This is a genomic window from Yoonia sp. SDW83-1 (genome assembly GCF_046762885.1).
Lineage (GTDB): Bacteria > Pseudomonadota > Alphaproteobacteria > Rhodobacterales > Rhodobacteraceae > Yoonia.
In genome coordinates, this window is record NZ_JBKQXO010000005.1 from 230,687 (window position 1) to 285,696 (window position 55,010).

A 55,010-nucleotide genomic window follows, 5' to 3' on the forward strand; every position below is an offset into this window, starting at 1 on the left:
GCAGCCAAGATCCTTTGCAGAATCGCGTGAATATTGCGGGTTCTTCGTCGCCAACCGGGACGGCCAGGTCGTGGGCACCGCACCGCGGGCGGGCACCGCCGACAGCTGTGTCGCTGGCTTCATCCCCGCCAACGCGGTTGCCAGCTATCACACCCATGGCGGCTATCTGCCCAACTACTTCAACGAAGTCCCCTCGATAAGTGATGCCGTCAGTGCGATGGACGTGGAATTAGACGATTACGTCAGCACGCCCGGCGGACGATTCTGGCGGGTTGACGGGGACACCGGGACAGCCATCACGCTCTGCGGGCGCGGATGTCTGGCGCAAGATCCGATCTTCCGGCCTGATCCGCGCAATCCGATTGGTGTCCGCTACACGCTGGATCAGCTACGCGCACTGCAAAGCTAGGATGGTGTTAGCGACAACGGTTAGCGCAACCAGCCGACTTTATCGCTAACATACTGACAATAGGACACTTTTATCGTGGCATGCCCCGCTTCGCCACCCTATAGCTGGCGTCAGACAAAAGGCGTGAGGGATCGGGCATGACAGTCACAATCGGGATCAACGGCTTCGGCCGCATCGGGCGCTGCACCTTGGCGCACATCACCGAGGCCGCGCGCAACGACGTGCAGGTCGTCAAGATCAACGCGACCGGACCGATCGAAACCAATGCCCACCTCCTGAAATACGACAGCATCCACGGGCGCTTCGGCCACCCCGTGACCGTCACGGGCAACAGCCTCGACCTTGGGCGCGGCCCCATTGATGTGATGTCCACCTACGACCCGGCGGAGCTTGACTGGGACGGCGTCGATATCGTCCTCGAATGTACCGGCAAATTCAACGACGGCACTCAATCGGCCATCCATCTCGACCGCGGCGCCAAAAAGGTGCTCATTTCCGCGCCGGCAAAGAACGTCGACCGCACCGTCGTATACGGCGTCAACCACCGCGACCTGCTGGCGACCGAACGCATGGTCTCCAACGGATCCTGCACCACCAACTGCCTCGCCCCACTGGCAAAAGTCCTGAACGACGCCATCGGCATCGACCGGGGCATTATGACCACAATCCACAGCTACACCGGCGACCAGCCCACGCTGGACCGGCGGCACAATGACCTCTACCGCGCCCGGGCGGCCGCCATGGCGATGATCCCCACCATCACCGGCGCCGCCAAGGCCCTGGGCGAGGTGCTGCCGGAACTCGCCGGTAAACTCGACGGCACCGCGATCCGCGTGCCCACCCCCAATGTCAGCGCGGTCGACCTGACATTCGAAGCCGGCAAACCCGTCACCGTCGATGACGTCAACGCTGTGGTCGCCGAAGCGGCGTCCGGTTACATGGGCATGGTCATGGCCTACGACGCCGAGGCCAAGGTCAGCATCGATTTCAACCACACCACACAAAGCTGCATCTTCGCCCCCGACCAGACCAAGGTCGTCGGCGGCAAAACCGTCCGTGTCCTCGCATGGTACGACAACGAATGGGGTTTCTCCGCGCGCATGGCCGACGTGGCCGGCGCCATGGGGCGGTTACACTAGCAACCACCGGCACGCTAAAGCCACAAAGTGCTGAGGGCATCGCCCGACCTGGAGGGCGTGCGCAACGCCTACGTTTGGCTGGGCATCTCTACTCGGTCAAACGCCAAGCTATTTGAGACGCAGCAAAATCGCCCTCCGGGGGGAGGTCGGTCGATGCCCGGTGGTGCCCACCGGGCGAAATGTTTGACGTGAACGCACGACAATCTCAGGTGATGGCTTTGTCCCAAAACGCCAACGCAAGATCATATCTCCACCGCGTCAGGCCAACAGAAGATGACCGACTGACTTTCCCGGCGCCAACGTCCCGCGCAACGCCTTAGCCCCGAAGCCATTGCAGTTTTGCCATTTTCCTCCCACCCGGCTAGACCTGCGCCATGACCAACACCATCGCCATCTGCCTCGGCATCCTGATCATCGGCTTCTTTGCCATTGATCACTTCGTGCTGGAATGGAACACGCCACAGTTCCTGATGCAGCAACTGATACGGCTCACCGAATATATTGCCTTTTGGCGCTGAGCATTTCGGTGCAAGATAGGTTGACCTTTGGTCATAAATCGCAATGTTAGCGCCAACATTGATCCCATCAGGAGGAACATCATGGCCGTCAAAGTCGCCATTAACGGATTTGGCCGGATTGGCCGCAATATTTTGCGGGCCATCATCGAAAGCGGACGCACAGATATCGAAGTCGTCGCCATCAACGATCTCGGCCCCGTGGAAACCAACGCCCACCTCTTGCGGTTCGACAGCGTGCATGGCCGCTTCCCGGCCACCGTAACGACAACCGAAACAACCATCGATGTCGGTCGTGGCCCGATGGAGGTGACCGCTATCCGCAACCCCGCCGACCTGCCATGGGCGCATGTCGATATCGTTCTGGAATGTACCGGCATCTTCAACAGCAAAGAGGCCTGCCAGGCCCATCTGGACAATGGCGCCTCCCGCGTGCTGATCTCGGCCCCGGGCAAAAACGCCGATAAAACAATCGTCTACGGCGTGAACCACGATGTGCTGACCAAGGATGACATCGTCGTCTCCAACGCATCCTGCACCACCAATTGCCTGTCCCCCGTGGCCAAAGTGCTGAATGACGCGATCGGGATTACCAAAGGGTTCATGACAACGATCCACAGCTACACCGGCGACCAGCCGACGCTGGATACCATGCACAAGGACCTCTATCGCGCCCGCGCGGCGGCCCTTTCCATGATCCCAACATCAACCGGGGCCGCCAAGGCTGTCGGCCTCGTTCTGCCCGAACTCAACGGCAAACTCGACGGCGTGGCGATCCGTGTGCCAACCCCCAACGTGTCCGTCGTGGACCTGACATTTGAATCGTCACGGGCCACCACCGTCGAAGAGGTCAACGACGCCATCAAAGCCGCCGCTGACGGCTCGCTCAAAGGCGTGCTTGCCTATACCGACCTGCCCATGGTCAGCTCAGACTTCAACCATGATCCGCATTCGTCGATCTTCCATCTGGACCAGACCAAAGTACTGGACGGCAACATGGTGCGAATCCTGACCTGGTATGACAACGAATGGGGTTTCTCCAACCGGATGGCTGATACAGCCGTTGCGATGGGCAAACTGATCTAGATTCAGCCATCTGCACAGCAAACAGGCCGACCCACACCGGGTCGGCTTTTTTGTGACCAAATCATGAATTTCGCCATGCAGAACATGCATGGCGCTTTGCATTTTACGCACCTTGTTCTGCGCCGCAGCATCGCTAAATCAGGGTCAAGACAACGAAACGCGATGACTTAAAAGGAGCACGCAAATGACCGCACTGAACACCGTTCGCACTGCAATTGAAAAGCGCGTGGCCTATTCACGCCTCAAGCGCGAACTGCGCAACATGCCGCTGGAAACAGCCATTGATCTGGGCATGTTCCGCGAAGATGCCGCCAAGATCGCAACCAAGGCAATCTACGGCTAAGCCACTCAATAAGTTACGAAAACCAGCCGTCCCAATGGGGCGGCTTTGTTATTTCAGGACCCTGTCCAGAAACGCGTCGATCCGCGCGGAATACCCCGGCTGGCCAGCAATATTGTTATGTGTGGCCCCTGTCACCTCATGCATCGTCACATCCAGCCCAGCATCCTCCATCAGCCGCGTCAGACGCTGACCATTGGCAATAGGGATCAACTGATCGGCGGCCCCATGCTGCACCAGCACAGGCGCTGACAGACGGGGGACCAGCACTGCGTTGTTCCATTTCTGCACCCCAGGCATGTAACAGGCCGGCAGGTATGACGCCCGCGTCATCAGTTCGCACATCTTCACATAAGGGGCATCCAGAATGACGGCAGCCACGTCACGCTCCACCGCGACATGCTGAGCAATGCCTGTTCCCATGGAATAGCCATGCACCACAATCGGCCCGTCATGGCGGGCCGCCAACCAGTCATAGGCTTCCAGCGCATCGATCTTCAAACGGCGCTCTGACGACCGACCGGGGATGCCACCGCCCCCTGGATATTCCATCGCCACAATCGTGCGCCCGGCATTCACATGCGCATCCAGCGTATAGGTGAAATAGGCCAGCGCGCCGCCATTGCCCATGAAAAACAATACCGCCGGGTCGGCGCTCCCCTCCGAAATGGCAAGGGCCACTTGCCGGTCCGAAACCACCTCCTGACGAAATCCAGGGGAGTCAAACGGGTCAGGACCAAAGGGATAGATGAACCGGGGATGGGTCAGCACCATCGCCGCCGCATAAAGCAGATAAGTACCCGCAAACAAAAGCAGCAGCTTCAATCAGCGAACCGCGCCAGCAACGCGGTATTCACGGCCGGGGTCACGAATTTCGACACATCGCCGTCCAGCCGGGCGATTTCCTTGACCAGTTTGGAGGCAATCGCCTGATGCTGGGCCTCGGCCATCAAAAACACGGTCTCGATACTGTTATCAAGAGCACGGTTCATGCCAACCATCTGGTATTCATACTCAAAATCCGCCACCGCGCGCAGGCCGCGAATGATAACACCGGCATTCACATCGCGGGCACAATCGATCAGCAGGTTCTCGAACGGATGCACGACAATCTCGCACCCGGTTGCGGCACCCAAAGGGGCGCATTCCGCCTCGACCATGGCCACACGCTCCTCCAGATCGAACAGAGGCCCCTTGTCGCGGTTGATTGCCACGCCAATGACCAGACGATCCACCAGCGAACAGGCCCGTCGGATAATATCCAGATGGCCCAGCGTGATCGGGTCAAATGTGCCGGGATAAAGCCCTGTCCGCATGGCGCACCTCATCGTTACAAATTCTGGGGGCCACGCAACATTATTGCGGACAAGATTGCAAGAGGGCTAGTGCCCCATGATCATGCCTTCCAGGGCATCCTTTTCCATCGACAATTCGGCCAGTCGGGCCTTGACCACATCACCAATGGAAATCAGGCCGATCATTGTGCCGCCTTCCATCACCGGCAGGTGACGAAACCGGCCGTTGGTCATCATCTCCAACACCGCATCAGCACTGTCAGTGGGCGCACAGGTCACCAGCTTGGATGTCATCATCTCGCCCACCGGTTCACTCAGACAGGCCACACCGCGCTTGCCCATCTCGCGCACGATATCGCGCTCTGACAGGATCCCATCCAGCGTTTTCCCGTCGGCGGACACGACAACCGTCCCGATCCGCTTTTCCGACAACAGCTTGACAGCATCGTTGACATGATCCGTCGGCTTGACCGACACCACACCGATATCAGTCTTGGATTTCAGGATTTGGGACACAATCATCAGCGGGCTCCTTGGCGCGGCTTCAATGGTTTCAGCGTGTCAAATCACGGGGCTACCTGTCAAGCGTGCCATTTGTTCAAGACGCGCAACTTCTGCCTGCATCCCGCGCATGAGCGCACCGGCAAACCGGGTCAATCGGTCCGACTGGCGGTCGGACGTATGGCGAACCAGATAAAATGATCGCTGCAGCGAAATCTCATCGGTCAGCACCCGGCACAGCTCTGGCGCGAAGGGCAACACAAAATCATGCACAAACCCCACCCCGGTCTGGCGCAGCATCTGCAATTGCACCGCGACCGAATTGGATGCCAGCTGCACACCATCCGCCCCCAGCGCGCCCAGATAATCCAGTTCCTTGTCGAAAATCATATCCGGGATGTAGCCCACAACCGGCCTTCCTCGCAGGTCCTCGCGCGACCCGACAGGCGGCGCATCGGCCCGCGTTGCCAGATGCAGGTGGTAATCCGTGATCTTCTGCACCGTCAGACGACCCGCTGCTGGCGGGCTGACCGTCACCGCCATATCCGCCTCGCGGCGCGACAGGTTCACGACACGGGGTAACGCCAGCACCTGCACCTCCAGATCGGGGTTGTCCGCCTGAATGGCGGCACAGACCTGCGGCAGCAGAAAATTCGCCGCGCCATCCGGCGCCCCGATCCTGATCTGACCGGTCAGCGCCGCCGACGCCCCCTGCCCTTCGTCAAACGCCAGCGACAGATGCGCCTCGGCCTCCGCCGCGCGGTCGCGCATCCGCTCACCCAGATCGGTCAGCGCATAACCTTGCGGCGATTTGACAAACAATGTCGCCCCCATCGCGCGTTCCAGCCGGGCCACACGGCGGCCCAGCGTCGCCGGATCCATCTTCAGCACAGGGGCTGCCCCCGACAGGCTTTCGGCGCGGGCCACCGCCAGAAAAACCCGCATGTCATCCCAGTTTTCCATCACGCCCTTGCATTTTTGCAAAATGATTTTGGGACATTGCGGGTTTTACCACCAAAAACGCAAGCCTATAGTGGCCTCAAATTCAGGGAGGATTCCATGCAAGAACTGACCCATTACATCGGCGGCCAGCACGTCAAAGGCACATCAGGCCGCTTTGCCGACGTCTACAACCCCGCCACCGGCGACGTGCAGGCCAAAGTTCCGCTCGCCAATGCCGATGAACTGGCCAAGGCGGTCGAGATCGCGCAAAACGCACAGCCTGACTGGGCCGCCGTCAACCCGCAGCGCCGCGCGCGGGTGATGATGGCCTTTGTCGGCCTGCTCCACCGGGACATGGACAAGCTGGCCGAGGCGCTGTCGCGCGAACACGGCAAAACCCTGCCCGACGCCAAGGGCGACGTGATCCGCGGGCTCGAAGTGGTCGAATACTGCATCGGTGCGCCGCAACTGCTCAAGGGTGAATTCACCGACAGCGCGGGCCCCGGCATCGACATGTATTCGATGAAACAGCCCCTAGGTGTCACCGCAGGCATCACGCCTTTCAACTTCCCCGCCATGATCCCGATGTGGATGTTCGCGCCCGCCATCGTCTGCGGCAACGCCTTCATCCTCAAACCCTCCGAACGCGACCCATCCGTGCCCCTGATGCTGGCCGAACTGATGGAAGAGGCAGGCCTGCCCAAAGGCATCCTGCAGGTCGTCAACGGCGACAAGGAAGCGGTCGACGCGATCCTCGATCACGACGTGATCCAATCCATCGGCTTCGTCGGCTCCACCCCGATTGCGTCATACATCTACAGCCGCGGCTGCGCGCAGGGCAAACGTGTCCAGTGTTTCGGCGGGGCGAAAAATCACATGATCATCATGCCCGACGCGGACATGGATCAGGCTGCCGACGCGCTGGTCGGCGCAGGCTACGGCGCGGCTGGTGAACGCTGCATGGCAATCTCCGTCGCCGTGCCGGTCGGTGATGAAACCGCCGACCGCCTGCTCGAAAAACTGGTGCCAAGGGTCGAGGCGCTCAAGGTCGGCCCCTACACCTCCGGCAACGATGTCGATTACGGGCCGGTCGTGACCGCCGCCGCCAAGGCCAATATCGAACGGCTGGTGCAGTCGGGCATTGATCAGGGCGCGAAACTGGTCGTCGACGGGCGCGACTTCAGCCTGCAAGGCTACGAAGAAGGCTTTTTCGTCGGCGCGCATCTCTTCGACAACGTCACAAAGGATATGGACATCTACAAAACCGAAATCTTCGGCCCGGTCCTGTCTACCGTGCGCGCGCAAAGCTACAAAGAAGCGCTCAGCCTCGCCATGGACCACGAATACGGCAACGGCACCGCGATCTTCACCCGCGACGGCGACACCGCCCGCGATTTTGCCAACCGGATCAATATCGGCATGGTGGGTATCAACGTGCCGATTCCCGTGCCGCTGGCCTACCACACCTTCGGCGGCTGGAAGAAATCGGTCTTTGGCGACCTCAACCAGCACGGGCCGGATGCGTTCAAGTTCTATACACGGACCAAGACAATCACCTCTCGCTGGCCCTCGGGCATCAAGGAAGGCGGCGAATTCTCGATCCCCGTGATGGAATAAGCAGACCGGGCGGCGTAAAACCACGCCGCCCCCTACGGCTCTTAGACCACGGTGATGCTGCCCTTCATGCGAGGATGCACGGCGCAGAAATAGCTGAACGTGGCCGCTGACGGAAACTGCAACGACGCGGACTGACCGCCGCGCAGATTGCCGGTATCGAACGCGCCACTATCGGCTGTGGCCGTGTGCGGGGCGTTATCCTCATTCACAAACTGCACGGTATCGCCAGCATTGATTGTCAGATTGGCTGGCTCAAACGCGAAATTGCGGATGGCGACTGTATGTGTGGTCGCATGACCATCAGCACGGGCCATATGCGCTGCAAGCGGTGCCACTGCGGCAACAGCTGCCAGACGAAGGGCGGTACGACGAGTAATTTTTGACATTGGTTTTTCCTCAAGTTTCAAATCAGATCGTAAACCCCACTCTGCTAACCGCGGGCGAGGTATCAGACGCAACACAATGATCAACGGCACCACGCTAAAAGAGCCGGTGATGTAGCAAAGCATCTGTCTAGGATACGCGCAAAGAACTGGCTTTATTCCCGGAATTTTGAAAAAATTTCCAGATTCTGGAAAAAGCCTATCGCGGCGCATCTCCAAGTCTCCGTCAACAGACCTCTGAGCTCCAGCTTTTTGTCAGGTCTCCTACCCCCGCCAGTCGCGCCCTTCCCCCTAGAAAACTGATAAATGGTGATCTGCCGTCAGGCCGAAATGCCCAAAACCGCGCTATCGTCTGGCCTTCAAACCGGTAGGGAATAAGGCCGGACCGCCGCAAACCACCAGCTGCGGATCATACCAACCTGCACAACACTGCTATCCGTTATCCTCGTAAAAAATGATCGGACCACCAGCCGTCAGCGCACCATCCAGCAACCGGATTTCCGCGACAAACGCAACCTCATTACGGGTAACACCCTGATGCTGATAGATGTTTTCAAAAGACAACGGATCACCCACAACATCACCCTGCAGGCCAAGCTCCTCGTCAAACTCTCGGATCAATATGTCTTGCCAGCCGTCTCAGAAATTGCCCCTCTCGCCAAGGGCCTGACGCCATTGGTGGTGCCGTCGTCATTATACACCTCCGCCCCCAACAGGCAGGCATCACGCCAAGCAAGGCCAAGGGCCTTAACCTGAATGCCGTATGCCGGGCGCTAGATTGTAATTGGCCGAACCTATCCAATGCGCACAGGTCATCAATCGACTATTCCAGTTGCACCGATACCGGATCGTCCATACCGCTTAGCCCAACATCTTCCCCAAATAATGCACAACCGGCGCAATCAGCTCTGCATCGTCCCAATATGACGCATGCGACAGCGGATCCCATCCACCCGTCGGCGGCGCGCCCAGATGGATCGGGATATCACGCAGATGCCGGTCCGACACCATTTTCGCATAGCGCGGGGCGGCCGGCCCCAACGGATAGGCCAGAATATCCTCGCGATCATAAAAATTCTGCCACCAGGTTACGATCTGCTGCTCTTCGGGCAGATCCGCTCCCGGATAGGCAATCGGCGCGATATCGGTTGGTTTATGCGGAAACAGAAAGACCGGGATGTTACAGCCAAACGTCATCAGCCCAGCCACCGTGCGCATATTCTGCAACGGCGATCCAAACCTGCGTTCGCCCGTGCGCGCCTCGAACCGTTGCAGATCATAGATATAGTTTGACACCACATGCCCACCCAGCGAATGAGCCAGGATCAGCAGCTGCCCCCCCGGCCCGATATCAGCCTCGATATCACGCACCGTCAGTTCCAAACGACTGTGGATCTGCTCGTAAAACGCAGAAGATCCATCGGCCGTCTTGCGATAGGCGGCGGCATCCGACAGGGCCGCCATGACAAAACCACGCGGCGCTTCTGCATTGGTCTTGTCGCGGATATCATCAAGAAATCCCTGCTGACGGCCCTGCAAGATATCCGACCAGAACACCTCGCGCCACGCCACCCGCCCCGCATCATCACCCAGCTTGCGTTGCACACGACGCGCCATATCTGCTGAAAACGTCAAATCGTTTGTCTGTGCCGGTCTTTGATCGCCCAACCGACCCACACCATGGATCACAATCACACCGATTTTCTGCTGAGCCACAGATGATTCCTTTCACAAAACACTGTCTTTATGGCCAAACAGGAATAACCAATTGCTAACAGCCAAGACTTGCCAAAGCCGCGCAATCGGCTCAAGAATATGAACAAGCGTTCAATTCATGCGGGAGGGGCATCATGGACTTTGCATTGACCGAGGAACAATCGGCCATATTCGACATGGCCCAGGCCTTTGGGGCCGAACATATCGCCCCTCATGCCCGCCAATGGGAAAGTGATGGCACCATCCCCAAAACGCTCTGGCCCAAACTCGCCGAACTCGGCTTTGGCGGGCTTTACGTGACCGAGGATATGGGCGGCTCTGGCCTCTCCCGCCTTGACGCCACACTGGTCTTCGAAGCCCTCTCGCAGTCCTGCGCCTCCGTCGCCGCGTTCCTGTCGATCCACAACATGTGCGCGCGGATGATCGACGCCTACGGGTCCGACGCGCCCCGCAACCGAATCCTGCCAAGGGCCGTCACGATGGAAACCATCCTCAGCTACTGCCTGACCGAACCAGGTTCCGGCTCTGACGCTGCCGCACTGAAAACCAAGGCCATCCGCACCAACGAAGGTTACGAACTGACCGGGACCAAGGCCTTCATCTCAGGCGGCGGCTATTCCGACGCCTATATTGTCATGGCCCGCACCGGCGACGACGGGCCAAAGGGGATCAGCGCGATCCTGATTGAGGACGGCACAGACGGGCTCAGCTATGGCGGGCTCGAGGACAAGATGGGCTGGCGCTCCCAACCCACCCGGCAGGTCCAAATGGACAGCTGCAAGGCCCCCGCGGGCAACCTGCTCGGCGACGAAGGACAAGGGTTCAAATACGCCATGGCGGGCCTTGACGGCGGGCGGCTCAACATCGCCGCCTGCTCGCTCGGCGCGGCGCAATCCGCACTCGACCAAACGCTGGCCTATATGAAAGAACGCAAGGCCTTCGGCAAACCCATCGACCAGTTCCAGGGGCTGCAATTCCGGCTGGCGGATATGGAGATTGATCTGCAATCCGCCCGCACCTTCCTGCGCCACGCGGCATGGAAACTTGACACCGGCGCGCCCGACGCCACCAAATTCTGCGCCATGGCCAAAAAACAGGTGACAGAGGTCGGCAGCCGCGTCGCCGACCAATGTCTGCAACTGCACGGCGGCTATGGCTACCTCGCCGATTACGGGATCGAAAAGATCGTGCGCGACCTGCGGGTCCACCAGATCCTCGAAGGCACCAACGAAATCATGCGGCTGATCACAGCCCGCCATCTGATCCAGTAAGCACCCGTCCCGGGCCTGCTCCGGGACCTCCACGTCAGGCCAAACATGACCGACATCATCATCCGCAAATCCGGGCGCGCAGGCCACGTCACCCTCAACCGGCCCAAGGCGCTGAACGCGCTGACTTGGGATATGTGCCTGGCCATCGAATCCGCCCTCGATGACTGGCGCAATGACCCCGATGTCGCCCTGATCTTCATCGACGGCGCAGGCGACCGCGCCTTCTGTTCTGGCGGGGATATCGCCGAAATGTACGCGACCGCCGGGCGCGGCGATTACGACTACGGTCAACGCTTCTGGCGCGACGAATATCGGCTCAACGCCAAAATCCACACCTACCCCAGACCCATCGTCACCTTCCTGCAGGGCTTCACCATGGGTGGGGGCGTCGGCGTCGGCTGCCACGCTTCGCACCGGATCGTCTGCGACAGCAGCCAGATCGCGATGCCCGAATGTGGAATCGGGCTTGTCCCCGATGTGGGCGGCTCACTGATCCTCGCCAAGGCGCCCGGACATTGTGGCGAATTCCTTGGCCTGTCAGGCGACCGGATGAACGCGGGCGACGCGATCTATGCAGGCTTCGCTGACAGCTACATCCCGGAAAGCGAATGGGAAGCGCTCAAGACAGCACTGATCGACAGCGGTAATCCGGCGGTGATCAAACCGCACCCTGCCCCCGAAAGCCGCCTAGCAGGCTGGCAATCCGAAATCGACGCGACCTTCGCCGGTGACACGCTCGGCGACATCTATCGCGCCATGCCCGCCAGCTCCGGCCCGGCTATCGCCCATGCGCGCAAACTGATGGACCGGAACGCACCGCTCGCCATGTCAGTCGCTACCCAGATCATCCATCAGGTCCGCACCGACCCGCGCATCGAAAACGCGCTCGACCACGAATTCCGCTATACCTATCGCTGCGCCGAACAGGGCGATTTCATCGAAGGGATCAGGGCCGCCATCATCGACCGGGACCGCAACCCGAAATGGCAACACGCCAGTTGGGCCGACGTGCCCGCATCAGAGGTTCAGCGCATGACCGCACCCTTGGGTGAAAACGCGCTGCAATGGGAGGAAATATCATGAAAATCGGCTTTATCGGCCTCGGCAATATGGGCGCGCCCATGGCCGCCAATCTGGCCAAACATCACGACGTCACCGGGTTCGACACCATCGCCAAACCCGACGGCATCACTATGGCAACAAGTGCTGCAGACGCCGCCAAAGACGCCGACGTGGTCATCACCATGCTGCCCAACGGCGATATCCTGCGCGCCGTGGCGGCAGAAATCCACCCGGTCGTGAAACCCGGCGCGATCCATCTCGACTGCTCCACGGTCGATGTGGAAAGCGCCCGCGCCGTGGCCACACAGGCCGAAACCCACAACCTCGCCGCCATCGACGCCCCCGTCTCCGGCGGCATCGGCGGGGCGCAAGCAGGCACGCTCACCTTCATGGCAGGCGGACCTGACGCGGCCTTCGCCACCGTCAAACCGCTTTTCGACATCATGGGGCAAAAGGCCGTGCATTGCGGTGCGTCCGGCAACGGTCAGGCCGCCAAGATCTGCAACAACATGATCCTCGGCGTCACCATGATCGCCACATGCGAGGCTTTCGTGCTCGCCGACAAACTCGGGCTCGACCGGCAGGCCATGTTTGACGTGGTCAGCACCTCATCGGGCTATTCATGGACCATGAACGCCTACTGCCCCGCCCCCGGCATCGGGCCGCAAAGCCCAGCCGACAACGGCTACAAACCCGGCTTCGCCGCGGAACTGATGCTCAAGGATCTCAACCTGTCACAGATGGCCGCTGAAGCCGCTGACGCCGACACCCCCATGGGGCAAGCGGCAACAGCGCTCTACCAGCAATTCGTGGAAAACGAAGACGGCAAAGGCAAGGATTTCTCGGCCATGCTCCCGCGCTTTGAAAAACGGCACCGTGGATGAATTGGCTTGACCAGCCTCCATGGAACCGATTGCCGGCGGAGGCTTTAAAGGCACTCGCGCAACTCCACCCACTGAACCTGCAAAAGGGCGACATCGTCTTCCAACCCGGCCAGACGGCAAAGGGTTTCGCAGTTGTCCTCAGCGGCCAGATCGACGTTTATCTGATCGGGCCGACCGGGCGTGATATCCTGCTTTACAGCGTCACACCCGGGCAAAGCTGCGTCCAGACAACGCTCGGATTGCTGGGGGGTGAACCTTACAGCGGCGAGGGTCTGGCAGCGCGGGACAGTCAGATCATCCTGATCCCCGGCACGCTGTTTACAAATCTGATGGACAGCACACCCATGTTCCGGACGCTGGTGTTCCAGGCATTTGCAGAGCGCATGCAAAACACCATGCATGTACTTGAAAAAGTTGCTTTTCAACGGGTCGAGGCGCGACTTGCTGAGGCCCTGCTTTCTATGGCTGATCAAGGCGAGGTCCGGGCCACACAGACCGAAATCGCCAGCCATATCGGATCGGCCCGCGAAGTGATATCGCGCCGTCTGGACAGTTTCGCTCGGCGCGGCTGGGTCACAACCGAACGGGGCCATGTCGTGATCCGGGACGCGGACGCACTCAAACGTTTGGTCAGCTTCGCGGGCGAAACGTGACCAAGTCACAGACCCGCGCGGCCATCCGATTTATCCTTTCTGCATCAACCAAATCATCGGTACGACAGAAAAGGAAACAACATGACAAAGAATGTAGGAACTCTCGACCGTGTGCTTCGCATCGTTCTGGGCGTCGCACTTCTGATCGGTTTCTTCTTGAACCGCGACGGCGCCTATAGCTGGCTCTATCTGATCGGCATCGTGCCATTGGCGACCGGTCTGTTATCCACCTGCCCGCTCTATTCGCTGCTTGGCATTCGGACCTGCCCGCTCAAAAACAGCTGATTGATCAAACCTGCTGGCGGATCTGCCCGTCACTCTCATCCGGCACCACCGATTTGACGGGATGAATGCCCTCAGCTCCCGCTTGCAGGATGTTCATCCACCACAACAGCGCCGGTCGGTAGAACAACACCGTCCGGGTCCCCACGCACGACAAAACTTTGGCAGGTCATACCGCTGGCATCGACCAATTCACCTTCATTGCGGATCGTGATCGTATCACAGCTACCGGCGGCATTGATGGTGCCGCCATCGCGCGCCACCATTGTCAACTCTTCCACTTCGATATCGGTGACCGTGACCATCCCCCCGGCCCCCGCCTCAACCCAAAGCCGCTCCCCCGCGTTACCGGCAAACGTGGCTCGCGCACCATCAAACGCCTTCAGCCCGTTCAATACTGACGTCTCGACCGACACCTCCAGCACATCATCGCGCCATTTGGGAAAGATGAACCAGCGGGTATTCCGGTCAAACACAAGCCACGGCAAAAACTCCCGCACCCGCAGCTTCGACACGTCACCATCCAGCGCCACAGCCGTGACCGCTTGCGCCTGCCCCATGGTCACGTTCAGCCGGACATCCTCCTGCACCTCAATCGCGCGAAACGCCCCAACCTCATGCACGACGGGTTCGGCAAACGCTGCCCCCGCAAGGACCACACCAAAGATCAGACCGATAGCATGCTTCATCGCATCACCCAGACAGCATCATTCCTCTCGCGATAGCCAAACGAGGGTAACAAGGCAATTCACATGCCCACCAGCAGTGTTACAGCACACTCCGGCTATTCGCCGACCGTGATCATGACCAGAACGACAAACATCGCAGGCACGACACCCAGCATCGGAACGATCAACGCAGGATAGCCCCAGGTCAGGATCGCCAGGAACCACAGCGCAAGGACACTGAACAGGAAATAGTAAATGTTGTCGGCATCACCATAATACACCTCGCGTAGCATGCGGCCCAGAATGGGCACCCGGAACAGGATGCGGGTCAACAAAGAGCGGTCAGAATACGGTTTCTTGGTGGCGGCGGTCATGAATTCTATCCCTTTAACACGTTTGGCTACGAATTAGTCTGAGCGCCCGTCATTGGAATGCGGCAATCTGACCAAAAATCGAAAATTTGACCACAATTACACCGGTTCGGCAAGCGACAGCCGCGCGATGAGCACCGAAGCAACTCCGCGCCACGGGCAAAATCATGCCGATCCACAGGTGACCATGCCACCCAAGCCTTGTCTGAAAGATCGAGGCTCCCATCTATTTCCTACAGAAACACTCAGAAAAGGAGGATAACGTGGAACAGCAGAAACCAAATTCTGTCACATTCCAAAACATCAGCGAAAAGCTGAAATCAGATATCACCATCACAGCGCCAGGCTGGGTCTATCTGGCCGTTGCCATCAGTGCGCTTGTGCTTCTTGGCATCGCGTTGGATTAAGGGGACCCCGATGAAAAAGACATTCTGGATCGCCGCGATCGCCATCGCCGCACCAACATCCCTCTTCGCCGGACAGACAATTGCCGAACTTGGCCAACAGGACCGCGTGACCGTCAGCGGGATCGTCGACCGCATCGCCGACGAAGACACATTCATCCTGAGGGATCATACCGGCCAGATTCCGGTCTATCTTGGGCCGAACGTGGTGCCAGTCGCGGTTGGCACCGCGGTCACCGTTCACGGCATCTTTGACGACGACGCGCCGCAGGAAATCTATGCGGACCGGATGGAAACGGATACCGGCACTAGCTTCAGTTTCGATCGCACCTACGAATAACAGACAATCACCAACCGCCGGCAGCCGTGGTGGCCACATCTCGCCACCCGGCTGCTTCAGGTTTTACTCAGCCGCCACCTTGCGCACCTTCAGCATATCTTTCAGATAGCGACCCGTATGACTTTCCACCACCTCGGCCACCTGCTCTGGCGTACCGGTCGCGACGATCTTGCCACCGCCATCGCCACCCTCCGGGCCGATATCAATGATATGATCGGCGGTCTTCACAACGTCCAGATTATGCTCAATCACAATGACCGAGTTCCCCTGATCAACCAATTCGTGCAGCACTTCCAGCAGCTTGCGCACATCCTCGAAATGCAGGCCCGTCGTCGGCTCATCCAGAATGTACAGCGTCCGACCGGTCGACCGCTTTGCCAACTCCTTCGAAAGCTTCACGCGCTGCGCCTCACCCCCTGACAGGGTCGTCGCCTGCTGGCCCACCTTGATATAGCCCAGCCCGACGCGCATCAGCGCATCCATTTTTTCACGGATCGACGGGACAGCGCTAAAGAACGCCTGCGCATCTTCCACTGTCATATCAAGCACATCGGCAATGGACTTGCCCTTGAACTTGATCTCCAGCGTTTCGCGATTGTAGCGCGCGCCCTTGCAGGTCTCGCAGGTCACATAGACATCCGGCAGAAAGTGCATTTCGATCTTGATGACACCGTCACCCTGACAGGCCTCACACCGGCCACCCTTGACGTTGAACGAAAACCGGCCCGGCTTGTACCCGCGCGCCTTCGCCTCGGGCATCCCTGCGAACCAATCACGGATCGGGGTAAAGGCCCCGGTATAGGTCGCCGGGTTCGACCGTGGGGTCCGGCCAATCGGGCGTTGGTCGATATCAATCACCTTGTCCAGATGCTCGAACCCCTTGATCGTCTCGCAAGGTGCCGGTGTCTGCCGCGCCCCGTTCAACTTCATTGAGGCATTCTTGAACAGCGTCTCTACCGTCAGTGTCGACTTGCCGCCACCGGACACACCTGTCACGCAGATGAACTTGCCCAGCGGGAAATCCACCGTGACGTTCTGCAAGTTGTTGCCTGTCGCCTTCACCACTGTCAGCTTCTTGGACTTGCCCTTGCGGCGCTTCGCAGGCACAGGAATTTCCCGCGTGCCCACCAGATATTGCCCGGTGATAGACGCAGCATCAGCCATGATATCCGCAGGCGTCCCTTTGGACACAACCTGCCCGCCATGCACACCCGCGCCGGGGCCGATATCGAACACATAATCCGCCTCGCGGATCGCCTCCTCATCATGTTCCACCACAATCACGGTATTACCCTGATCGCGCAGGTTCTTCAGCGTCGTCAGCAGCCGGTCATTGTCGCGCTGATGCAGGCCAATCGACGGCTCATCCAGCACATAAAGCACCCCTTGCAGGCCCGATCCGATCTGGCTGGCCAACCTGATCCGCTGGCTTTCACCGCCCGACAACGTGCCAGAATTGCGCGACAGGGTCAGATATTCCAACCCCACATTGTTCAAAAATCCCAGCCGCTCGCGGATTTCCTTCAGGATGGCGACAGCAATCTCGTTCTTCTGCTTTGACAGCGCTTCGGGCACCGACTGACACCAGTCAAACGCCTCCTTGATCGACATCTGCACGACCTGCCCCACATGCAGGCCGCCAATCTTCACCGCCAATGCTTCCTCACGCAGGCGATACCCACCGCACGTCCCGCAATTGCGGTTATTCTGGTAATTCTCGAACTCTTCGCGGATCCAGTTACTGTCCGTCTCGCGATAACGGCGTTCCATATTCGGGATTACACCTTCAAACGCGCGCTCCACCTGATAAACCCGGCCACCCTCATCATAGCGAAACTTGATCTCTTCCTCGCCCGATCCGCGCAGAAATACCTGCTGCACCTTGGGGTCCAGATCTTTCCAACGGGCGTTCTTGTTGAACCCGTAATGCTTGGCAATCGCTTCAATCGTCTGCAGGAAATAGGGTGATTTCCCCTTGCGCCACGGCGCCAACGCCCCATCGGCAATCTTCAAGGTTACATCAGGGACAACCAGTTGCTCGTCAAAGAACAGCTCCACCCCCAGCCCGTCGCAGGACGGACAGGCCCCAAACGGCGCATTGAACGAAAACAGGCGCGGCTCGATCTCGGGGATCGTGAACCCCGACACCGGACAGGCGAAATTCTCCGAAAACGTAATCCGCTCCGGATCACCCTCTGTCGGGGCCGTCTCCAGCACCGTAATCCCATCCGCCAGATCAAGTGCGGTGCGGAAACTATCGGCCAGCCGGGTCTCAAGCCCCTCTTTTACGACAATCCGATCCACGACCACATCAATGTCATGACGAAACTTCTTGTCGAGGGTCGGGGGCTGATCCAGCTCATAGAACTCACCGTCCACCTTGACCCGCTGGAACCCCTGCTTGCGCAGTTCCAGAAACTCCTTGCGATACTCGCCCTTGCGGTCGCGGATAATCGGGGCCAGCAGATAACCGCGGGTGCCCTGTTCCATCGCCATCACGCGATCCACCATGTCCTGCACCTGCTGCGCCTCGATAGGCAACCCGGTCGCGGGGGAATACGGCGTGCCCGCACGGGCAAACAGCAAACGCAGATAATCGTAAATCTCGGTAATCGTGCCGACAGTGGACCGGGGGTTCTTCGACGTGGTCTTCTGCTCAATCGAAATCGCCGGGGACAGACCGCTGATATGGTCCACATCCGGCTTTTCCATCATATCCAGAAACTGGCGGGCATAGGCCGACAGGCTCTCAACATAGCGGCGCTGGCCCTCGGCATAGATCGTATCAAACGCCAGCGACGACTTGCCCGACCCCGAAAGGCCGGTAATGACCACAAGCTGATCACGCGGAATATCCACATCGATATTCTTCAGATTGTGTTCGCGCGCGCCGCGCACTTCGATATTCTTCAGCTCAGCCATTCTGACCCCCAGGGTGACGCCCTACCAGATAGCAGCGCGATCCGATTCCGCCACCCCGGATATAGAACATTACGCGAACATGTGCAAAATAATCATGACAAGCAAAAGCCCGGCCGCATCGCTGCAGCCGGGCCATGCTTTCATCGGTCCCGATGGAACAGATCAGTTCGCGTAATAGGCAGTAAAGCCGGAACGCACAGTCTGGAACCACTCACCCGAATCCCGGATATTCTTCAGACCTGCATTCAGGGCTTCGATGACTTCAGGCGCGTCAGGGTTGTTTTTGTCGACAAAGACTGCCAGCACATTTGCCGTCGTCAGGTTGGGATTGATCGTGACCTGATCGGCAACGCCCATGCGCTGCGCGATGTCTTCAGCCTGCGATGTCACCAATGACACGCCATCGACCTCACCAGCGATCAGCGCGGTAAAGCAATCATCGGGGCTCACCGGCTGGACATACTCCATAACGTCACGACCCAGACCAACACTTGTTGCGCCAACGTCAGAATAATCGGCGGGCAGACACATGGTTTTGCCAGTAAAGTCAGCGGCGTTGTCGGTTGCACCCAATGGATCGTCCCGACGGGTCACCACCCCCGTGATGATCTCGTAGAACGGATCGGAATGCAGGAAACCGTCGCAGCGAAACTTCGAATTCTCGGTCAGCGTTTCGGGCTCTTCACAATTCGGACGCAGCCACGGGAAAGCACCGTCAAAAGCACGGGCGGGCAATAGAGTTTCCAGATGCGAACCCCAATCATTGACGAACACGATGTCCGTTTCATAGCGGGGCTCCATCGTGTCCATGGCGGCCCGGACCAGCTGCGTGTAGATGCCGCCGCCCTCCATGTCCTCATCGGTGTAGGGCGGATAACCTGTGCCGGTCACAAGGCGGATGGTCACGGGGCCATCACTCGACACTTCAGGCACCGGTTCCACGACACTGGCCTGCACCGTTCCGGAACCCGGCAAAGAGCCATCGGCGCAGGGCAATTTCAATTCCATCCCGACCGAAATCGCATTCGGATTGCTACCGATCACGGACCGGTTCGCATCCCAGACGCTCTGATAGCTGATGCTGCCATAAGCCTCACGGGCAATGCCGCTCAGTGAATCACCGGACTGCACGGTATAAACCGTACAGGCCTGCTGCGCCTGGGCTGCACCAGCGCCTGCCAGAAACGCAACTGCTGCGAGTGTATATTTGTTAGACATTCTGTCCCTTCCATTCTTCACACATGACAGGCAATGACCTGCCTTTTCACTCTCTCAAGATCTGGCGACAGCACCCCCCGGGCGCGCCCGTCTGCACCACACCAACCTCACTCAATCACTCGGAAATTTACGACTTGCGACAACACTGTCCGGCTCTGCGTTAGAAATCAATGATGGTCGAAATAGGACACAAACCGGACCGCGATATGGTGAATGGCCGATAGATCGGGACCTTGCGGAAAGGGACGCTGCGTCAGACGACAATCAACGTCAGGTTGACGCCGGGGTAAGGTATTCCGGACCAATCCCGCCCAGTGCTGGAAACGGCACCCGATTTGTGATTGTTTTCAAGATATTCATTTTCAAAGAGGCCCCCATGCGCTTTCTGGCATCCACAATTCTGCTGACCACATTCTTCACCGCCGCTGCCGCACAGGACCGGCCCAACACGATCCTGGTGATGGATGGCTCAGGCTCCATGTGGGGGCAGATTGATGGCACAGCCAAGATCACCATCGCACAACAGGTGGTCAGTTCCTTGCTTGACGAATTTCCAGCCGATCAGGGCCTTGGCCTGACCGTCTATGGTCACCGCGAACGGGGCAACTGCACCGATATCGAAACCATTGTCGCCCCTGCCCCCGGCACAGTCGGCGATATCGTGACAGCCGTGAACGGGATCAAACCGCTGGGCAAAACACCCATGACCGATGCGGTCATCGCGGCAGCAGAGGCTTTGCGCTACACCGAAGACAGCGCCACGGTCATCCTCGTCTCGGACGGGGTCGAAACCTGCAACCCTGACCCTTGCGCCGCCGCGCGCCTGCTGGAAGAGGCCGGGATCGACTTCACCGCCCATGTCATCGGCTTTGACGTGAACGACCCAGAAGCACTGGCGCAAATGCAATGCATCGCCGAAGAAACCGGCGGGCAGTTCCTGACAGCGGCCAACGCCTCAGAACTCGACCTCGCCATGACCGCCATGGTGATGGAACCCGCCACCGTCTCCGGCACGTTCGAGGCGCGGATCGGCACCGCTGACGGGCCGCTCGTCGAGGATCCGATCATCTGGGATATCATCAGCGAAGCAGGTCAGATCGCCGATGATACACAAGGCAACCCGCTCACACTGGATGTGTCGGAAGGCACCTATCAGGCCACCGCCTACCGGATCGTGGACGAGGCCGAAGCAGAAGCCGAGGTCACAATCTCAGGCCCCGGCGATGTGACAGTCACGGTCATCTTCCCCGAAACCCTGCCCACCGCCACCGTCAGCGCCCCTGAAAGCGCACCAGCCGGATCAATCATCGCGGTGGACTGGACCGGCCCCAACCGCGACGGCGACCAGATCATCATCACGCAACAAGATGACAGAATCCCGCGCACAACCGCGCGCACAAGCGGCGGCAACCCCACGGAAATCATCCTGCCACCGACCCCGGGCAATTACGAGGTTCACTATCTGCTGCGTGATCGGCCCAACAAGATCATCGCATCAACCCCGATTACGGTGACACCGGTCACCGCCACCATCATTGCGCCGGATACCGGTGCCATCGGTGAAACCATCAGCGTGGAATGGACCGGACCTGATTATCCCGGCGATATTATCGTGTTGGCGCAGGACGGCGGGGCGAGCACCATCAACTCTGTCCGGACCAGCAACGGCAACCCACTGGACCTGGAACTCCCGTCAGAGCCGGGCATCTACGAAATCCGTTACCGGATGCGGCAAAGTGCAACCGTTATCGGCAGTAAAGAGATTGAGGTCACTGACCTCAAGGCGCAACTGACCGCGCCTGATACTGCCATTGCAGGCGAAACCGTCACCGTCGGCTGGGAAGGACCGGATTACGAACTTGACTTCATCGCCGTTTCGGAACCCGGCGAAAACGGCAACATCAACCTGACCTACACGCGCGAGGGCAGCCCGCTCGGCCTCGAAATGCCGCCCATCCCCGGCGACTACGAAATTCGGTACACCTTGCGGCAAGACCGCGAGGTGATCGCCACCAAACCGATCACCGTCACAGCACCAGAGGTCAGCCTGACAGCCCCCGACACCGCCATTGCAGGTGAAACCGTGGCCGTCGGCTGGACGGGTCCGGATTACAATCTCGACTACATCGCGGTCGGGGTTCCCGGCGAACGGAACTACATCAACCTGACCTACACCCGCGACGGTGATCCGCTTGGGCTGGAAATGCCCGCCGAGCCCGGCGACTACGAAATCCGGTACACCATGCGGCAGGACAACACCGTGATCGCCACCCGGCCCATCACCGTGACCAAGGCAGAGGTCGGGCTGAACGCCCCGGACACCGCCATTGTCGGCGAAACCGTCACCGTCGAATGGACGGGACCGGATTACAATCTCGACTTCATTGCGGTCGGCGAACCCGGCGAAAACAACTACATCAACTACACCTACACCCGCGACGGCAATCCGCTCGGCGTCGAAATGCCGCCCGAACCGGGCAACTACGAAATCCGCTACACCCTGCGGCAAGATAACGAAGTCATCGCCCGGCGGCCCATTACCGTCACTGCGGCAGAGGTCAGCCTGACCGCCCCCGACAGCGCTGTTGCAGGCAGCACCGTCGCGGTCGACTGGGTCGGCCCCGACTACAATCTCGATTTCATCGCGGTCGGCAAACCCGGCGAAGGCTATGACAATTATAGCTACACTCGCGATGGCAGCCCGGCACAGGTCGAAATGCCCACCGAACCCGGCAGCTACGAACTGCGCTACACCCTGCGGCAGGACAACACCATCCTGATGACCCGCCCGATCGAGGTGACAGCCGTCAAGGCCAGCATCAGCGCACCAGCCAGGGCCAATGCTGGCGAAACACTGACCCTGGAATGGGAAGGGCCGGACTACAACCTCGATTTCATCTCGGTCGGGCCTGTCGGGGAAAACGTCTATGTCAACTACACCTACACCCGCGACGGCAGCCCCCTCGGGCTCCAGATGCCGCCCGAACCCGGCGAATACGAAATCCGCTACCAGTTACGGCAGGACAGCGTGATCATCTTCCGGCAGCCGATCACCATCAATCCGGTCAAGGCGCAACTGATCGCCCCCGACAGCATCACCATGAACGACGACCTGATCGTCGGTTGGGACGGACCAGACTACAATCTTGATTTCATCGGCATCTCGAAACCCGGCGATAACCGCTACGAAACCTACAGCTACACCCGCGACGGCAACCCGGTTACGCTACGGCTGCCAGATGCGCCAGGGGATTACGAATTGCGGTATTACATGGCACAGGACAACACCATCATCGGCACCCGCCCAATCGCGATCACCGAATAAGGGGCGCAATCTCAGCGAAACCCATGCCCTGATTGATGAATGTCATAAACTCCCGCGCAGCGCTTCCTAAACTCAAGCTGCTCACATCGGGAGGACAAGAATGAAAACCGGTGACTACCGCAATGGTCTTGATGCATTGCAAGGGATCGCCTTCGTCATCGATCGTGACGGAAACATATCAAGTATTGGCAGCAAACACTGGGATGCGTTTGCCTGCCATAACGACGCTCCAGATTTGCGCGCGGAGACACTGATAGGCCAGAACCTCTTTGATTATGTCAGCGGGGCGGACTTGAGGGAACAACTGAAACAGGTCGTGGCAAGGGTCGTTGATCGGCCGGACACGCAGTTGGTCCTCGACTTTCGCTGTGATGCACCCGCCCGTCTGCGACGTATTCGCCAGACAATCAGCGCATTGCCAGGTTCAGGCACTAAGGACGAGGTGTTGTTTCAATCTGTCGAAGTCGAAGCCCATGACCGGCCGCCCATCAACCTGTTCCGGCGGCATCAGGATTTGCCGCTCGACACCAAGGACGACAGACCGATTGTCAGACTGTGCAGTTGGTGTCAGCGGGTTCAGTTCGCGCCGATCGGTGGCGATGACTGGCTCGATACCGAGGAATTTGCACGCAAGGGGGGACCGGATCAAACCCGGATCACGCATTGCATCTGCGATGACTGTTTCAAATTACAGGACATCGATCAAAGCCCCCCAGATCATTGAGGCATCTCAATCCATCCTGACCCCTCCACCGCTAGAATAGCATGCCACCAAAGAAGGAGGGGCACCGATGCAAACCAACGCACTTCCACATTTCGACGACAGCATTAACACCACCGGCTGCTGCCCGAAATTCAACCCCGAAGGCTGGGACGGGCAAGAACTGCATTTCAAGGACAAGCCCTTTGTCCGCGCCACCACCAAAAGCGCGATGCATATCCCGCTGAACATGGGATCAGTATTCACCCGGGTTCAAACCCATATCGATGACGCGGGTGCGTCAGACAATGACAACATGATCGTACTGAGCCGCGACCTGTCAGCCTGGAAAGCCGAACATCTGTTTTCCATCTCCAAACCCGTCGGGAACGAAGAAACCACGCATCTCAGCGGAAACTTCATCACCAAGGTCTTCGAAGGTCCCTACCGCGAGGCCGGAAACTGGTACGAAGAAATGAAGGATCTCGCGAAATCGAAAGGCAGTACATCGGAAGAAATCTATTTCTTCTACACGACCTGCCCGAAATGCGCCAAAGCCTATGGGAAAAACTACATCATCGGCGTGGCGCGCACTGACTAGTCCGGCGTATCCAATTGGCGACGATAACCGCGGTGCTGCCCTTCAAACCCGCAGGCCTCGTAAAACGCATGCGCGTCCGCCCGTTCGTTATGGACAAACAGCTCCACCAATCCGCACCCGCGCGCCGTGGCAAGCGCGGTCGCGGCATCCATCAACTGACGCCCCAGCCCCTTCCCGCGATATGTCTTCGCCACACGGACATCCTCGATCAAGGCCCGCGTGATACCCTGATAGGACAATCCTGCCAACATGTTCATCTGCAAACAGCCGATTATGGCCCCGTCCATCTCTGCCACCAGCAACACGGCTTGCGGATCGCTGGTAATCTGCGCGAACGCCGACTGATAGCGGGGCAGCACCTCCGGCGACAGGCTCTCGCGCCGCGCACCCTGTGGATCGTCATGCAACAACGCCACGATCTGCGGCACATCCGCCGCAACAGCCTCCCGGATCATGTCCGACCTCCCGTGCTGAAAACCTTAACGCGCCGTTTACACATCCAACCGCGCGCTGCGTTAAGCCAACCCCACCGTACGGTGGGGTCCGACGTTTTGCCGACGCAAACCCGACGCGATGCCGACAGCCCATTTTGCCTGCAAAACCAGCATTAACACATGATTCGGCACCTGAAACTGGGTCACCACCGTGCGGCACCGTAAGATGGGTTTTAACCCATCCCCGCCTCAGAAATGAATTGCGCGACCATAAGCATCCAGCACGCTCTCATGCATCATCTCCGACAAGGTCGGGTGCGGGAACACCGCATGCATCAGATCTTCTTCGGTCGTCTCCAACTGACGGCCAACCACATAGCCCTGGATCAGCTCTGTCACCTCGGCACCGACCATATGGGCACCCAGCAACTCACCTGTCTTGGCATCGAAAACGGTCTTGATCATGCCCTCAGGCTCACCCAACGCGATGGCTTTGCCATTGCCGATAAAGGGAAAACGGCCCACCTTCACGTCAAAGCCCAACTCCTTGGCCTTCGCCTCGGTATAGCCAACCGACGCGACCTGCGGATGACAATAGGTACAGCCCGCAATGCTTTCCGGCTTGACCGGATGGGCATGTTTGCCAGCGATCAGTTCGGCGACCATCACACCCTCATGCGATGCCTTGTGGGCCAGCCACGGGGCACCAGCGATATCACCAATGGCATAAAGACCATCGACACCCGTGCGGCAGTATTCATCAGTCACAACATGGGTACGGTCCACCTTGACACCCAGTTCCTCCAGACCCAGCCCCTCAACATTACCAACGATCCCTACAGCGCTGATAACAGTGTCAAATTCCATCTTCTCGACCTTGCCACCCGCCTCAATATGGGCGGTCACCTTACCCTTGGCACGGTCCAGCTGCTTGACCATGGATTTCTCCATGATCTTCATGCCCTGCTTGACAAAGGCCTTCTTGGCAAAGGCGGAAATCTCGGCATCCTCAACCGGCAGAACACGGTCCATGACCTCGACCACAGTCGTCTCGCAGCCCAACGTGTTATAGAAGCTGGCAAACTCGATCCCGATGGCACCGGACCCGATGACCAGCAGCTTCTTGGGCATCCGCGGGGGCACCAGCGCGTGCTTGTAGGTCCAGACCAGATCACCATCGGCCTCAAGCCCCGGCAATTCGCGGGCACGGGCGCCGGTGGCCAGAATGATGTTCTTGGCGGTCAGCTCCTCAACACCCTTCTCACCCTTAACCGACACTTTACCTTTGGCCGGTATCGTTGCGTCGCCCATGACGACGGTCACCTTGTTCTTCTTCAATAGATGGCCGACACCACCCGCCAACTGACCCGCCACCTTGCGCGAACGTTTGACCACCGCGTCCAGATCGTAATCAATACCATCCGCCTTCAGGCCAAATTCCTTGGCACGATGCATCAGGTGGAAAACTTCGGATGACCGCAACATCGCCTTGGTCGGGATACAGCCCCAGTTCAGGCAGATACCGCCAAGATGCTCGCGCTCCACAACGGCGACATTCATGCCCAGTTGTGCGGCGCGTATCGCTGCGACATAGCCGCCCGGACCCGCACCAATCACGATCAAGTCAAAGTTCTTCGCAGCCATGCAAACGCCCTCCAAATGCAATTTGGTTGAACGTTAAACTACTTTCCGCCGAACCTCTAGTGACCTTGCGTCATAGCCGCTAATCAATCCGTGCAAAGCGGATCAACCAGCGTCCTGCTGGACCGCCCGTATCGCCGCACCATAACCGCCCGCATCCAGAAAGGCCTGTTCAGCCGGGGTCGTCTTGCGGCCCAACGCATTGTTACGATAGGGAAAACGACCAAAATCGCGGATCACCTGCCTATGTGCCTGGGCATGCTGTTCATTGCCCGATCCGTGTTCCGGCATCCGGGTGTGGATCAGCCTGACCGCACGGTCCTGATCACACAGGTTCTCTGAATGCATCAGCGGCAGATAGAAAAACTGCCGGGCCGGTTCATCGATCTTCATATCCCAATTGCGATCGATCGCCATCTTGGCCGCGGCCAGGGCACATTGGTCGGTCGAAAACGCCTTGTCGTCGTCGCGGAACATATTGCGCGGAAACTGGTCGGTCAGGATGATATAGGCCAGCGTGCCCGACGGATAGGTCAGCCAAAGCCCCAGCGCACCCTCATAGGATTGCTTCCAGGTCTCTTCAAATCTCTCGCGGATCATCGCATCGAAATCAGGATCCGACCGATACCAGTCTGAGGGGTTACATTCATCCAGCCAAAAAGCCAGAATTTCGTCTGCGGTTGCCACGGCACCACTCCTTAATCGCGTCCCCCTGACGTCAGGGAAGCAGAGAAATCAAAGCCTTGCAAGGTAGCAGTTTCCACCATCGATCACGTGATCTTTCGATATGTCACAGTGGTTGAGCATTTCCCTCCGGCCCGACCTCCTCTTCCGCCTCGATATAGACCTCCTGTGCCACCTCAGCCACGACGGGGGTCGATGCCGCAGAAACAGCGGCATAAGGCACGGCCTCGGTATCCATGGTCTTGCGGCTCCGCTGCGTTGACCGATAAAGCCCGTAAAACCCAACCGTCAGCATCAGGATCGCGGTGAACAGCCAGAACCCGTTGGCGCCCAGCCCGTCCATCATCCACCCGACAATCAGCGGCCCCATAATCGCCCCTAACCCATTGATAAACAACAACCCGCCAGAGGCTGCGGCCATATCCTCGCGTTCCAGATAATCATTGGTATAGGCGATCAGAAGGGCATAAAGCGGGTTCGATGTGCCACCCACAATCGCACCACTGATCAGGATCAGCGCATAGTTTCCGGGGATCAGAAAAGCGATCAACGATCCGGACCCGCCCAACAGCGAAATCCAGATGATCAGGACGCGGCGGTCCATCCGGTCTGACAGCCAGCCAATCGGATATTGCAGGACCAGTGCCGCGATATAGATCGCTGAAACGAACAGCGAAATCTCGCCAACAGTCAAGCCGACCCGATTACCATAAACCGCCGACATACCGAATTGCGCGGCAAACACGCCGCCCAGCATGAACATCCCGAAACAGGCGAGCGGTGAGGCGTTGATCACCTGCCGGATCGTCATCGGCTTGGTCGAGGCAAAGGCAGGCATCGGACGCACCGATAACAGGATCGGGGCAAAGGCCAGCGACACCAGCACCGACGGGATGATGAACAACGCATAGCCCGACACATCACCTTGGCTGACAATCCACTGGGCAAACACGATCCCGGCCATCTGCACGATCATGTAAAGCGACAGCGCCTTGCCCCGCGTCTCGTTTGACGACGCATCGTTCAGCCAACTTTCGGCGGTGATGTAGACACCGCAAAAGCAAAACCCGATGATGACCCGGCCAATAGTCCAGGCCCAGGGCTCAACCAGCACCGGATAGAGGATCAGCACAGCCGATATCATCGACCCCAGCGCCGCAAAGACGCGCACATGACCGACCCTCCGGATCAGCTCCGGCGTATAGCGGGAACTGAACAGAAACCCCAGAAAATAGGCCGACATGACAACCGACAGGCTGAACGTGCTGAACCCTTCGATATCGCCCCGCAGGCCCAGCAACGTGCCCTGCAGGCCGTTGCCAATCATCAGCATGAACATCCCCAGAAAAAGGGCCCATGAACCGGCGAAAACCTGAAACATTTCATGCCCTTTCAATAACTGGCAGAACCGGGCTATCTCACGATTCCCTTACCAATTCATCACATGAAAACGACGCGGTCGCGCCTGTTCGCGCCTTTGAAGGTTTTAGTCCTTAGTCGGCAACAAAAGCGACGCATCCCCGTAGGAAAAGAAACGATACTCCCGGGCAATCGCATGGGCATAAATCGCCCTGATCCGTTGGACCCCCATCAGTGCGGATACCAGCATCATCAGCGTCGACTTGGGCAAATGAAAATTCGTCATCAACCCATCGGCAATCTGAAACTGAAACCCCGGCGTGATAAAGATATCCGTCGGCCCGTCCCATGGTTGCAGCACACCATCCGTCGCCGCACTCTCGATCAGGCGCAGCGCCGTGGTGCCCACGGGAATGACCCGGCCACCAGCCGCTTTGGTGGCGTTGATCTCTTCCGCCGCAGTCGCGGTCACCTCGCCCCATTCCGCATGCATCTTGTGATCGCGCACATCATCCACCTTGACCGGTAGAAACGTGCCCGCCCCCACATGCAATGTCACATGAGTGAACTGCACGCCGCCGGCCTCAAGGGCCGCCAGAAGCGGGCCATCAAAATGCAGCGACGCGGTGGGGGCCGCCACAGCCCCTGACCGGCGCGCCCAATAGGTCTGGTAGTCCTGCTTGTCGGCCTCATCCGCCGGACGCTTGGCCGCGATGTAGGGGGGCAAGGGCATCGCCCCGACCTCTGTCAGCGCGGCATCAAAATCGTCGCCAGACAGGTTGAAATGCAGGTAAGCTTGGCCATCCGCCCGGCCCATCACTGTGGCAGACAACCCACCGGAAAAGACAATGATCTCACCATCCCGGATTTTCTTCAGTGGTTTGACCAACGCCGCCCAATCGCCATTCGCCTGCGGCTCCAGCAAGGTCACCTCGATCCGGGCCGATGTCGCACCCGCCTCGCCCGTCCGGTGGCGCAAACCCGTCAGACGTGCCGGGATCACCTTGGTATCATTCAGCACCAGCCGATCACCGGGGCGCAAAATCTCCGGCAGGTCCGACACGATCCGGTCGGCAATCGCATCGCCCTCCGCCAGCAACAGCCGCGCCGATGACCGGGGGCGCGCAGGGCGGGTCGCGATCAGCCGCTCGGGCAGCTCAAAATCGAATTCACTGAGTTTCATTGCCCGATCACCGGGGCTGGACGGCGGAAAATCTCGCGGAACATCCCCGGCGTCAGTGCCGAAAGCGGGTTGACGCTCACGATAGGGGCGATGGCGGAGCCAGTGATGTTAAAGTTGAACCCGATCAACCCCTCACCCCGACGGGTCAGAACTGATCCGATTGAATTCACGAGGTAAAATGGTGACACGACGCCCTGCAGGTCCAGTTGTTTGCTGGCCAGCGTGTAGATGCCATCCACCGAAATGCCAAGACCAGGACCCACGGCACTGGCTTCGGTCACGATCACCTGCGCCGGGGTCAGCCGAAACCGCGCGTCAATCTCGTCAAAGGACAGGCCCTGCCCGTCCAGCTGTTGCAACAACCCCACCACGCTGATCGCATCCAGCAGGGCGGCCATCGTCGGGGCATCGCGCACCCGCAAACCACGCACGGCCAGAATACCGTCAAAACTGCCTGCACCGCCCGCTGGTAACAGCGTCAGATCAAGCGATCCGCCCAAACCATTGCGCATGAATCCCGCAGCCCGCGCCACACCGCCAGCATCATCGCTGACCAGCCGGACGGCTGACCGCCCGTTTCGGGGGGCAACTGACCCGCGCACCCGCGTCGCCCCGTTGACCTGACCACTGAACTGGCCTGAAAACCCGCCAGCACCATTGAAATCACCCTGAAAACCGGTCAGCGCAATACCCTCGGACACCTGCAACCGGTCCAGCCTGATCTGCACCGGACCGCCTTGCCCTTGCGACGGACCAAACCGCGCGCGGCGCAGATCGACCGTACCACCATCAATTTCCACTCCCACCGGTTGGCCCGGACCACGCCCGCGCAGGGTAATCGCCGCATCCAGCCAGTTGTCCACCTGCAAACGCTCAAACCGCGCGGCCTCCAATTGACGATCTGCATTCAGATCAACACGGCCATCCGCCTCCAGCCCCGGCGCGCGGATCGCGAGGGTCGCAATCTCCGGCACCGGTCCCAACGATCCTTCCACCAGCAACTCACCGGTTTGATCCGGGGCCTTGTCCCAACTCAAGGCGGCAATGCCAACACCCAGCCCCCGCATATCCGACTGCAGTGAAAAACGCGGTGGCGCGCCGGTTTGCAAATCAATCGTCAGATCGGCCATCGCTGCCCCACGGACAGAACCGGGCGGCAAGGCAATACCGAACTCATCCAGAAACCGCTCCGAAAGTTCCACCTCACCCTGCAACCGGCTTTGGCCCGCATGTTCAGGGCCGAACGCCTTGGACCAGACAACATCCACCGGCACGTCACCCACGCGCACCGGCCCGCCCACGGTCAGGCCACCACGATCCGCCGCAACCCGCATGCGCGGCGCGGCCAGCCTGCGGCCCGGCACCAGAACCTCGCTGCGGACACCTGTCAGGTCAGCGGCCATGTTGAAACTGATCTCTTCATTGGTGATGCGCGGCTTCAACGGCATCTCGATCCGGCCATCGACACGCGCGCGACCATCAACAAGTGTCACTGGCAGGTTGGCCTTGTCCAGAAACTCAAACGGGCGCTGGTTGAGCACCGAAAGCACCGCAGTGGCCGAACTGGCAATGCGCAGATCCAGCACGGCCGGCGGATTGGGGACGCCCATTTCCGGGATCGCAAAGACCGACCCCGCCAATTGCATCTGCCCACCTTGGGGCGGTGCCGCAATACCGTCATCCAAGGCAATGACCAGACGTTTGCCAATAATCGACACCGTGCCGGTGCCGTCATCAATCGGCGGCATGGTCCGCATGAACTGCACCCTGGCACCGTCAAAACCAAAATTAGTCGCAAACTGGGGGGCAGAACCCGGCGCAATCCGCAAACCCGCCACAGCATCCACAATCCGGCCTTCAGTCACGTTTTTTTCGAACCAGCCACGGGTCCGGGGTTTGACGCTGACCGGCCAATAACGCAGCAAATCCACAACCGGGCTTTGATCAATCGACGCATCCATCGCCACGCGCCAGCCTGCATCCGTGGCCCTGACCTCGCCTGTCGCGGATACACGGGTCGGGCCGTCGGTCAAAACCAACTGGCCGACATCAACCGCAAACGGGGCAAAGCGAAGCCTGACATCTACCGCCGCCTCAGCCACCGTCACCGGCGCATCATATAGCTCTGCCGGATTGACCGCGACATCGGTCAGACGAAACTGTGCCAGCAATGCCTGCGGCAACCCATCGCGAAATTCGCGCAAATAGGCATCCCCAGTGGCCCGCAACCGACCCCATTCGGTTTCAAGCGATATGTCGCTGAACGCGATCCTGTCGCGCGCCGGATCATAGGTCAGATAGGCCTTGGCCGCGTCAAACTTCACCGGCTGGGTGGCCGGGTTGGGCTGCAAGGCACCCGCCCCGATCTCCAGCACACCGTTCAACGGCCCCAGCGCGCCCTCGCTATCCAGCTCGGTACGCAAGGCGGCGGTGATCGGGGCGTCCACATCACTCAGCCAACTCAGTGCGGGGGATTGTGTGGCGATGTCACTGGCGACGGCATCGCTGATATTCAGACCCAGTTGTGCAGACCGGCTTCCGCGCGGGCTGCGATAGGACAGATTAACCGTTGTGACCTCTGCCCGCCCGGACAAAAGGGCAAATTCACCACGCAGCGCGGTTTCACCGCCACGCAGGTCCAGCGTCAGGTTGCCGCCATCCACGACCCAGCTGCGGCGGGCACGGGCATCATCGAAGTTCACGATCAGGCCACCGGCCTCGACAATCTCCAGCGCTTCCAGTTGTGGACGCTCCAGCAAGGCATCCGCCTGATCCAGAAGTTCCGCCAAGGATTCCGCCTGCCCGGTCGTCGGCGCGCCTGATCCAAATGCCACGGCCACCGATCCGTCCCGTGCCCGGCGCAGATTGATCTGGGCACCGGTCACTCTGATCTCTTGCAGCAGCACCTCGCGCTGAATGATCAGACCACGGGGCGACATCAGACCTTCGGCGACAGGGACGCGGCTGATCAAGGTGCCATTGGCATCGCGCAACTGCACATCCGTCAGGCGAACCGTCGGGTGCAGATCACGACCGACATTCAGGCTGATCTCGCCAAAACGCAGATCGCCACCATTCAACAACTCCGCCGCCCGCGCCTCGATCCGGTCAACAATCCAGTCCGGCGCGCTGACATCGCGTTCCAGCAAAATAATGCCAGCAGCAGCCGCAAAAAAGATCGGCGTCAGCGATAACCAGACAAAGGCACGCACCCAGAACAACCAATGATGCCAAACGGGGCGCGGCGCAGCGGCCACCTCTGGGTCGTCGGTTTTTTCGGCCTCTGTCACATCAGCTCCGCTCACCGCGTCAACATACCCTTTATCTTTGCCCGTAGCGGGCTAAAACAAAACCACGAAAACGCGTTACTGCAAAAGGATGCCCAAATGACAAATCCCGCCGTGGGTGACACCGCCCCCGACATCAGCCTGCCACGCGACGGAGGCGAAATTGTGAAATTGTCAGATTTCAGTGGCAAGAACGTCGTGCTGTATTTCTACCCCAAGGACGACACGCCCGGCTGCACCAAAGAGGCGATTGGCTTTACTGACAATGTCGCCGCCTTCGATGGTTTGAATACCGTGATCCTCGGTGTCTCCAAGGACAGTGTGAAAAAGCACGACAAATTCATCGCGAAACACGAGCTGAAGATCGCCTTGCTGTCCGATGAAGAAGGCGATGTATGCGAACGCTATGGCGTCTGGGTCGAAAAGAACATGTATGGCAAGAAATATATGGGCATCGAACGGGCGACCTTTCTGATTGGTGCCGACGGCAAAATCATGCAGGTCTGGCGCAAGGTAAAAGTCCCCGGCCATGTGGACGCGGTGCTTGATGCGGTCCGCGCGCTGTGACACTGGCGGAAATGGCCGTCGCGGTGCTGACCACCGCCGATGGCCGCGAAAAAACAGCCCTGTCGCGCAAATACGCGGCGGAGTGGCAGGCGGCACGGCACGCAGGCCAGACCCCGGCCATCGGCCAAGCCAAACCACCCGCGCGCCCGTCACGCCCCGCCAAGCCGGACCTTTTGGACCCGCGCGATGTTCCCCATCGCAAACCGGGGTCAGAGGCGGGGCGCACAGCACTTTTGCACGCCGTCGCCCATATCGAACTGAACGCAGTCGACCTGCATTGGGACATCATCGCGCGCTTCACCGACACCACACTGCCGATTGGCTTCTACGACGACTGGGTCAAGGCGGCGGACGAAGAATCAAAACACTTCAACCTGATGTGCGACTGCCTTGAAGCACTTGGCAGCCATTATGGCGCCCTGCCCGCCCATGCGGGCATGTGGCGGGCCGCCGAAGACACCGCTGACGATCTGATGGGGCGGCTGGCCGTGGTGCCGATGGTGCTTGAGGCACGCGGGCTGGACGTGACCCCCGGCATGATCAAGATCTTCAAACAGGCCAAACTGACCCAGGCCGTCGAAGCGCTCGAAGTGATCTACGCAGAAGAGGTTCACCACGTCGCCTATGGCTCCAAATGGTTCCATTTCCTGTGCGGGCGGCACGACCTGGACCCCACCGGGGTCTTCCACGACCTCGTGCGCAAATACTTTCACGGCGGTCTCAAACCACCCTTCAACGAAGAAAAACGGGCCGAGGCGGGGATACCACCGGACTTTTATTGGCCGCTTGCCGCGAAAGCCAAAGTTTAGACACAACAAAGCCGCGAAAGATCGGCAAAAGCCCGCGCAAACGGGGCGTGGACAGCGCAAATCCCCCACTGCTGCTCAAAAATCTTGCAGCACCTGGTCTGTCTGTCTAACAGAGTATGACGACACCGGTTGGGGGACCGGTTTAAATGGGACGGGACGGGAAACGCATCGTGCGATCACGACTTACAGTAAGAATTCACGCGCTATTGGAACGGGTGTTTCCAGAAAGACGTCTCTTTCTGCGCTCTGACACCGAAACACGGTTCATTCGGCTGACACCGGAAACACAGCTGGTGGGCTGGACAGGATGTACCATCGTTGTCGCCTGGACAATCGTTGCCACAGCGATCCTTTTGATGGACAGCATCGGCGCCGGTAACTTCCGCGCGCAGGCACAACGCGACCAGATGACCTATGAACAGCGGCTCAATGCGCTTTCGTCCGAACGGGACATGCGCGCGGCCGAGGCGCTGGCGGCACAGGAACGGTTCAATTCCGCGCTGCAACAGATTTCGATCATGCAATCGGAACTTCTGGCCACCGAAGAAAAGCGGCGCGAACTGGAAACCGGGCTTGAGGTCGTGCAGGCCACATTGCGCGACACCATGCGCGCCCGTGAAGAAGTGCGCGACCAACTGGCCGAACTGACCGCCGAAACCGACGGACCCACCGTCGCAGCACTCAGCGAAGATGCGGCAGGCACCGTCGATCTACTGGCAAACGCCCTGGCCGAAACCGCCGCCGAACGCGACATGATCGCGGCTGATGCCGAATTCGCCATCGACCATGCGCAGGAAATGGAACTGGAACTGCGCCTGCTGCAGGAACGCAACGACCAGATCTTCCGCCAACTGGAAGAGGCGATGCTGGTCTCGGTCGAACCTCTGGATGAGATGTTCCGGGCCGCTGGCATGAACCCTGAAAACCTGATCAGTCAGGTGCGGCGCGGCTATTCAGGCACCGGCGGGCCGCTGACACCGCTGCAATTCTCGACACGCGGCGGCACGCCGGACCCCGATGCATTGCGGGCAAACGCCATCCTGACCTCCATGGACCGGATCAACCTCTACCGGATTGCCGCCGAAAAGGCCCCGTTCTCGATCCCGGTCAAATCGAACTTCCGCTTCACATCCGGCTTTGGGCCGCGCTGGGGGCGGATGCATTCGGGCACCGACTTTGCCGGCCCGATCGGCACGCCGATCTATTCGACCGCGGATGGCGTTGTAACCCATGCTGGCTGGTCATCAGGTTATGGACGCCTGATCAAGATCCGGCACGAATTCGGAATTGAGACAAGATACGCACACTTGAACTCCATGGATGTCACCGTGGGTCAAAGAGTCTCGCGTGGCGAGCGAATTGGTGCTATGGGCAATTCCGGACGGTCAACAGGACCACACCTTCACTACGAGGTTCGCGTTGGGGGCGAGCCAGTCAACCCAATGATCTATATAAGAGCGGGACAAAATGTTTTCTAAATCCAAAATCAACGAACCCGGCCCAAAAGCGGCCGACAATGCGGAAGCTGCCAAAACCGCACCAGCCAAAACAGGTGCCCCAGCAGCCAAGCCGCCTGCATCGGTACTTTCTGCCGATCTGCTGATCACCGGTAACATCAAGACAACCGGTGACGTGAATGTCGAAGGCCAGGTCGAAGGCGACGTGCGCGCACACCTCCTGACCGTCGGCGAAGGCGCCACGGTGAAGGGCGAAGTCGTTGCTGACGATGTTGTGGTCAATGGCCGCGTCGTAGGCCGTGTGCGCGGCCTCAAGGTCCGCCTGACATCGACCGCACGGGTCGAGGGCGACATCATCCACAAAACAATCGCCATCGAAAGCGGCGCCCATTTCGAAGGCTCCGTGCAGCGTCAGGACGATCCGCTGGCAACAGGTGCCAAGAAAATGCCAACGACTGCGGCACCGGCTTCAGCACCTGCCGCGGCATCTGCTGATAAGCCCAAAAGCTGATCAGGTGACCAATCCGGTTTAGAAAGGGCGCCCTCGTGGCGCCCTTCTTCGTGTGTCTGCCTGCAACGGCGCTTACCTGCTGAACAACAGCCGCAAACCCAAGCCGCCCAACACACAGGCTGCAAAACGGTCAATATACAGCCTTGCCCGCATATATGCCCTGCTGACGGCGACACTGCTCATGGCAAAGGCAAGCCCGGTATAGAACATGGTCTCGACAGCCAGATGATTGACAACGACAAGCGCGTTCTCGGCCATCGTCATGCCCGGCGGAAAGATGACAACCAGAACCGCCGCCGCAAACAGCACGGATTTCGGGTTCAGGATATTGATCATCACACCCCGCCAGAACGCGTTGCCGGCCTTGGCGTCGGTAGACTTGATCGGGTCACGCGCGCCGACCCACATGCCATAGGCGATGTAGATCAGATATGCAGCACCCAGCGTCTTGACCAGCGTATAGGCCCACGGAAACAAGACAAAGATCGCCTCAAGCCCAAGAAGGGCGGCAAGCGTCCACAGTGACGCAACCATCGCCAAACCGAGGCCGATTATCACACCTGACTGCCTGCCTGAACTCAATGTCGTCCTGATCGCAACCAGCAGCGCCGGACCCGGGCTGACAATGGCGGCAATCAGCGCCACGTTAAACGCGACAAGATGTGAAAACTCCATGGAACACTCCGTTTTGCGTTCCACAGTGGAATGCACCCAGCGAATGTCAACACACAGCCCCCGCCACTGATCCACCTGCGATCAACATAACTAAGAAATCAGCAGAAGAAGGTGCAAAATCAGGCCAATGCCTTTCGGTACAGGTGCCATGTTGCATGCCCCAGCACCGGCAACACGATCATCAATCCCAGAAACCACGGCAGCAGCGCCAGCAGGGTCAACACCGCAATCAGCACTGCCCAGACCAGCATCACAAGCAGGTTGGCCCGCACTGTCTGCATGCTAACCAGCATGGCGGTAACAAAATCCACCTCGCGGTCCAGCACCAAGGGCAGGCTCACAACCGTCAATGAGAACAGCAAGAACGCCAGCACCGCCCCCACCACCAGTTCGACCCCAATCATCATCAGCCCGTTAACTGTGAAAAACACATCCCAGCTTTCCGACACATTGGTCATCGTCGAAAGCCCCATGAACAGGGCAAACAGCATATGGGCCAGAAAGGTCCAGAACAGGAAGTAGATCACAATGATCGCGCCCAGCCACGGCAATTGGCGTGTGCGTTCGGCCCAGACGATGCCCAGCACACCACCCCACTCCAATGGCTGATCCTTCTCCATCCTGCGGCTGACTTCGTACAGCCCCGCCGCCGCAAAGGGTGCCAGCAGCGGAAAGCCCAGCGAGGTCGCCAAGGTCCATGTCACATGCCCTGCCCCCAGCCACAGCATGAAGAACCCGCCAAGCACATAGACCGCGCTGAAAAACAGGCCGAACTGCGGCGCACGCCGGAAATCGGCCAGCCCGGCGCGCAGCACCGCACCGATATCCGCAAGGTGCAAAACTTGGATCTCGGGCCGCGCGGCCCCGCCGCTCATTGTGTCAGCTGATGCCATGCCAAGCCTCCCCCAATTGCAGCACACCGATATCATCGCGCGGACGCCCGGCAATTTGCAAGCCCATCGGGCGCGGTCCGGTCATCGGCACGGCGAGGCATGGCAACCCGATCAGGCTGACAGGCACGACCACTTCCATCCAGCGGTGATAGGTCTCCATCATCACGCCACCCACTTCCTTGGGCCAATCCCAGTCCACCGGAAACGGCCAGCATTGCGCGGTAGGCAGGACAAACGCATCATATTCATCAAACAATCTGACCACAGCCCGGAACCAGTCCGACCGGATCGCACTGGCGCGCTGGATTTCCGCCCCCGACAGGGCGCGCCCACGCTCCACCTCCCACACCGCCTCCGGTTTCAACTGATCGCGCATCGCCGGTTGATCATAGATCGGGCCCAACTTCGCCGCGACGGCCCAGGACCGCAGCGTGATCCACGCCTCCCACAACGCAGCAGCATCAAAAGGCGGCGACACCTCCTCAACCACGCACCCCGCATCCGCGAACCGGGCAACCCCTTCGGCACAAGCCTCCAGCACACCCGCCTCCATCGGATAGGCGCCACCCCAGTCACCCAGCCAGGCAATCCGGCGTCCGGCCACATCCGCCTGCACATGGTCCATGAACGGCTCATCCGGCAACCCAAAGGGCTGGCGGGGATCAGCGCCCGCCTGCACATCCAGCAGCATCGCTACATCACGCGGACAGCGGGCCATGGGGCCATTGGTGGATAGCTGGTGCAAAAACATATCACCCACAGGCTCTGCCGGGACCGGCCCCCATGTGGGCCGCATCCCGTAAACACCGTTCCAACCCGCAGGATTGCGCAGACTGCCCATCATATCCGATCCATCCGCCAGACAGACCATACGCGTCGCCAACGCCACTGCAGCCCCACCCGACGATCCACCAGCCGTACAGCCCGGCAGCAACGCGTTCTGAGTCGCCCCGAACACCGGATTGTAAGTGTGACTGCCCAATCCGAATTCCGGCGTATTGGTCTTGCCGATGATGATGGCGCCCGCATCCTGCATCCGCTGCACCATGATGTCGCTCGTCGGCGCAGGCTTGCCCGCAAACAGGGGCGATCCCATCGAGGTCGGCAACCCCGCCACATTGGCCAGATCCTTCACCGCCATCGGCATCCCGTGCAGCGGACCCTTGGCAGGAACCATATCCGCTGCCCGCGCTTCGGCCATCAGCTCCGCCTCTGGGCGTAAGGATACGATGGCGTTCACCGATGGGTTCACCAGCGCCACACGATCCAGCGTCGCGCGCATCAGTTCAACGGCTGTGATCTGCCCCGCCGCGATTGCGGCAGACAGTCGATACGCATCCCATTCCAGAAACTCTCCCATGCCGACATCCAATCCCGGCAGGACGGGATTGGCAAGCTATTCGGCGTTCGCGGCTTCCCGGCCCTTGCCGGACATATCCATCGCCAGCGTTGCGGCCATGAGACCATCCAGATCGCCATCCAGAACACCCTTGGTGTCGGATGTCTCGTAACTCGTTCGCAGGTCCTTCACCATCTGGTAGGGTTGCAGCACATAAGACCTGATCTGGTTGCCCCATCCTGCATCACCCGCGCTTTCATGCGCCTCATTGACAAGGGCAGAGCGTTTATCCAACTCGATCTGGTACAAACGCGATTTCAGCGCCTTCATGGCGATATCGCGGTTCTGGTGCTGGGATTTTTCGGAACTTGTCACCACGATGCCCGTTGGGTGGTGGGTGATCCGCACGGCGGAATCGGTGGTGTTGACGTGCTGGCCACCGGCACCCGAGGACCGATAGGTATCAATACGAATATCCGCCGGGTTCACCTCGATCTCGATATTGTCATCGACGACCGGATACACCTTGACCGACGTAAACGACGTGTGGCGCTTGGCTGCACTGTCAAACGGCGAAATCCGCACCAATCGATGCACACCGCTTTCCGATTTCAGCCAGCCATAGGCGTTATGGCCACTGATCTTGTAGCTGGCGGATTTGATCCCGGCCTCATCACCCGCCTGCTCTGACTGCAGCTCGACCTTATACCCCTTCTTTTCGGCCCAGCGGACATACATGCGCGCCAGCATGTTGGCCCAGTCGCAGGACTCTGTCCCACCGGCGCCAGCATTGATCTCCAGAAACGTGTCATTGCCATCGGCCTCACCATCCAGCAGCGCCTCCAGCTCTTTCTGGGCAGCCTTGTCCTTCAGCTTGACGAGGGCCGCTTCCGCCTCGGCCACAACCTCGGCATCGTCTTCCATCTCGCCCAGCTCAATCAGTTCGCGATTGTCTGACAGTTCCTGATTGATGCTGTCGTAATTGGCCATCGCATCCACCAGCATCTGGCGGTCGCGCATCAGCTTCTGGGCCGCCTCGGGATCATCCCACAAGGTGGGGTCCTCGACACGGGCATTGAATTCTTCCAGCCGATGCGGCGCGGTTTCACGATCCATCCGCTGGGCAAGCAGGGCCAGCGACTTCTCAATCGCCTCCACGGTATTCTGGATTTCTGCGCGCATGGGGCACCTTTGGACTGAACTGATCAGGGGGTCATAACGCGGGTTTTGAACCGCAGCAAGCAGGCTTCGGTCAGTACAGCCCGCCCGATGACAAGGTGCCAAATGTGGCCTTCGGTCCAACCGTTGCGGTGCTGCCGGTCGATGTGGTCACCTGACGGCCAGTGCGCGGCACTTCATCAAACAACGGCAGGTCAGCTGCCATCGCGAACCCACCATCAAACATGATGCCAAACAGCGGCTCCTCGCCAGGGCGGAAGCATTCGGCAATCACATTGTCACCCGATGCACCATCAGGCAGACGCGCCCCGCTGAACCGGTCAATATTGATGAACTGGCAGCTTTCGGGCACCGCAAAACGACCACCACCGAATTTTTCGATGGCATCGGTCATGAAGCGGTTGAACACAGGGCCACAAATCCCGCCGCCAGAGGCACCACGGCCCAGCGTGCGTGGCGTGTCATAACCAATATAGCAACCGGCGACGATATTGGACGAAAAGCCAACAAACCAGACATCCTTGGCGTCGTTGGTCGTACCGGTCTTGCCTGCAATCGGCACCGGCAGATTGATGGCACTGCGGGCGGTGCCGCGATCCACCACACCCTGCATCATGGAAGTCAGCTGATAGGCCGTGATCTCATTCATCACCCGGTCGCGGTTTGACGTGATGCGCGGGGCTTCCCCGGCAGGCAGGTTCGCATCCGTGCAATCTTCGCAAATGCGCTGGTCATGGCGATAAACGGTGTTGCCAAAACGGTCCTGTACGCGGTCCACCAAGGTGGGCTCCACCCGCTCGCCGCCATTGGCGAACATCGCATAGGCGGCGACCATCTTGAACAGGGTCGTCTCGTCCGAGCCAAGCGAGGCGGCAAGCACCCGGTTCATGTCCTGATACACGCCAAAGCGTTCGGCATACCGGCCAACGGTATCAATCCCGATCTCCTGCGCCAGACGAATAGTCATCAGGTTCCGCGACCGTTCGACGCCGGTGCGCAGCGGGGTCGGGCCGTAAAACTGGTTCGACGCGTTCTTGGGGCGCCACGTCCCTTGCGGCGTGTTGATCTCAATCGGGGCGTCGACAACGATGGTTGCAGGCGAATAGCCACTGTCCAGTGCGGCGGCATAAACAAAGGGCTTGAACGATGAACCGGGCTGACGCTGCGCCTGCGTAGCACGGTTGAACACCGAATGTTGATAGCTGAAACCACCCTGCATCGCGATGACACGGCCGGTGTTGACATCCATCGCCATGAACCCGCCCTGCACTTCGGGCACCTGCCGCAATGTCCAGCGGATAAAGGCGCCATCGCTGTCCTGCGTCATCTTGCGGACATGGACGACATCGCCGGGGGTGAAATTTTCAAAGAAATCGCCACGCATCCACTGAATATCCTCACGCGGGATAACCTGCGGCTCGGCGTCGGTGTCCAGCAGCCCTTCGATACCAATACGCAACTGGTTCTCGGTCACTTCCAGCACAACAGCCGGATACCACTTGTTGCCCAGTTCAACGTCACGGGCCACATCGACTTCGCTTAGGGCGGCGCGCCATGTGGCCTCATCTGCCAAAGCATCTTCGGGAATTGTCTTGCCGGTCCCTCGCCATTCCGCCGTGCTGCGGTCAAACTCTTCCAAGGCCTGCTGCAGGGATTGCGCCGCAGAAACTTGCAATTCGGGATCAACCGTCGCGCGGATCGACAGCCCGCCGGAAAAGAACTCTTCCTGGCCAAAGTTCTGGCTCAGCTGGCGGCGAATTTCATCGGTGAAGTAATCGCGATCCGGCAGGTTTTCGCGGAAGCTGGGATAATCGCCACCCTGCACTGACAAAAGCGGTGCTTCACGCTCTGCATTATAGGTCGCCAGATCAATATAGCCGTTTTGATACATCAGGCGCAGTGTATTGTTGCGCCAGAAAAGGGCTGTATCTCGATCATTCACCGGGTGGCGGTTGCTCGGGGCTTTGGGAAGCGACGCCAGATAGGCAGCCTCACCGGGGGTCAGCGCACTCAGCGGTTTGTTGAAATAGGTCAGCGCCGCAGCTGTCACACCATAACTGTTCTGACCCAGAAAAATCTCGTTCAGGTAAAGCTCAAGAATACGCTCCTTGGGCATCGCGCCTTCGATCCGAGCCGCCAGGATGATCTCTTTGATCTTGCGTTCCGCCGACCGGGAGCCATCCAGCAAAAAGTTCTTCATCACCTGCTGGGTGATGGTCGACGCACCGCGCACATCTTCCCCCCGCGACTGCACCGCATCGACAAAGGCAGACAACATGCCCATCGGATCATAGCCAGCATGGGTATAGAAATTCTTGTCCTCAGCCGAAATAAAGGCCTGCTTGACGATATCCGGGATCTCCTCGGCTGGGGTAAACAACCGGCGCTCGACCGCGAATTCATCAATGATCCGGCCTTCGCCGGAATAGATCCGGCTGATCGTCTTGGGGGTGTATTGCGACAATGTCTCGTAACTCGGCAGGTCACGGCCATACATATAAAAAATGCCGCCAAGGGTCAGCGCGCCCATGATCGTGCCAAGGGTCAGCAGCGTAAAAATGCCGCCAAAGAAATTGAGGATAAAGCGCAACACGACGGTCAGATGTCCTTGATGATCTGCTCTGCTTATACGCGGCCCACCCGCAATGGTCAAAAGGCCAAATGTCGCTTTCGGCCAGAAGACGCCACGCCACCGATCACTTTTTCAAACCCCCTTGAAACGGATCATGATCCGGGTCAGTTCAGCGGCATGAAAGCACAAGATGTCATCCCGACCTACGAGCGTGTGGGGGCCGAATGGGCCCGACAACGCAACCGCAACCTGATGGAAAAGGCCTGGCTGGACCGGATGCTGGCCGCCGCACCCCGCGATACCGGGGTGGTCCGGGTTCTTGATATCGGCTGCGGTTCGGGCAAACCCATTGGCAGCTATCTGGCAGAACGCGGCGCACAGTTGACCGGCGTTGATGCCACCGATTGCATGACGGCGCTTTATCCCGAAAACGTGCGGGGCGCCGAAGCGATCAAGACAGATATGCGGGGTCTGAAACTCGACCGGCAATTCGACGCTTTGCTGGCCTGGAACAGTTTCTTTCACCTTTCCGCCGACGACCAGCACGCCATGTTCACCACATTCGCCGCCCACGCAGCACCTGGCGCTGCCTTGATGTTCACCTCCGGGCATATAGCCGGCGAAGCGATTGGAGAGGTCGCTGGCGCACCGATTTACCATGCGTCGCTGGCGCCTGACGACTATCGCGCGCTCTTGTCCGAAAACGGATTCAAGGTCCTGCGTTTCGTGCCAGAGGATCCCACATGCGGCGGCCACACGATCTGGCTCGCCCAGTTCCGCAGGGCCTAGCCCTCATGGGCGGCGAAAGCCGCCACGGCATCAGCAATCGCCCGAACCAGCGGCGACCGGCCTTCGGCATCCAGCAGGCGCTCGCGGTCACGAGCATTCGACAGAAACCCTGCCTCAACCAGCACACTGGGAAAATCAGCCGCCGACAGCACGGCGAACTGCCCCTCTCTGCGGGGCCGCGCGTTTAAACGCACGCCACGATCCCGCATCTGTTGCACCAGCAAATCGGCAAAGCGCTGGCCTTCGGGCCCCGTATCCCGCCGGGCGACATCCAACAGCACGGTCGCCACCTGATCCCCCTGCCCGGTCAGATCGACACCTTCCAGCAAGTCCACCCGCTCATGCCGCTCTACCATCCGTCGCGACGCCGCATCGCCGCCATCCTTGCCCAGTGTATAGACAGACGCGCCCTGCGCCTCGTCCTCTTCCAATGCATCGGCATGAAGCGAAATCAACAGATCTGCGCCGGCTGTCCGGGCAAGGCTGATCCGGCGGTCCAGCGACACGAAATCATCCGCCTCGCGTGTCAGGACCACCTGCACACCCTCCATATCCGCCAGCGCTGCGGCCACTTCGCGGGCCAGTTGCAGCATCAGCGGCGCCTCCTGCACACCGCCCCGATCCGCCCCCGGATCAATGCCGCCATGGCCCGGATCAATGGCCACGACAAACCCGGCATCAAGCACTCCTTCCTCCGGCAGGTTCGCGTCCGCCTTCAGGCCAGAACTGCGCGCTGACGCTGCAAACGCCGCGACCGAACTCCGCTCCATAACAATCGTCAAATCCGCGCCCTGCGGCACGGTCAGCATGCCCGCCTCTGCCACGGCCATCGGCTCTGCCAACGTGACAACCAGCCGCGACCAGCCATCCGGCATCGACTCCAATCGCAGGTTGGTCGCCCGCCCCGGCTCCAGCACGCCAGACAGGTCAACGCCATCTCCACCCAACCCCTCAAACTCCAGAACCAGGCGGCGCGGATCATCCAGCGTGTAAACCCGATACGGCGTGACATCACTCAACACCAGCTCAACCCGCAGGCTCCACCAGCCATCACGCACCACGCTGCGGGCGGGATCAATCCGGACCTCCGCCCAGACCGATGACGCGCAGAACAGCAGTATCGCCACCAGCCGGATCATGCCCGCCGCGCCGCCATAAATGTGGCCAGCCGCTCCAGCCCTTCGCGAATATCATCTGTTGACCGGGCATAGGAAAACCGCAACCAGCGATGGCCACGGGCCGCATCGAAATCGAGGCCAGGTGTCACCGCCACCCCCGCCTGATCGAGTATCTCGGCGGCAAAGGCCCGGGCATCATCCGTATAGGCCGACACATCGACATAGACATAAAACGCGCCATCCGGTGGCGCGAACCGGTCCAGCCCGGCGGCCTTCAGCCCGTCAATCATCAAAGCGCGATTGGCGGCATACACCGCCTTGTTCGCCTCCAGCTCATCCGGGCAATCCATCGCATGCAACGCCAGCCGCTGCGAGGCATGCGGGGCGCAGATGAACATATTCTGCGCCAACCGCTCCACCCGGCGGACATGATCAGACGGGACCACCATCCAGCCGACACGCCAGCCCGTCATCGAAAAATACTTGGAAAACGAATTGACGACATAGACCTCATCCGTGACCTGCAAGGCGGTCACAGGCTGCGCGTCGTAATCAATGCCATGATAAATCTCGTCCGAAATCAGCGCAGCATCACGCGCCTGACAGGCACCAGCCAGTGCCGCCAGCGCATCCCGGTCCAGCATCGTGCCTGTGGGATTGGCAGGCGATGCCACGATCAACCCCGCAAGATCATGGGCGGCCACATCACCCGGCAAAGGCTGAAACCGTTGTGCAAAAGTGGTGGGAATATCGACCGGTGTCAGACCCACGGCCTTCAAAATCTGGCGATAGGACGGATAGCAGGGTGTGCCCAACCCCACCCGCTCGGCATTGTCGAACAGGGCCGAAAACGCCAGCAGAAACGCCCCCGATGCGCCACTGGTGATGACAACGCGGGCCGGGTCCAGATCGACACCGTACCAATCGGCATAATGGGCAGCGATGCGGGCGCGCAAGGCAGGCAGGCCCAGACCGACAGTATACCCCAACGGCTCGCTCAGTTCCTCCGCCAATCGCGCGCGCGCGGCAGCGGGGGCACCGGTGCCGGGCTGGCCTACCTCCATATGGATGATATGACGGCCCGCCTCCTCGGCCTGACGGGCGGCCTCCATCACATCCATCACGATAAACGGATCCACCTCGCCCCTTGTCGCGTGTCGCATCTGCTGCCTCATTTCTTTGACGCCTGTTTGCCCCTCACCGGCATGTGACGTCAATGCACCTTGGCAATTTCCGGCGGATGTGGTCTGACGGGGCGACCCATCCCGCAAGGAGCCACCCATGAAACTCCGCCTCGCCCTGCCCCTGACACTCGCCCTCGCCAGCCCGCTGGCAGCCCTTGATCTGGACGCGATGAGCGATGAGGAGCGGGCGCAATTTCAGGCCGAAATACGCACCTATCTTCTGGAAAACCCCGAGGTGATTGCCGAGGCCATCACAGTCTTGCGCGCGCGCGAAGAGCTGGCGCAACAGCAGAACGATACGCTCATGGCGCAGACCTTCGCCGATGATCTGTTCAACGACGGGCATTCCTTTGTGGGCGGCAACCCGGACGGCGACATCACCGTGGTCGAGTTCATGGATTACCGCTGCGGCTTCTGCAAACGGGCCTTCCCTGAAATCGAAGCACTTGTCGCGAGCGACGCCAATATCCGCTACGTGATCAAGGAGTTCCCGATCCTGGGCGAACAATCAGTGCTGGCGTCACGCTTTGCCATTGCCACGCAACTGGTCGCGGGGGACGAGGCCTATAAGGACGTCCACAACACCTTGATGGAATTCCGAGGCGATATCTCAGCGCAAAGCCTCACACGATTAGGGGATACGCTTGGCCTTGATACGGCAGCCATCAACGCCCGGATGGACGACCCGATAGTCACAGAAATCCTCTCCAAAAACCGCGCCCTGGCGCAGCAACTACAAATCAGCGGCACACCAACCTTCGTCTTTGATGACCAGATGGTGCGGGGCTTCGTGCCACTCGCCGAGATGGAAGAACTGCTTGCCGAACTGCGCAGCGAATAGCTGGCGACACAGCCGCTAATACAAAGCATTGACCGATATCAATGCCGCCGCATCCGTTTTTGTGAACAAGGGCGGCATGGATCATGCAGCCCTTCTTGATTGGCTCAACACCGGCGACGCTGCTATCCGCTACCAGACGCGGCGGGACCTGCAGGGCGTTGATGATCCCGCACTAAAGGCAAGGATCGCCACTGATGGATGGGGCAAGCAATTCCTCGACCACCGCAATGCGGACGGGACGTGGGGCAGGGATTTCTATCAGCCAAAATGGACCAGCACACACTACACCTTGCTGACATTGTGCAATCTGGGCTTCCCGTCCGATCACGCGAAGATACGAAAAACCGTCGCCGAAATCGCACCTATGATGATCGCCGGTGACGGCGGGATTGGCACGTCCCGCGGGCTCAACAAAAGCGATGTTTGCGTCAATGGCATGTATCTGAACTACGCCAGCCATTTCAGGGCGCCCCAATCACAGCTGACATCGGTAGTGGATTTCCTGCTGGCCGAACGAATGCATGACGGCGGCTTCAACTGCATGCGCAACCGGTCCGGCGCGCATCACAGCTCGGTGCATTCAACCTTGTCAGTTCTGGAAGGGATCAAAAGCTACCTGAAAAATGGCTATCAGCATCAAAACGCAGCGTTGCAGGAGGCCGCCAAAACGGCCCAAGAGTTCCTGCTGATACACAGGCTCTACAAATCCGACCGGACAGGGCGGATCATCCACCCTGCTTTCCTGACATTCGCCGTCCCGGCCTATTGGCGCTACAACATCCTGCGTGCGCTCGACTATTTCCAAAGCGTGGGCCACCCTTACGACACGCGCATGGCCGACGCATTAGACGAAATCATCAAGAAGCGGACCCGTGACGGACAATGGCGCCGTATGGCGGCCCAACCGGGCCAAGTGTTCTTCACGATGGAGGCGCCGCGAAAACCCAGCCGCTGGGTGACGCTCATGGCAATGCGTGTCCTGCAAGCCTATCCACAAGCTGCGATGGGCTGAAACCTATCTTACATCGTAGTACCATTTGCTTGCCGGAGCATTACCGTGTCGTAAGATGGGTCTTGACCCATCCTACTCTGCCGCCTCCACAGCACTCGCTGCCTCGATTTCCGCCGCCTTCTTTTCCACCTGCTCAACGATATGTTCGATCATATCATCGTTCGACTGCTTGTGGCTCTGCTTGCCTGCCAGATAGACCATGCCCGACCCGGCCCCGCCGCCGGTGAAACCGACATCGGTCATCAGCGCCTCACCCGGCCCATTGACCACGCAACCGATGATCGACAGCGACATCGGTGTCTTGATATGTTCCAGACGCTTTTCCAGCGCCTCGACCGTCTTGATCACGTCAAACCCCTGTCGGGCACAGGACGGGCAGGAAATGATGTTCACACCACGATGACGTAAACCCAGCGATTTCAGGATCTCATAGCCCACCTTCACCTCTTCCACCGGATCGGCGGACAGGCTGACGCGGATCGTATCACCGATCCCCATCCACAACAGATTGCCCAAACCAATGGCCGATTTGATCGTACCCGATGTCAGGCCGCCCGCCTCGGTAATCCCCAGATGGATGGGTGCATCGGTCGCCTCGGCCAATTGCTGATAGGCAGCGGCAGCCATGAACACATCCGACGCTTTACAGGAAATCTTGAATTCGTGGAAATCATTGTCCTGCAGAATCTTAATATGATCCAGACCACTTTCCACCATCGCATCCGGACAAGGCTCGCCGTACTTATCCAGCAGATGCTTTTCCAGGGACCCGGCATTCACGCCGATGCGGATCGAGCAATTATGATCCCGGGCGGCCTTGATGACCTCCTTCACCCGCTTCTCATCGCCGATATTGCCCGGATTGATGCGCAGGCAGGCTGCACCCGCCTCGGCCGCCTCGACCCCGCGCTTATAGTGAAAATGTATATCCGCCACGATCGGCACGGACACTTCGGGAACAATCTGCTTCAGCGCCGCACTCGACGCCTCATCAGGCACCGAAATCCGCACGATATCCGCACCCGCATCAGCCGCCGCCTGCACCTGCGCAATCGTGACCTTCACATCAGTGGTCAGGGTATTGGTCATCGTCTGCACGGTAATCGGCGCATCCCCGCCGACAGGCACGTTTCCGACCATGATCTGACGGGATTTCCGGCGATAGATATTCCGCCAAGGACGGATATGGTTCAGGGACATCAGGTCAGTTCCGACTGCAATGGGTATGCCGCCAACCTAGTCAGCAATGGGACAGGCAGCAAGTCGGCCCAAGTGCGATTATTCGTCCGCCTGCACTTCGGCGACATTCACGATCTCGGCCAGATCATCGTCAGCGGTCAGGTCTGCCACGGTATATGCAGCGGTCAGGCTTTCCGGCGTCAGGCTGACATTTGACGTCACCACACCGCGGTCGCCCACAGGACCGTAATGCACGCCGTTCACCGCGAAATACATCGCCCCGCTTTCACCCACACGCAGCGTCGCGGGCTCCTCGGTCGCTGGCACGACAAAGTTCTGGCCCGGCTCCATGACACCTTCAAAGATCACCGTGCCATCAGCCGCGCGCACACGGACCCAAGCCGGACGGACAGCAACCAACTGTACCTCCGGCACCGGCGGTTCAACCACCTGCACCGGTGGGGCGGCACGTTCAGGCAACGCGGCATTCGCAAAATTCACCGCAGGCTCGGTGCGCACCTCTGGCACCAGCGCGCCAATGCTGCCCGGGGCCAGTGTGGAAATCGGCGCATCGCGGGCGACCAGAACCGGCACATCCAGCGCCTGCGGACGATAAAGACGATCCAGTGCCTCGGCGGACGGGGCATCAAACCCGGCCAGCGCATCGCTTGTTTGTATAGCGTTTGAGGCCCCGGCAAGCGGATCCAGATCAGACACGACAACCGGTGTCTGCTCGACCGGGGCAAACTGCACCTTCTGCACTTCCTGCAGAACGGTCCAGCCACCGTAGCCCAAACCACCGATTAACGCGATCAGCACCAGAACGGACCCGATGGCGCGCGGTTCGATCTGCGACAGCACGGCCTCACCCGCCGGAATGAAGGGGGTCGAGGATTCGGAAAAGATGTTTTTGCCCAAGGGCCCAACAGCTGGTTCACCCGATTTCGGCTTCAGCGACGACGCCTGCGCCGACATCCCATGCGCCGTGGCAAACCCGCTTTCCTTGCAAAAGGTGGCAAAGGTCTCATCAGGGTCCATGTTCAGGTAACGTGCATAAGAGCGCACGTAACCCGCGATAAACCCTGGAGTATCAAAAGCAGAAGGATCGGCGTTTTCAATCGCCGCAATATAAGAGGCCTTGATCTTCAGCTCGCGCTGAACATCCAGCAGGCTCTTGCCCATCGTTGCGCGTTCGCCGCGCATAACGTCGCCCAAACGAAGCTCGTAGTCGTCAAACCCTTTGGCCTGCCCGCCATCAGCTGCGTCATCGCGCCTGAAGCTCTTCCCGATCATCGACTGTCCCGTCGCTTACTGCCCCCAGGCACCCGCAAACCGAATCAAATCGTCGTGAATACCTGTGAAACCAATAACATATCCACAGGGATCATGCACATCGTGAAAAAGTGTTAACCGGCCAGATCAGCACGATTAAGCGCACAGTGTGACCAAAGACCATCCAATGCCCCCACCAACGCGTCCATTTCGCGCGGCCCATGAACCGGCGACGGGGTAAAGCGCAGACGCTCTGTTCCGCGCGGTACAGTGGGGAAATTGATCGGCTGAACATAGATGCCGTAGTCGGTCAGCAGCATGTCCGACAATTGCTTGGTATGCACGGGATCACCCACAATCAGCGGCACGATATGGCTGCCATGGTCAATGATCGGCAGGCCAAGCCCCTTCAAACGCAGCTTGAGGATCTTCGCTTGTGTCTGATGTTGCGCGCGCAACGCCTGATCCGTTTTCAGATGGGCAACAGAGGCCGCAGCACCCGCCGCGACAGCAGGCGGCAGCGACGTGGTAAAGATAAAGCCCGGCGCATAAGACCTTATCGCATCACACATTTTTGCAGATGCGGCGATATAGCCACCCATCACACCATATGCCTTGGCCAGGGTCCCATTGATGATATCAATCCGGCCCATCAGCCCATCACGCTCGGCCACGCCGGCCCCGCGCGGGCCATACATGCCCACCGCATGCACCTCATCAATGTAAGTCAGCGCAACAAACTCATCCGCCAGATCGCAGATCTCTTTGATCGGCCCAAAATCGCCATCCATCGAATAAATCGACTCGAACGCGATCAGTTTGGGCGCGGCGGGATCATCGGCTTCCAGAAGCTCACGCAGATGGTCCAGATCGTTATGGCGGAAAATCCGCTTTGCCCCGCCATTGCGACGGACGCCTTCGATCATCGATGCATGGTTCAGCGCATCGGAATAAATAATCAGTCCGGGGAACAGCTTGGGCAGCGTACTTAACGTGGCGTCATTGGCGATATAGGCGCTGGTGAACAGCAACGCGGCTTCCTTGCGATGCAGATCAGCCAGTTCTGCTTCCAACCGCTTGTGATAAACGGTCGTGCCGGAAATGTTGCGGGTCCCACCCGAACCAGCGCCAGTGGCATCAATCGCCTCATGCATCGCTGCCAGAACAACGGGGTGCTGGCCCATACCCAGATAGTCATTACCGCACCACACCGTCACCGGCTGTTCGGAGCCGTCAGGCTTGCGCCATGTGGCATGGGGAAACTGGCCGCGCTTGCGCTCGATATCGATAAATGTCCGATAGCGGCCTTCGTCATGCAAACGGGCAATCGCGGCATCCAGTTGGGCGGTATAATCCACTGGGTATTCCTTCTTCCTCGTTACAAAGACAGCCCCACAGAGCCAAACTTTGAATCGTTCTAATGGTCATATAGGGTCAAATCCCCACGGGCAATACGCTACAAACTGTCGCCCTGCGTCATCAAAATGTGACAACCACACTACGCCAGCCATGATCTGGATCAAGTCAGGGATGCCCTACCCCCCAGCCCACGGATAAACCGCTTCAAAGTAGGCATCAGCAGCCTCGCGCAGCCGTGCCTGCCCACCGTACCGGGCAAGCTCTGCTTCCAAATCATCGTAACCTGGTAAATCCGGATGGGTCTGTGCTTGCGCGATCGGCATGCCGGTGGCCATCATATCGCTAATCAGTTGGTACCGATGCAGATGGATGCCCACAGCTTTTTCCAGGGTTTGACCCATTTCAGGCAACCCAATCTGCTCCATCGCCTGACGCAGTTCCCAGCCGCGAAATGGCGGCGTCTCACCAAAGCTGTCTAGATGCGCAAGGCCCTGATCACCCAGCATGGTCTCTGCTAGGGCGAGTGGTCCAATGGCGAACCCCTCAGGCTCAAGCAGCACGTCACCCGCCTCTCGCTTTGTTTGGGCAAAATCGCGCACAGTCGCGTAATATGCGGCATTTGCAGGCCGCGCGGCATGCCGCACCATAATCTCGGGAACGCCCAAGGCCTCCTGCCGGTCGCGTTCGATCTGACGCGCGATCTCGGCATCAATCTCTGCCGCCGTGGCGCCGGGCCCAAGACGGGCGGCGACATTGGCGCGCCGCTCTTCAAGGAATCGTTTTTGCAGATTTTCGGTATTGTTGCGAAAGAATGGTTTCAGCAGACCAACCAGCACCCCACCAACAATGCCAAACGCTATCGCAAAAGCCAGACGTTCTCGCCCGCCAAAGACGTCATAAACCCAGATGTCCCAGTATTCTTGCCACATGTCCCGTTCCCCCTGCGGCCTTCCCTTGGGCGTCAGACGTAGCAGAGCATCACGGCTTGGCAAAGCTGCCACGCCTTTTGGATTGACCCTCGCGGCAATCCTGCCACCCTGCGCGCAAATCAGACCAAACAGGTGACCCATGACACTCGACCCCGTCCTCGCCCGCATTGACGCCGACCTGCCGCACGCCACCGACCGGCTGCTGGACTTGCTGCGCATCCCGTCCATCTCAACCGACCCGGCCTACAAGGATAAATGCGATCAGGCGGCGGACTGGCTGGTCGCTGACCTGCAATCCATCGGGTTTAACGCCTCCAAACGGCCCACACCGGGGCACCCCATGGTCGTGGCGCATTCCGGTGGCGACGGGCCGCATATCCTCTTCTACGGGCATTACGACGTGCAACCGGTGGACCCCTTGAACCTCTGGGACCGGGACCCGTTTGATCCGCAAATCGAAGACACCGCCAACGGCAAGGTCATCCGGGGGCGCGGCTCATCCGACGACAAAGGGCAACTGATGACCTTCGTGGAGGCCTGCCGCGCCTGGAAAGCCGAACATGGGAAACTCCCCGCCAACATCACCATCTTCTTTGAAGGGGAAGAGGAATCAGGCTCCCCCTCCCTCACCCCCTTCATGGAAGGAAACGCCGATGAACTGACCGCCGACATCGCCCTGATCTGCGACACCGGGCTTTACGGCGACAGCACACCGGCCATCATCACGCAGCTACGCGGGCTGCTGGGCGAGGAACTGACCATCACCGGCCCCAACAAGGACCTGCATTCGGGCATGTATGGCGGCCTCGCCATGAACCCGGCACGGGTGCTGGCCCGGATCATCGCCAGCCTGCATGACGACACAGGACGGATCACCGTACCTGATTTCTACGACGGCGTGCCCGAACTCTCCAACGAACTCGCTGCCGCATGGGACGACCTGAAATTCGACGAAAAACACTTCCTGGGCGAAGTCGGGCTCTCCGAACCCGCCGGCGAACAAGGGCGGCGGCCGCTCGAAATGCTCTGGTCGCGGCCTACATGCGAGGTCAACGGGATGTGGTCCGGCTATACCGGCGACGGCTTCAAAACCGTCCTACCCAGCGAAGCGCATGCCAAAATCAGCTTCCGCCTGGTCGGCACCCAAGACCCGCTGAAAATCCGCGAAAACTTCCGCAAGATGGTGCAGGACATGCTGCCACCCGACTGCTCAGCCGCATTCAGCGACCACGGGGCCAGCGCCGCTGGGCAAATGACCACCACCCACCCCGCCTTCGATCAGGCGCGCAAGGCGCTCTCCGACGAATGGCCCAACGCGGCGGCTTATGTCGGCTGCGGCGGCTCCATCCCCATCGCGGGGCATTTCAAGGACATCCTGAACATGGACGCCATGCTGATCGGCTTCGGCAAGGACGACGACCAGATCCACTCACCCAACGAAAAATATGACCTGTCGTCTTTTCATAAAGGGATCAGAAGCTGGGCACGCATCCTGCACGCAATGACGGACAGCACCGAATAACGACCACCAGCTATCGCGATTGCTGACAATAATATCGAACCGCCTGACCAAATGGATTCACGACAATGATCAGCCCGCCGGCCTGTGGCACCCATTCCACCCGGAACCGGGCACCGCTCGCTGTATCGGTGAAATCGGCAAACTGGTTTTCGCCGGAAAAGGTGTAATAGGCCGTCGGCGTCTGCAGGTCTCCAGTGACCCATGTGTTGCTGCCCTGCCCGCCGATGACGGAAATATCGCCATTCACGCTGCCGACAATGCCTGTCCCGCCAATCGTTTCAAGCGTTGCGCGCAGCCACCCCTGCTGCCCTTCGATATCGCAGACATAGCGCACCTGCGTGACCTGCGCCGTCGCAGCATTACCAAAGCCAAGAATGATCGAAAAAATGAGAATGAAGCGTTTCATAGCCACCTCCAAAAAACTGAAATCAATGGAGGCAGTATACACATCGTGGGATTTCCACGAAATCCGTACAGGATGAATTGGAGAAATGGCGCGGTTGACGGGGCTCGAACCCGCGACCCCCGGCGTGACAGGCCGGTACTCTAACCAACTGAGCTACAACCGCGC

The 55,010-nt window shown here is 59.4% G+C and carries 53 protein-coding genes and 1 tRNA gene (1 of these 54 cut by a window edge); 24 read left to right on the forward strand and 30 right to left on the reverse strand.

The genetic code is table 11. The features are described from left to right. The 5 genes from ACFWW4_RS08765 to ACFWW4_RS08785 form a co-directional block, all read left to right on the forward strand. Positions 1-409, forward strand: partial view of a DUF4329 domain-containing protein gene (locus ACFWW4_RS08765; protein WP_411890481.1) — the 3' portion only. 164 nt of this gene lie to the left of the window's left edge; only the last 409 of its 573 coding nucleotides appear in the window; its start codon lies off the left edge, out of view; its stop codon occupies positions 407-409. A gap of 137 nt (positions 410-546) precedes the next feature. Beyond that, positions 547-1,548 carry a type I glyceraldehyde-3-phosphate dehydrogenase gene (gene gap, locus ACFWW4_RS08770; RefSeq protein ID WP_411890482.1) on the forward strand — a complete coding sequence of 334 codons (1,002 nt, stop codon included), beginning with the start codon at positions 547-549 and terminating at the stop codon, positions 1,546-1,548. A gap of 374 nt (positions 1,549-1,922) precedes the next feature. Further along, positions 1,923-2,066, forward strand: coding sequence for a hypothetical protein (locus tag ACFWW4_RS08775; RefSeq protein WP_411890483.1), 144 nt, complete (start codon positions 1,923-1,925; stop codon positions 2,064-2,066). Positions 2,067-2,147: 81 nt separating this feature from the next. Then, the gene (gene gap / locus ACFWW4_RS08780) at positions 2,148-3,149 is read left to right on the forward strand and encodes a type I glyceraldehyde-3-phosphate dehydrogenase (RefSeq protein WP_411890484.1); all 1,002 of its coding nucleotides are present in this window, start codon (positions 2,148-2,150) and stop codon (positions 3,147-3,149) included. A 184-nt stretch (positions 3,150-3,333) separates the two neighbouring features. Then, a complete protein-coding gene (locus ACFWW4_RS08785; protein ID WP_411890485.1) occupies positions 3,334-3,492 on the forward strand; it encodes a hypothetical protein in 159 nt (52 codons plus the stop codon). A gap of 48 nt (positions 3,493-3,540) precedes the next feature. On the opposite strand, the gene ACFWW4_RS08790 is transcribed toward ACFWW4_RS08785, so the two are convergent. The 4 genes from ACFWW4_RS08790 to ACFWW4_RS08805 all read right to left on the reverse strand — a co-directional run bounded on the left by ACFWW4_RS08790 (position 3,541) and on the right by ACFWW4_RS08805 (position 6,248). Beyond that, the gene (locus ACFWW4_RS08790; protein ID WP_411890486.1) at positions 3,541-4,314 is read right to left on the reverse strand and encodes an alpha/beta hydrolase family protein; all 774 of its coding nucleotides are present in this window, start codon (positions 4,312-4,314) and stop codon (positions 3,541-3,543) included. Then, positions 4,311-4,805 (reverse strand): pantetheine-phosphate adenylyltransferase, encoded by a 495-nt coding sequence (gene coaD / locus ACFWW4_RS08795; protein ID WP_393928658.1) that lies wholly within the window; start codon positions 4,803-4,805, stop codon positions 4,311-4,313. The genes ACFWW4_RS08790 and coaD overlap by 4 nt, the downstream gene beginning before the upstream one ends. 66 nt (positions 4,806-4,871) lie before the next feature. Continuing rightward, entirely contained in the window at positions 4,872-5,306 is a 435-nt protein-coding gene (locus tag ACFWW4_RS08800) for a CBS domain-containing protein (RefSeq protein WP_393928660.1), read from the reverse strand. A 39-nt stretch (positions 5,307-5,345) separates the two neighbouring features. Further along, complete coding sequence (locus ACFWW4_RS08805) at positions 5,346-6,248, reverse strand: LysR family transcriptional regulator (RefSeq protein ID WP_411890487.1); 903 nt, start codon at positions 6,246-6,248, stop codon at positions 5,346-5,348. A gap of 96 nt (positions 6,249-6,344) precedes the next feature. On the opposite strand from ACFWW4_RS08805, the gene ACFWW4_RS08810 reads away from it, so the two are divergent. Then, positions 6,345-7,844, forward strand: coding sequence for a CoA-acylating methylmalonate-semialdehyde dehydrogenase (locus ACFWW4_RS08810; RefSeq protein ID WP_411890488.1), 1,500 nt, complete (start codon positions 6,345-6,347; stop codon positions 7,842-7,844). 41 nt (positions 7,845-7,885) lie between these two features. Here the strand turns inward: ACFWW4_RS08810 and ACFWW4_RS08815 are convergent, their stop codons facing one another. From ACFWW4_RS08815 to ACFWW4_RS08825, 3 genes are all read right to left on the reverse strand, one after another. Then, positions 7,886-8,230, reverse strand: coding sequence for a cupredoxin family copper-binding protein (locus ACFWW4_RS08815; RefSeq protein WP_411890489.1), 345 nt, complete (start codon positions 8,228-8,230; stop codon positions 7,886-7,888). Positions 8,231-8,659: 429 nt separating this feature from the next. Continuing rightward, the gene (locus ACFWW4_RS08820; RefSeq protein WP_411890490.1) at positions 8,660-8,848 is read right to left on the reverse strand and encodes a hypothetical protein; all 189 of its coding nucleotides are present in this window, start codon (positions 8,846-8,848) and stop codon (positions 8,660-8,662) included. A 240-nt stretch (positions 8,849-9,088) separates the two neighbouring features. Continuing rightward, entirely contained in the window at positions 9,089-9,943 is an 855-nt protein-coding gene (locus ACFWW4_RS08825; protein WP_411890491.1) for a hypothetical protein, read from the reverse strand. A gap of 134 nt (positions 9,944-10,077) precedes the next feature. On the opposite strand from ACFWW4_RS08825, the gene ACFWW4_RS08830 reads away from it, so the two are divergent. The 5 genes from ACFWW4_RS08830 (at position 10,078) to ACFWW4_RS08850 (ending at position 14,098) form a co-directional block, all read left to right on the forward strand. Then, the gene (locus tag ACFWW4_RS08830; RefSeq protein ID WP_411890492.1) at positions 10,078-11,214 is read left to right on the forward strand and encodes an acyl-CoA dehydrogenase family protein; all 1,137 of its coding nucleotides are present in this window, start codon (positions 10,078-10,080) and stop codon (positions 11,212-11,214) included. A gap of 45 nt (positions 11,215-11,259) precedes the next feature. Beyond that, positions 11,260-12,297 carry an enoyl-CoA hydratase/isomerase family protein gene (locus ACFWW4_RS08835; protein ID WP_411890493.1) on the forward strand — a complete coding sequence of 346 codons (1,038 nt, stop codon included), beginning with the start codon at positions 11,260-11,262 and terminating at the stop codon, positions 12,295-12,297. Then, positions 12,294-13,160 (forward strand): 3-hydroxyisobutyrate dehydrogenase, encoded by an 867-nt coding sequence (gene mmsB / locus ACFWW4_RS08840; protein ID WP_411890494.1) that lies wholly within the window; start codon positions 12,294-12,296, stop codon positions 13,158-13,160. Before ACFWW4_RS08835 ends, mmsB begins: the two co-directional genes overlap by 4 nt. Then, positions 13,157-13,813: a Crp/Fnr family transcriptional regulator gene (locus ACFWW4_RS08845; RefSeq protein WP_411890495.1), complete on the forward strand. Its 657-nt coding sequence runs from the start codon at positions 13,157-13,159 to the stop codon at positions 13,811-13,813. Before mmsB ends, ACFWW4_RS08845 begins: the two co-directional genes overlap by 4 nt. A gap of 81 nt (positions 13,814-13,894) precedes the next feature. Further along, entirely contained in the window at positions 13,895-14,098 is a 204-nt protein-coding gene (locus tag ACFWW4_RS08850) for a DUF2892 domain-containing protein (RefSeq protein WP_393928682.1), read from the forward strand. 71 nt (positions 14,099-14,169) lie between these two features. Here ACFWW4_RS08850 and ACFWW4_RS08855 read toward each other — a convergent pair whose 3' ends face one another. Together ACFWW4_RS08855 and ACFWW4_RS08860 are read right to left on the reverse strand one after the other, a co-directional pair. Continuing rightward, positions 14,170-14,784 (reverse strand): GIN domain-containing protein, encoded by a 615-nt coding sequence (locus ACFWW4_RS08855; protein WP_411890496.1) that lies wholly within the window; start codon positions 14,782-14,784, stop codon positions 14,170-14,172. Positions 14,785-14,879: 95 nt separating this feature from the next. Then, entirely contained in the window at positions 14,880-15,137 is a 258-nt protein-coding gene (locus ACFWW4_RS08860; RefSeq protein ID WP_411890497.1) for a hypothetical protein, read from the reverse strand. A 260-nt stretch (positions 15,138-15,397) separates the two neighbouring features. On the opposite strand from ACFWW4_RS08860, the gene ACFWW4_RS08865 reads away from it, so the two are divergent. Further along, entirely contained in the window at positions 15,398-15,541 is a 144-nt protein-coding gene (locus ACFWW4_RS08865; protein WP_393928688.1) for a hypothetical protein, read from the forward strand. 10 nt (positions 15,542-15,551) lie between these two features. Continuing rightward, a complete protein-coding gene (locus ACFWW4_RS08870; protein WP_411890498.1) occupies positions 15,552-15,878 on the forward strand; it encodes an OB-fold nucleic acid binding domain-containing protein in 327 nt (108 codons plus the stop codon). A gap of 63 nt (positions 15,879-15,941) precedes the next feature. Here ACFWW4_RS08870 and uvrA read toward each other — a convergent pair whose 3' ends face one another. Further along, positions 15,942-18,800 (reverse strand): excinuclease ABC subunit UvrA, encoded by a 2,859-nt coding sequence (gene uvrA, locus ACFWW4_RS08875; RefSeq protein WP_411890499.1) that lies wholly within the window; start codon positions 18,798-18,800, stop codon positions 15,942-15,944. A 162-nt stretch (positions 18,801-18,962) separates the two neighbouring features. Then, positions 18,963-20,018, reverse strand: coding sequence for a LysM peptidoglycan-binding domain-containing protein (locus ACFWW4_RS08880; protein WP_411890500.1), 1,056 nt, complete (start codon positions 20,016-20,018; stop codon positions 18,963-18,965). 376 nt (positions 20,019-20,394) lie between these two features. Here ACFWW4_RS08880 and ACFWW4_RS08885 point away from each other — a divergent pair, with 376 nt between their 5' ends. The 3 genes from ACFWW4_RS08885 to ACFWW4_RS08895 all read left to right on the forward strand — a co-directional run bounded on the left by ACFWW4_RS08885 (position 20,395) and on the right by ACFWW4_RS08895 (position 24,644). After that, positions 20,395-23,343 (forward strand): VWA domain-containing protein, encoded by a 2,949-nt coding sequence (locus tag ACFWW4_RS08885; RefSeq protein ID WP_411890501.1) that lies wholly within the window; start codon positions 20,395-20,397, stop codon positions 23,341-23,343. A 100-nt stretch (positions 23,344-23,443) separates the two neighbouring features. Next, complete coding sequence (locus tag ACFWW4_RS08890; RefSeq protein ID WP_411890502.1) at positions 23,444-24,067, forward strand: hypothetical protein; 624 nt, start codon at positions 23,444-23,446, stop codon at positions 24,065-24,067. Positions 24,068-24,134: 67 nt separating this feature from the next. Then, a complete protein-coding gene (locus ACFWW4_RS08895) occupies positions 24,135-24,644 on the forward strand; it encodes a hydrolase (protein WP_411890503.1) in 510 nt (169 codons plus the stop codon). Here the strand turns inward: ACFWW4_RS08895 and ACFWW4_RS08900 are convergent. The 6 genes from ACFWW4_RS08900 to ACFWW4_RS08925 form a co-directional block, all read right to left on the reverse strand. Further along, positions 24,641-25,099 carry an N-acetyltransferase family protein gene (locus ACFWW4_RS08900; RefSeq protein ID WP_411890504.1) on the reverse strand — a complete coding sequence of 153 codons (459 nt, stop codon included), beginning with the start codon at positions 25,097-25,099 and terminating at the stop codon, positions 24,641-24,643. The two genes, ACFWW4_RS08895 and ACFWW4_RS08900, sit on opposite strands and share 4 nt — an antisense overlap. A gap of 228 nt (positions 25,100-25,327) precedes the next feature. Continuing rightward, the gene (lpdA, locus tag ACFWW4_RS08905; protein ID WP_411890505.1) at positions 25,328-26,722 is read right to left on the reverse strand and encodes a dihydrolipoyl dehydrogenase; all 1,395 of its coding nucleotides are present in this window, start codon (positions 26,720-26,722) and stop codon (positions 25,328-25,330) included. Between the two features lie 102 nt (positions 26,723-26,824). After that, positions 26,825-27,406, reverse strand: a complete 582-nt coding sequence (locus ACFWW4_RS08910; RefSeq protein WP_411890506.1) for a DUF924 family protein — start codon at positions 27,404-27,406, stop codon at positions 26,825-26,827. A 103-nt stretch (positions 27,407-27,509) separates the two neighbouring features. Beyond that, positions 27,510-28,784, reverse strand: a complete 1,275-nt coding sequence (locus tag ACFWW4_RS08915; protein ID WP_411890507.1) for an MFS transporter — start codon at positions 28,782-28,784, stop codon at positions 27,510-27,512. Positions 28,785-28,889: 105 nt separating this feature from the next. Beyond that, positions 28,890-29,945, reverse strand: coding sequence for a tRNA preQ1(34) S-adenosylmethionine ribosyltransferase-isomerase QueA (gene queA, locus ACFWW4_RS08920; protein ID WP_411890508.1), 1,056 nt, complete (start codon positions 29,943-29,945; stop codon positions 28,890-28,892). Further along, positions 29,942-33,250 carry an AsmA-like C-terminal region-containing protein gene (locus tag ACFWW4_RS08925; protein WP_411890509.1) on the reverse strand — a complete coding sequence of 1,103 codons (3,309 nt, stop codon included), beginning with the start codon at positions 33,248-33,250 and terminating at the stop codon, positions 29,942-29,944. The genes queA and ACFWW4_RS08925 overlap by 4 nt, the downstream gene beginning before the upstream one ends. 81 nt (positions 33,251-33,331) lie before the next feature. Between ACFWW4_RS08925 and bcp the strand changes: the two genes are divergently transcribed. From bcp to ACFWW4_RS08945, 4 genes are all read left to right on the forward strand, one after another. Then, a complete protein-coding gene (bcp, locus tag ACFWW4_RS08930) occupies positions 33,332-33,799 on the forward strand; it encodes a thioredoxin-dependent thiol peroxidase (RefSeq protein WP_411890510.1) in 468 nt (155 codons plus the stop codon). An 11-nt stretch (positions 33,800-33,810) separates the two neighbouring features. Continuing rightward, positions 33,811-34,608, forward strand: coding sequence for a ferritin-like domain-containing protein (locus tag ACFWW4_RS08935; RefSeq protein WP_411890542.1), 798 nt, complete (start codon positions 33,811-33,813; stop codon positions 34,606-34,608). A 170-nt stretch (positions 34,609-34,778) separates the two neighbouring features. Next, positions 34,779-36,086 (forward strand): DUF5930 domain-containing protein, encoded by a 1,308-nt coding sequence (locus tag ACFWW4_RS08940; RefSeq protein WP_393928717.1) that lies wholly within the window; start codon positions 34,779-34,781, stop codon positions 36,084-36,086. Then, positions 36,076-36,576 (forward strand): bactofilin family protein, encoded by a 501-nt coding sequence (locus tag ACFWW4_RS08945; protein ID WP_411890511.1) that lies wholly within the window; start codon positions 36,076-36,078, stop codon positions 36,574-36,576. Before ACFWW4_RS08940 ends, ACFWW4_RS08945 begins: the two co-directional genes overlap by 11 nt. Positions 36,577-36,648: 72 nt before the next feature. Here ACFWW4_RS08945 and ACFWW4_RS08950 read toward each other — a convergent pair whose 3' ends face one another. The 5 genes from ACFWW4_RS08950 to ACFWW4_RS08970 all read right to left on the reverse strand — a co-directional run bounded on the left by ACFWW4_RS08950 (position 36,649) and on the right by ACFWW4_RS08970 (position 43,255). After that, positions 36,649-37,251, reverse strand: coding sequence for a LysE family translocator (locus ACFWW4_RS08950; RefSeq protein ID WP_411890512.1), 603 nt, complete (start codon positions 37,249-37,251; stop codon positions 36,649-36,651). A 119-nt stretch (positions 37,252-37,370) separates the two neighbouring features. Further along, entirely contained in the window at positions 37,371-38,144 is a 774-nt protein-coding gene (locus ACFWW4_RS08955) for a DUF2189 domain-containing protein (protein WP_411890513.1), read from the reverse strand. After that, complete coding sequence (locus ACFWW4_RS08960; protein WP_411890514.1) at positions 38,131-39,504, reverse strand: amidase; 1,374 nt, start codon at positions 39,502-39,504, stop codon at positions 38,131-38,133. Before ACFWW4_RS08960 ends, ACFWW4_RS08955 begins: the two co-directional genes overlap by 14 nt. A 36-nt stretch (positions 39,505-39,540) precedes the next feature. Continuing rightward, positions 39,541-40,665 (reverse strand): peptide chain release factor 2, encoded by a 1,125-nt coding sequence (gene prfB / locus ACFWW4_RS08965; RefSeq protein ID WP_411890515.1) that lies wholly within the window; start codon positions 40,663-40,665, stop codon positions 39,541-39,543. A gap of 70 nt (positions 40,666-40,735) precedes the next feature. Further along, a complete protein-coding gene (locus ACFWW4_RS08970; protein WP_411890516.1) occupies positions 40,736-43,255 on the reverse strand; it encodes a penicillin-binding protein 1A in 2,520 nt (839 codons plus the stop codon). A 9-nt stretch (positions 43,256-43,264) separates the two neighbouring features. Between ACFWW4_RS08970 and ACFWW4_RS08975 the strand changes: the two genes are divergently transcribed. Continuing rightward, a complete protein-coding gene (locus ACFWW4_RS08975; RefSeq protein WP_411890517.1) occupies positions 43,265-44,023 on the forward strand; it encodes a class I SAM-dependent methyltransferase in 759 nt (252 codons plus the stop codon). Here the strand turns inward: ACFWW4_RS08975 and ACFWW4_RS08980 are convergent. Further along, the gene (locus tag ACFWW4_RS08980; protein WP_411890518.1) at positions 44,020-45,162 is read right to left on the reverse strand and encodes an N-acetylmuramoyl-L-alanine amidase; all 1,143 of its coding nucleotides are present in this window, start codon (positions 45,160-45,162) and stop codon (positions 44,020-44,022) included. The genes ACFWW4_RS08975 and ACFWW4_RS08980 overlap by 4 nt on opposite strands. Beyond that, on the reverse strand, positions 45,159-46,304 hold the full coding sequence (locus ACFWW4_RS08985) for a pyridoxal phosphate-dependent aminotransferase (RefSeq protein ID WP_411890519.1): 1,146 nt from the start codon (positions 46,302-46,304) through the stop codon (positions 45,159-45,161). Before ACFWW4_RS08985 ends, ACFWW4_RS08980 begins: the two co-directional genes overlap by 4 nt. Before the next feature lie 118 nt (positions 46,305-46,422). On the opposite strand from ACFWW4_RS08985, the gene ACFWW4_RS08990 reads away from it, so the two are divergent. After that, on the forward strand, positions 46,423-47,166 hold the full coding sequence (locus ACFWW4_RS08990; protein WP_411890520.1) for a DsbA family protein: 744 nt from the start codon (positions 46,423-46,425) through the stop codon (positions 47,164-47,166). Positions 47,167-47,194: 28 nt separating this feature from the next. After that, positions 47,195-48,178 (forward strand): hypothetical protein, encoded by a 984-nt coding sequence (locus tag ACFWW4_RS08995; protein ID WP_411890521.1) that lies wholly within the window; start codon positions 47,195-47,197, stop codon positions 48,176-48,178. A 72-nt stretch (positions 48,179-48,250) separates the two neighbouring features. Here the strand turns inward: ACFWW4_RS08995 and ispG are convergent, their stop codons facing one another. The 4 genes from ispG to ACFWW4_RS09015 form a co-directional block, all read right to left on the reverse strand. After that, positions 48,251-49,378: a flavodoxin-dependent (E)-4-hydroxy-3-methylbut-2-enyl-diphosphate synthase gene (gene ispG / locus ACFWW4_RS09000; protein ID WP_411890522.1), complete on the reverse strand. Its 1,128-nt coding sequence runs from the start codon at positions 49,376-49,378 to the stop codon at positions 48,251-48,253. Between the two features lie 78 nt (positions 49,379-49,456). Continuing rightward, positions 49,457-50,650 (reverse strand): helix-turn-helix domain-containing protein, encoded by a 1,194-nt coding sequence (locus ACFWW4_RS09005; RefSeq protein ID WP_411890523.1) that lies wholly within the window; start codon positions 50,648-50,650, stop codon positions 49,457-49,459. Between the two features lie 113 nt (positions 50,651-50,763). Then, positions 50,764-51,987 carry a 5-aminolevulinate synthase gene (hemA, locus tag ACFWW4_RS09010; RefSeq protein ID WP_411890524.1) on the reverse strand — a complete coding sequence of 408 codons (1,224 nt, stop codon included), beginning with the start codon at positions 51,985-51,987 and terminating at the stop codon, positions 50,764-50,766. Between the two features lie 177 nt (positions 51,988-52,164). Further along, the gene (locus ACFWW4_RS09015; RefSeq protein ID WP_411890525.1) at positions 52,165-52,917 is read right to left on the reverse strand and encodes a hypothetical protein; all 753 of its coding nucleotides are present in this window, start codon (positions 52,915-52,917) and stop codon (positions 52,165-52,167) included. A 139-nt stretch (positions 52,918-53,056) separates the two neighbouring features. Here ACFWW4_RS09015 and ACFWW4_RS09020 point away from each other — a divergent pair, with 139 nt between their 5' ends. Next, positions 53,057-54,439: a M20/M25/M40 family metallo-hydrolase gene (locus ACFWW4_RS09020; RefSeq protein WP_411890526.1), complete on the forward strand. Its 1,383-nt coding sequence runs from the start codon at positions 53,057-53,059 to the stop codon at positions 54,437-54,439. Positions 54,440-54,449: 10 nt separating this feature from the next. Here the strand turns inward: ACFWW4_RS09020 and ACFWW4_RS09025 are convergent, their stop codons facing one another. Together ACFWW4_RS09025 and ACFWW4_RS09030 are read right to left on the reverse strand one after the other, a co-directional pair. Continuing rightward, the gene (locus ACFWW4_RS09025; RefSeq protein WP_411890527.1) at positions 54,450-54,845 is read right to left on the reverse strand and encodes a hypothetical protein; all 396 of its coding nucleotides are present in this window, start codon (positions 54,843-54,845) and stop codon (positions 54,450-54,452) included. A gap of 86 nt (positions 54,846-54,931) precedes the next feature. After that, positions 54,932-55,008 (reverse strand) — tRNA-Asp (locus ACFWW4_RS09030). Positions 55,009-55,010 lie beyond the last annotated feature (2 nt).

What these genes read in the sequence shown, in the direction of transcription:
- gap (WP_411890482.1), top strand. Translation starts at nt 547, where the DNA reads ATGACAGTCACAATCGGGATCAACGGCTTCGGCCGCATCGGGCGCTGC.
- ACFWW4_RS08775 (WP_411890483.1), top strand. Translation starts at nt 1,923, where the DNA reads ATGACCAACACCATCGCCATCTGCCTCGGCATCCTGATCATCGGCTTC.
- gap (WP_411890484.1), top strand. Translation starts at nt 2,148, where the DNA reads ATGGCCGTCAAAGTCGCCATTAACGGATTTGGCCGGATTGGCCGCAAT.
- ACFWW4_RS08785 (WP_411890485.1), top strand. Translation starts at nt 3,334, where the DNA reads ATGACCGCACTGAACACCGTTCGCACTGCAATTGAAAAGCGCGTGGCC.
- coaD (WP_393928658.1), bottom strand. Translation starts at nt 4,805, where the DNA reads ATGCGGACAGGGCTTTATCCCGGCACATTTGACCCGATCACGCTGGGC.
- ACFWW4_RS08800 (WP_393928660.1), bottom strand. Translation starts at nt 5,306, where the DNA reads ATGATTGTGTCCCAAATCCTGAAATCCAAGACTGATATCGGTGTGGTG.
- ACFWW4_RS08805 (WP_411890487.1), bottom strand. Translation starts at nt 6,248, where the DNA reads ATGGAAAACTGGGATGACATGCGGGTTTTTCTGGCGGTGGCCCGCGCC.
- ACFWW4_RS08810 (WP_411890488.1), top strand. Translation starts at nt 6,345, where the DNA reads ATGCAAGAACTGACCCATTACATCGGCGGCCAGCACGTCAAAGGCACA.
- ACFWW4_RS08815 (WP_411890489.1), bottom strand. Translation starts at nt 8,230, where the DNA reads ATGTCAAAAATTACTCGTCGTACCGCCCTTCGTCTGGCAGCTGTTGCC.
- ACFWW4_RS08830 (WP_411890492.1), top strand. Translation starts at nt 10,078, where the DNA reads ATGGACTTTGCATTGACCGAGGAACAATCGGCCATATTCGACATGGCC.
- ACFWW4_RS08835 (WP_411890493.1), top strand. Translation starts at nt 11,260, where the DNA reads ATGACCGACATCATCATCCGCAAATCCGGGCGCGCAGGCCACGTCACC.
- mmsB (WP_411890494.1), top strand. Translation starts at nt 12,294, where the DNA reads ATGAAAATCGGCTTTATCGGCCTCGGCAATATGGGCGCGCCCATGGCC.
- ACFWW4_RS08845 (WP_411890495.1), top strand. Translation starts at nt 13,157, where the DNA reads ATGAATTGGCTTGACCAGCCTCCATGGAACCGATTGCCGGCGGAGGCT.
- ACFWW4_RS08850 (WP_393928682.1), top strand. Translation starts at nt 13,895, where the DNA reads ATGACAAAGAATGTAGGAACTCTCGACCGTGTGCTTCGCATCGTTCTG.
- ACFWW4_RS08855 (WP_411890496.1), bottom strand. Translation starts at nt 14,784, where the DNA reads ATGAAGCATGCTATCGGTCTGATCTTTGGTGTGGTCCTTGCGGGGGCA.
- ACFWW4_RS08860 (WP_411890497.1), bottom strand. Translation starts at nt 15,137, where the DNA reads ATGACCGCCGCCACCAAGAAACCGTATTCTGACCGCTCTTTGTTGACC.
- ACFWW4_RS08870 (WP_411890498.1), top strand. Translation starts at nt 15,552, where the DNA reads ATGAAAAAGACATTCTGGATCGCCGCGATCGCCATCGCCGCACCAACA.
- uvrA (WP_411890499.1), bottom strand. Translation starts at nt 18,800, where the DNA reads ATGGCTGAGCTGAAGAATATCGAAGTGCGCGGCGCGCGCGAACACAAT.
- ACFWW4_RS08880 (WP_411890500.1), bottom strand. Translation starts at nt 20,018, where the DNA reads ATGTCTAACAAATATACACTCGCAGCAGTTGCGTTTCTGGCAGGCGCT.
- ACFWW4_RS08885 (WP_411890501.1), top strand. Translation starts at nt 20,395, where the DNA reads ATGCGCTTTCTGGCATCCACAATTCTGCTGACCACATTCTTCACCGCC.
- ACFWW4_RS08890 (WP_411890502.1), top strand. Translation starts at nt 23,444, where the DNA reads ATGAAAACCGGTGACTACCGCAATGGTCTTGATGCATTGCAAGGGATC.
- ACFWW4_RS08895 (WP_411890503.1), top strand. Translation starts at nt 24,135, where the DNA reads ATGCAAACCAACGCACTTCCACATTTCGACGACAGCATTAACACCACC.
- ACFWW4_RS08900 (WP_411890504.1), bottom strand. Translation starts at nt 25,099, where the DNA reads ATGATCCGGGAGGCTGTTGCGGCGGATGTGCCGCAGATCGTGGCGTTG.
- lpdA (WP_411890505.1), bottom strand. Translation starts at nt 26,722, where the DNA reads ATGGCTGCGAAGAACTTTGACTTGATCGTGATTGGTGCGGGTCCGGGC.
- ACFWW4_RS08915 (WP_411890507.1), bottom strand. Translation starts at nt 28,784, where the DNA reads ATGTTTCAGGTTTTCGCCGGTTCATGGGCCCTTTTTCTGGGGATGTTC.
- queA (WP_411890508.1), bottom strand. Translation starts at nt 29,945, where the DNA reads ATGAAACTCAGTGAATTCGATTTTGAGCTGCCCGAGCGGCTGATCGCG.
- bcp (WP_411890510.1), top strand. Translation starts at nt 33,332, where the DNA reads ATGACAAATCCCGCCGTGGGTGACACCGCCCCCGACATCAGCCTGCCA.
- ACFWW4_RS08935 (WP_411890542.1), top strand. Translation starts at nt 33,811, where the DNA reads ATGGCCGTCGCGGTGCTGACCACCGCCGATGGCCGCGAAAAAACAGCC.
- ACFWW4_RS08945 (WP_411890511.1), top strand. Translation starts at nt 36,076, where the DNA reads ATGTTTTCTAAATCCAAAATCAACGAACCCGGCCCAAAAGCGGCCGAC.
- ACFWW4_RS08950 (WP_411890512.1), bottom strand. Translation starts at nt 37,251, where the DNA reads ATGGAGTTTTCACATCTTGTCGCGTTTAACGTGGCGCTGATTGCCGCC.
- ACFWW4_RS08955 (WP_411890513.1), bottom strand. Translation starts at nt 38,144, where the DNA reads ATGGCATCAGCTGACACAATGAGCGGCGGGGCCGCGCGGCCCGAGATC.
- ACFWW4_RS08960 (WP_411890514.1), bottom strand. Translation starts at nt 39,504, where the DNA reads ATGGGAGAGTTTCTGGAATGGGATGCGTATCGACTGTCTGCCGCAATC.
- prfB (WP_411890515.1), bottom strand. Translation starts at nt 40,665, where the DNA reads ATGCGCGCAGAAATCCAGAATACCGTGGAGGCGATTGAGAAGTCGCTG.
- ACFWW4_RS08975 (WP_411890517.1), top strand. Translation starts at nt 43,265, where the DNA reads ATGTCCTTGATGATCTGCTCTGCTTATACGCGGCCCACCCGCAATGGT.
- ACFWW4_RS08980 (WP_411890518.1), bottom strand. Translation starts at nt 45,162, where the DNA reads ATGATCCGGCTGGTGGCGATACTGCTGTTCTGCGCGTCATCGGTCTGG.
- ACFWW4_RS08985 (WP_411890519.1), bottom strand. Translation starts at nt 46,304, where the DNA reads ATGCGACACGCGACAAGGGGCGAGGTGGATCCGTTTATCGTGATGGAT.
- ACFWW4_RS08990 (WP_411890520.1), top strand. Translation starts at nt 46,423, where the DNA reads ATGAAACTCCGCCTCGCCCTGCCCCTGACACTCGCCCTCGCCAGCCCG.
- ispG (WP_411890522.1), bottom strand. Translation starts at nt 49,378, where the DNA reads ATGTCCCTGAACCATATCCGTCCTTGGCGGAATATCTATCGCCGGAAA.
- ACFWW4_RS09005 (WP_411890523.1), bottom strand. Translation starts at nt 50,650, where the DNA reads ATGATCGGGAAGAGCTTCAGGCGCGATGACGCAGCTGATGGCGGGCAG.
- ACFWW4_RS09015 (WP_411890525.1), bottom strand. Translation starts at nt 52,917, where the DNA reads ATGTGGCAAGAATACTGGGACATCTGGGTTTATGACGTCTTTGGCGGG.
- ACFWW4_RS09020 (WP_411890526.1), top strand. Translation starts at nt 53,057, where the DNA reads ATGACACTCGACCCCGTCCTCGCCCGCATTGACGCCGACCTGCCGCAC.
- ACFWW4_RS09025 (WP_411890527.1), bottom strand. Translation starts at nt 54,845, where the DNA reads ATGAAACGCTTCATTCTCATTTTTTCGATCATTCTTGGCTTTGGTAAT.